We start from the raw sequence: 53,952 nt of genomic DNA on the forward strand, positions 1-53,952 counted from the left end.
TTTGTGCTTTATTCCTTCCCTTTCAATCTCCAACTTTTTTGTGTTCCTTTTTCTCTCCTCCCAAACTTCCCTTGCGTTTTCTATTTCTTTTTGATACCCTGCTCGCAAATCAGTTATTTGCTTGTCAAAACTCTTTCTTATTTCGGTTTGATACCTATTGAAATCAGAATTGATTTTGTTCCTCTCAGCTTCTTGAGCATTGATAAATTCTTTCAGTTGGTTTCCCAACTGGTCAAGCATCGCTTGATACTTTTGTGCTAATTCTTTGAACTGTGTTGTAAGTAGTTCCTTTTCATCAAGCAGCCTTTTCTGTTCTCTCTCATGTGTTGCTTTCTTTTCAACTCTTTCAATGATCTGAGCGATTTTTTTCTGCTGATATTCTTCTGTGAGCCGTTTTGTCGTTTTTAACTTGTCGTCATAGACACTTATTTCACTTAAAAGTTTTTTCTCTTTTGATTTGAATGTCTCCGTTAGTTTTGCCAGCTTAGTTTTCAAAACATCTTCATGATCTTTCTGCTTCTCTAATCGATTTGTAAGGTCCGGCTCCTCCTGTTCATTCTTGTTTACAGCCCAGGCCAACTGTTTTGCAAGCTGAATTTTTTCTCTTTCCAGATTCTTAATGACAATGTAAAGTTTGGAGATAGATTCTGCCTGTGCTGTTGCACTTGGCGTTTTGAATTTTCTTATGTCAGAAAGTTGTGCTTCAAATCCAGTTAAGTGGTGAGCATGTTGTTTCAAATCAATACTAAAATCATTATCCAAAGACATGATAATTGTTTGCTTGATGAACTCAGCTTCCATTTTTGAATTGAGAAAGACATTCTGAATTGTTTTCGGGATATATTGATAATCCTTGCTTTCAAGAATTGAGTATCGCTTCAGTTCGGTTTTTTTTCCATCATGATTTCCAAAAAGGATGTCTCTGTATTCTTTATGCTCCTCAATCTTTCTCTTAGTGTAGAATACCTTATTTTGGTCAAGCCGCTCTGCAATGCCATCCCAACTGTCAGAAACATTCCCATTTTCACTTACGAAATACTTTCTGTTGTATTCTCCGTCAAAAAATCTGAAACAAACTTTGTGTTGCGACTTGTAAGAAACTACGCAAAACTTACTTTCATCACGAATCACTTCATAAATTATGTATGCATTTGAATCTTTGAAATAGTAATCAGTGTAAGATGTTTTCTGTTTCGGTATTCCTAAACCAAAGGTGTCGGCATTGTAAAAGAACAGAATAGCCCTCAGCAATGTGCTTTTGCCCACACCTTGTGTTCCTATAAAATGAACATTGCCGTCAAGATTTATTTCAGCATAACGTATTCGTGCACTATTGATGAATATAACTTTATTCAGGTATCTCATGTTGAACTTCCTCGGGAATATTAATATTGTTTATGAGCTCCTCAAGGTATTTGAAGGATGAAAGCACCTTGTATGATTTCAGGATTTCATTTTCTATTTCTGCAAAGCCGTCTTTACAAAGCGCTTCAACTATTTTAGTTACCACTTCGGGATAAGGAGTTTTCTCATCTATTTTGAGAATACCTTTTAATCCATCTGCTTTATTTTTCAGAACTGCCTCAACACTTATTTTAACTGCAATTTCGTGAGGTGAAAAACTGTATCCCGAACCAAAAGTATTATCAAATGCTTTGAAGAAGTCGACAATATCAATCCACTTGCAAGCGGTTTCTAATTTTCTTTCAAGGTCAGCTTTTGATTCATCCTTTCGGGAGAAGTAATAAAACTCGTCGCCCTTTTCAAGAATAAAATTGATTGAATTGAAGTAATCGTAAAGTGTTTCAAAATTTTCGCTTTCGTCAAGAATTTCAAAAAGTTTGGAGATGCGAATGTCAGAACTATTGGAACAAATGAATTGCCCCTTATTTAATAGCTCAAAAATTTCTCCTGTTTGTCTTGGAACATTCATGTTGACCTTTATTTTGGATAAACTAAAGCGTATTCAATCTTGCCTTGTCTTTCAAATCGTTCTGATACCTCAAACTCGTTTTCAAATACTGAAATCACTTGACAGTAAATTGTAACTCTCTCAGCAAAGGAGACCTCTCTCGGAAAGCCGTATTCTAAAATGTAGTCAAACAGATGTTTACCTGATGTAACAAACCCCTTTTTGACTTCATGTAAATTGATATGAATTTCCTTTTCTGATTCAGTTTTCAATTCATCTTCTGAAAGATTTTCTGCAAAGAGTTTTTTAGGATTTATCCCTGATTTGTACTTAGAGTTGATTTTTTTGATTAGTTGATAAACATCATCTTTCTGCAAAGTTTCCAGGGAAAGTTTTAAAGAATATGACGGTTTGGCTTCAAAAGCAAGTAAATGGGTGTTTGACAAGACTTCAATGATATTTGTTTTATGTTTGATTTCAAACTGGTCTCTCAGGTATTTTAACTGCCTCAATTTCCCGATAAATTTGCTTTGGTATTTTATCTGGTTTATGTATTCAATGATTTGCTTTCGGGTTTCAATCAGATTTTGTCTTGATTCGGTTAGCTCCAAAATCAAATCGGTTTTAATATGTTTCAGTTCTTCGTCAGTTGCAGTTTTGAAAAAAGTCAGTTCATCCTCATTCAGTAATTTTTCAGTCTGCACAATCATTTGCTGAATGGCTTCTAATTTCGACTTGTAATTTTCAAGTTTGGAAAGTTTGATTTTGTAGTTCGGTTCAGTTTTGAAAGCGTTTTCAATATTTCGGTTCAAATCAACAATGTTCCTCATTGTTATTCTTCCAATTTTTCGCAATACAGATTTCACAGCCTTCAGATATCGGAATCTTTCACTGTCGCTTGATGCTTGCAGATAATAAAGCATGTACTCATCTTTTACCTGCTTGATGTTTTCATTAATGTAGGAGGTATTGATTTCTTCATTGACTTCCAGAATATTTTCAAAGAATTTTAGAAACTGGTCGTCAAGTTCAAGTAGATTTCCGTTCTGCCGGATAATGTTTTTGTTAAGTAAGAGTTTAATGACATCCTCGTTGCCCTCCATCAAGTCGAGTGCGTACTCATACTTGTATGTAAGCGATTTCCGCTTTTCAAACATCTCAGCTAAAAGTTTGTGCCCCCGGCTAAGAGTATTTAGTAATTCTCGTATGGAATTGAAATGATTCATTCGCTAGATACAGAATTCTGAGATTGCCAGGGATTTGTAAGCGATTTTTTCCGCTATTCGTCGTTTCCCCAACCCCTTCACTAACTTATACACGTCAACTTTATTTTCACCTGGCCCGGAAATGTTCCGATGCATGTTAGTGAAATTTTAGACAATTATTTTATCTCTAAGCACACAAGCTGTGTACAAAATATTGTTTTTAATTAGAATTGTGGTACTTTCATTGAAGGTATTTATTCGGACATTTTGAAAATTACTGGCTTTTAAGTATTTGATAAACAACAAATTACAAGGATAAAACCGGCGCCGTCCGGTCCGCAGAAATGGTTGCCTAAAACCCGCTCTGGTAGCGGGTTTTACTTTTTCGGGTCTATCTGCGGGTCTATCATTTGATAGACCCGGGTTTCCACTTATAAACCGGGCTGATTTTCCCACAGTTTTTTGATCATGCGAGCCTTTTTAATATGGTCTACTTTGATGTATTTTTTGAAGGCTTTTTCCGTATTATGGCCGCTTACCGCCATGATCAAATCACTGGGTGTGCCGGCAAGGTATTTAAAATTTTCCATGCTGACCTTCGGGAGCCGCATGTCGTATTTGTCAATCAGGATGTGCTTTGTATCTTCTCTTAAAGGAACAACAACGGGATTGCCTGTCTTGTACTGCCTTACATGAAGCATTCCATCTTGCAGATGATCTAAGTTTAATATTGAATAATCACTAAAACGAAATCCTGTCAGGCAACCTACGATAAAAATATCCCTGTATTTAACTAACCATGGATTTTCGGATAGTTCGAGCCGGTATATTTTGGAAAGTTCTCTCCAATTCAGAAAAACGCTCTCCACATCTTCCTCCAGGCACATGAAACAAGTTAGGTCGATATAAGGAATGATTTTTTTCCGAATTCTGTCTTTGATAAAAATTTTTAATTGTTTGATAGTTTTTCCAACAGTGTTCATTCGAAGACCTTTTACAATCTTTGCCCGTGACATGTTTGTCTTCTCAAGGAAATATTAAAAATTAGCAAAACCTTCTTTTTACAAATTGCATCATAAAAGGATATATTGATCGAATGGATGATGAAGGAAACACAAATGAGAAAAAACAATAAATCCAACTGGAATAGAAAAACCCGGAGAATTTCCAGAAACCCGCTTACGACGATGTGCAACAACTTGAAACTGGGATCACAGAAAAATTACGGAAGGCTGAAGACATGGTGACCTATGCACTAAAGCAAAAAGACACTTGTCCAATAAAGTTTTTAAAAGAGAACTTCCATTTACAAACTAATTGGAAACTTGAACAAATGTCTGACCCAGCAAAGTGTTTGGATATTTATTGGAATATCGATGATTATGTAGAAAGCAAAAGAAGTACTGTGAAGCATTGTACTATCAACGTCATAAATGCAATGAAAGCACACTTAAAAAGTTCCCATCACTTTTGATTCATTTGATATGAATTTTTATGAAGAATTTGTTAAGTACCTCACTTACGATATTATTCAACTAAGAAGAAAGGAAGTTATCAAAGGGCTGAAAGTAAACCGCGTTGGCAAAACTATTAAGCACCTGAAATCTTTCCTCAAAAACAGGATGCGGAAGAAGATTATTCCTTTTATGGATTTAGGAGTTTATAAAGTAATGGAGGAAGAAGTAGATACAGTCTATCTCACCTGGCAGGAATTATCACTGATCTATCATCTCGATCTTTCTTCAAATACGAATCTTGAAAAATACCGGGATCTGTGTAGCTACTAATTTCAGAAACTTTAAGTGTTTAACATCAATGTAAGCCAGTCCCGTAAAACAGCAGAACAAGAATACATCACGTACCTGGCTTAACCGGTCAATTTTAAATCATTTGGTTGCTAAGGCTTGAAGTTCTTCTTCAGTTCTGATAAGTTAACAATGGTGTAAATTGATACATTCATTTTTGTTAATTTTACTTAATATTTTATTGGCTTATGAAGCGGAATCTATGCTGCCAGGTGCAAAGTTTTCCCGAATTAAACTTGATTTGATGCGTTTTCTTATTTGGGTAGTTTTACTGTTACAGGCACTTTCTGTTTTTGCGCAAAGTGAACATTATAATTTTTACAAACTCGATAATAATACGGGGCTTTCAAATAACCAGGTCAATGCTATATTAAATGACCAGGATGGTTTCTTATGGTTTGGCACTATGTCGGGCCTGAACCGGTATGATGGATATTCCTGCAAGGTATTTCGTAAAAATTATAATGATAGTTCTTCGGTGCTGGATAATAGTATCCAGTCACTTTTTGAGCTTCCCGATGGAAAGATCTGGGTAATGACAATGGGAGGTGCCTGTATTTATAATTCTCGTATCGAAAAATTCGATGCTGACTATAATAGCTATTTACAATCTCTGGGTCTGCCTGCCGGTCCAATTAACAAAGTCGTAAAAGGAAACAACGGTAGATATTGGTTTCTTTACGACAATTTTGATCTATACTTATATTCAGGTACTGGCAAAAAAGCAAATTCTTCCAGGCTGAACCCCGTCTTCAATAGTTCTGAAAAAATTGCTGCCATAAAAGAAACAAAAGATGGAAAATTATGGCTCGTGTCTCAGAATGGATTTTTACAGGAGTATGATATAAATTCAAACAAGATCATTTTCTCCACTACCGTGATCCAAAATCTGAACAAAGAAAATAATCCATTTAACCTTTTTATAGATAATGATGGCGATGTGTGGGCGTGGGCCCTCAACAATGGAGTTTTTCTTTTTCAACCACGATATAATTCCTTCAAACAGTTTAATGCAAATTCATTTCCTTCCAGGCTTAATACGAACCTGGTAACCGGGGTCGTTCAGGATAACAATGGTTTGATTTGGGTGGCTACTGATCATGGCGGTGTAAACCTGATCAATAAAAAAAACAACTTCAGCATCAGCTATCTTCTCAATGACCCCAAGAATCCCCGGACGCTTAGCCAAAACAGCATAATAGGATTGTATAAAGATGATAACGGAATTATCTGGCTGGGAACCCATAAACACGGAGTTAATTATTCAAACAGCAACATTGTGCGGTTTCCGCTTTATCGTCACGAGGAATCGAATGCAGCGAGTCTTCCTTATGACGATATAAACAGGTTTGTTGAAGATAAATCCGGTAATCTCTGGATTGGGACCAATGGAGGGGGATTGATTTTTTTTGACAGGAAACGAAATACATTTAAACAGTACCTGCACGACCCGAACAATAAAACCAGCCTGAGCAATAACGTAATTGTAAGTTTATGTGTCGATCATGAGAATGTTCTCTGGATAGGAACCTTCTTTGGCGGCCTCAACAGCTTCGACGGTCAGCAATTCACACGCTACCGGCATAGTGACGGTGATTCTTCGAGCCTGGCGAATGATCATGTGTGGGAAATATTTGAAGACAGGGAGCAGAATTTGTGGATAGGTACGTTAGGCAGCGGGTTGGATATTTTTAACAGGGAAACAAACGGGTTTAAACATATTCAATATAAGGGAGCGTTGCAGGATCTAGGGCCTTTCAACTATATATCCTCCATTATGCAGGATAAAAAAGGGAATGTATGGGTTGGTACAAATGGCGGGATCGCCGTCTTTGAAAAGGGTAACACTACTACGGTTTTTTATCAAAGCTCAAAAGATAAAAATGATTTAAGCAATAATAATGTTACTTGTTTTTTTGAAGACAGCAAGGGAAGAATTTGGGTAGGTACCCGGGAGGGATTGAATTTGTTCAATGAGCAGGCAAAACAATTTCAGACATTCACCACATCCGATGGCCTTCCCGATGATATGATATTAAATATTCTTGAAGATAACCATCAGACATTTTGGATTTCCACACCCAACGGACTTTATAATGCCATTCCAAAACAAGACAAAGCTGGTCTTGTTTTTTCTGTAATTGGTTACAACGAGACGAATAATTTGCAGTACCGTGAATTCAATGACTTTGCAGCACTCAAAACCCGTGCGGGCGAACTGATCTTCGGAGGTCCTTCAGGGTTTAATATTATTAATCCTGATAACATTCAGAAACCTTTGTATCGCCCTAAAATTGTTTTCACCGGTTTGCAAATATTAGATAATACAGTTGAGCCGGGTGAATTGATCAATAAACGGGTTCTCCTGGAGCAATCTTTGTCACAACTTCAAAGTATTAAGTTGAAGTATAAAGAAAATGTTTTCTCCGTTGAATTTGCCTCCCTGGATTTTGGTAACAGTGCCAGCAATAAATACGCATACATGCTGGAAGGATTTAATTCAGACTGGTTATATGTAGATGGCACCCAGCGAAAAGTCACTTATACAAACCTGAATCCCGGCACTTATACGCTTAAGATAAAAGTATTAGGCATGGATGGTTTGTGGAGTGATATAAAAGCTTTGCGGATTGATATTGAGCCACCTTTTTGGCGAACCAGCATTGCATATATTATTTATGCGCTGATCTTCGCAGGATTGTTTTTGCTTGCCCGACGCATTACATTAGACAGAATTCACATGCGCTACGAAGTACAGCAAGCATATGCCCTGGAACGGCTAAAGACAAAGTTCTTTACTAATGTAAGTCATGAATTTCGCACGCCATTGAGCCTGATTATTGCTCCCTTAGATAAGATCATTAAACATACTGGGGATGAAGAACAAAAAAAGCAGTTAAATCTTGTTCAACGCAATGCCAAACGTTTATTAAGCCTGGTAAATCAACTGCTCGATTTCAGGAAGATGGAAGTGCAGGGGATAAAATTGCACCCTGCTATTGGTGACATTATCGGTTTTAGTAAAGATATCAGCGACTCCTTTACGGATATAGCCGAAAAGAAGAATATCCGGCTTTCATTCTCGTCTGACATTGACAGCCTTGAAATCTTTTTTGACAGGGATAAGATCGAAAAGATTTTATTCAACCTGCTATCCAATGCTTTTAAATACACACATGAAAATGGAACGGTGAGCATTCACCTGGCGTACAAACCCGCTGCAGATAATGAGGATGACGGAACGCTGGCCATAGAGGTAAAAGATACGGGGATTGGAATTCCGGCCGATCAGCATGAAAAGATTTTTGAACGGTTCTTTCAAACAGATGTTCCTCAAAACATGGTGAACCAGGGAACCGGTATTGGGCTGGCTATTACAAAAGAGTTTGTAAAGTTGCATAACGGCATCATCACTGTAAAAAGCGAACCAGAGCAGGGAACCTGTTTTACAGTTTTACTTCCGGCAAAAAAGATTTATGACACTTCGGTTCGAAATGTCACCAATCCGGTGCTGGTTGAAGATGCGGAGCAAATGATGACTGAGGAAAGCCAAAAGACCGGACGAAAAAAAACAATTCTGGTAGTAGAAGACAATGAAGATATCCGCTTCTATTTAAAAGATAACCTGAAAGGGCTGTATAAAGTAGAAGAAGCAACTAACGGAAAAGAAGGCTGGGAAAAAATTAAACAACTAAACCCCGACCTTGTAGTAAGCGACATTATGATGCCTTTGATGGATGGAGTTGAACTGGCCCGGAAAATTAAAACTGAAACGCTTACGGCGCATATCCCCGTCATCCTGCTTACGGCAATGGGAAGTGAGGAAAAACAATTAGAAGGTTTGAAGGCGGGTGTGAACGATTATATCACCAAGCCCTTCACTTTCGAAATTCTGGCTTCCCGCATCCGGAATTTACTGTCTCAGCAGGAATTGTTGCAAAAAAGGTTTCAAAAGCAAATTGAGGTAAATCCAGCGGAGGTAACTATAAACTCTGTTGATGAGAAATTCTTGAAACAGGCTTTGGACATTGTCGAAAAAAACATAGATAACGCTGCTTTTTCAGTGGAGGATTTCAGTCGTGACATGTTTATGAACCGTGCGACTTTATATAGAAAAATAGTGTCCCTGACCGGCAAGGCGCCAGCAGATTTTATTCGTTTAATCCGGTTGAAAAGGGGGGCACAGTTACTGGCGAAAAGCGGTATGTCGATCGCTGAAATTGCATACGAAGTAGGTTTCACCGACCCCAAATACTTCTCGAAAACGTTTAAAGAAGAATTCGGCGTACTGCCCTCAAAGTATGTTGCGGATAAGAAGGAGAACGATGTTTAAGGTCTCTCAGGTAGAACAAAGGGCTTATAACAACTAACAATACCTTGTTTGCATTTTTTGTAATTACCGGATGCACGAAAATGAGCTGTCATTGCAAATATGGCCAGCCAGGCTTATGAGAGGGAAGTGTCGCCAAAATGGCATATGTCGGCATTAAGCGTTATTGCAAAGTCCCTTTAGAAAAAAGCGGCTAAACAAAAAGGGAAATACACTTGAATGCTCTTTGCTTCTTTCAGCCTACACTGAAAATCACTTATTTGCACCGTGTACACCCCTAATCTGCACCCTCTGTCCTCCTGACTCAAGTGTTTCAGAGGTAGTTTTACAGCATTCTTTCAAGTGAAAGATTGCTTTATATGAAAAAACGACTGCTGCTGCTTTGCCTCCTGTTTGCCTGTGTTTTTAATGACTTATTGGCAGAACCACCATCGTACATTCAAACAAAAGACGGCGTTATTGTTTTTACTGACCCAGTTTTTACTGGTACTTCCAATGCTGTTAAACTTGAAGTGGTGTCAGATAATATTATAAGAGTAACTGCTGCACCCGGCAAAAAAATTGATTCTACTGAAAGTTTAGTCGTCGTCTACAATAAAAGGTCTGATATCATTTGGAATGTTATTCCTTCAAAAGATAGGCTGACTTTAAAAACAAAGACGCTTACTGCTATTATCCATCTCAAAACAGGAGCGGTTTCTTTTTGGGATACAAATGGCAAAAAAATAGTAGATGAAAAACCAATTGCAGGACGCAGTTTTCAGCCCGCCGTATTTGATGGTAAACGTTATTACAATCTTACGCAAACGTTTCAAACAACTTCTGATGATGCCTGGTATGGGCTCGGCCAGCACCAGGATGGGGTTTTGAATTATCGTGGTCAACAAGTCAGCTTCTTTCAGAACAACACAGAAGTGGCGATTCCATTCCTTGTCTCCAGTAAAAATTATGGCATCCTTTGGGACAATTATTCACTTACCAAAGTGGGTGATACAAGGCCACTTCATCCACTCTCTTCATTTCAGCTTTTTTCAAAAAATGGCGAAGCTGGTTGGCTTACGGCTTCTTATGCCAACGACAAACAAAAACCCCGGGACATCATTACTGAAAGAGCGGAAACAGCCATTGATATGGAGTTCCTGGGTGAATCAAAAATTAAACTACCCCAGGAGTTTAGGCCTGAAAACGGAATGGTAACATGGGAGGGCAGTCTTGCCAGCCATCTTTCAGGACTTCATCAGTTGCGGTTCGTGTTCGGCGGGTCGCTAAAAGTTTGGCTGGATGGAAAATTGGTATTGGATCACTGGCGAAAAGCATGGAACCCTGCGCCTGCATTGATCCCTTTCCATTTAAAAAAAGATGGAAAAACAACTATCAAAATTGAATGGATACCTGAAGGCGGCGAATCCTATATTTCTTTGAAATGGCAGGAACCGTTGAGTGATGAACAACTGAACAGCTTTAGTTTTTCATCAGAAGCCGGCCAGCAGGTTGATTACTATTTTATCTATGGTAATAACATGGATGAAGTGATCTCGGGTTACAGAACGCTGACAGGCAAAGCGCCGATTGTTCCAAAATGGGCATTGGGTTTTTGGCAAAGCCGTGAGCGATATAAAACGCAGCATGAAATTCTTGCTACTGTGGACGAGTTCAGAAAAAGAAAAATTCCAATAGACAATATAGTCCTGGACTGGAGCTATTGGAAAGAAGCAGAATGGGGCAACCAGGATTTTGATGAAACACGTTTTCCTTCTCCGGATAGCATGATCGATGTATTGCACAAAAAATACAATACGCAGATCATGATCTCGGTGTGGCCAAAATTTTATGAGGGAATTTCAGCATACAATGAATTTGATAAAAAAGGATGGCTCTATAAAAAGAACATTGCAGACCGCCAGAGAGACTGGATCGGCAAAGGTTATGTCTCCACTTTTTACGATGCCTTTAATGAAAATGCGAGAAAAGGTTTCTGGGATCTGATCAGCAAAAAAATATACAGCAAGGGGATTGATGCCTGGTGGATGGATGCAAGTGAGCCGGATATTCTTTCCAATGTAGATCCGGAAAAAAGAAAGCTTCAAATGTCGCCAACTGCATTAGGCAGTGCAGCGGAATATTTGAATGCTTATCCATTACAAAATGCAAAAGGAATTTATGAAGGTCAGCGATCTATCGATCCCGATAAAAGAGTTTTTCTTTTGACACGTTCAGGCTTTGCCGGTTCGCAACGTTATGCTGCTGCAATATGGAGTGGTGATATTGGTTCTACCTGGCAAGACATGAAGAATCAAATTTCTGCCGGAGTAAACTTCTCCATGTCAGGCCTTCCTTATTGGACAATGGATATCGGAGGCTTTGTGGTTCCTGAAAAATTTGAAAGACCCGATGCTGAAAGTTTGAAAGAATGGAGAGAGCTGAACACCCGCTGGTACCAGTTTGGTGCATTTGTTCCTTTGTTCCGTTCGCATGGACAATTCCCTTACCGGGAAATATTCAACATCGCGACCGATGATCATGCCGCCTACAAAAGTTTTCTTTACTATAATAAACTGAGGTATCGGTTACTTCCTTATATCTATTCACTGGCCGGTGCAGCCTATCATGATAATTCTACCATCATGCGGGGACTGGCAATGGACTTTGCAAAGGATACAGCAGTGTTGAACATTGCAGATCAATACATGTTCGGCCCTTCCTTGCTGATCAATCCTGTTTGCGAATACAAAAAGACAAGCCGTGAAGTGTATCTGCCAAAGTCTGCAGGATGGTATGATCTCTATTCAGGCAAATGGTACAAAGGGGGACAAAGAATTATCGCTGATGCTCCGTATGAACGTATGCCTGTTTTTGTAAAAGCAGGTTCCATCATTCCTTTTGGCCCCGATTTACAATACACATCCGAAAAACCGGCTGATACCATCACCCTGAATATTTATTCCGGCGCTGATGCTTCATTCAATTTATATGAAGATGAAGGAACAAATTATAATTATGAAAAAGGCGCTTTTTCTGTCATTCCAATAAAATATAACGAAGCAACAAAAGCAATTACGATTGGTGATCGAAAAGGATCATTCAATGGTATGCTGGAAAACAGAACTTTTCGGATCAATATCATCACGTCAGGTAAAACAAAGCGATTAGATTTTAATGCAAACTGTGACAAAGAAATTTCCTACCACGGAAAGAAACTGCTTATAAAAATTTAGTTAAGTCAAACATTTAAACATGAAATCAACCAAAACGATTCGCTTGCGATTATTGCTACTATGGAGTATTATGCCGGTATTCCTTATCTGCACAAACACTTTCGCACAAACAACAAAAATTAGCGGTACAGTTATCAATCAACGTACTTCCGCCCCGGCATCGGGAGCAACGATTACCGTAAAAAACACCAATCGCTCTACAACTGTTGGTGACGATGGCAAGTTTAGCATCGAAGCATCAAAAGGAGATGTACTGATTATTACAATGGTCGGTTTTCAGAAAACCCAGGTTGTAGTTAAAAGCAGTACAATTGAAATTAAGCTTACAGAAAATGCTGTACAACTGGATGACGTGGTTGTGATTGGCTATGGTAAATCGAAGCGGAAAGATCTTACCGGCGGTATATCCTCTGTTTCCGGTGCCGAGCTCCGCAAAACATCACCTACAACATTCGACCAGGCTTTGCAGGGAAAAGTGGCGGGTGTAGTGGTGCAGCAGATTTCCGGGCAACCCGGTGGCGGTGTATCTATTCAAGTACACGGTGTATCTTCCATCAGTGGCTCTAATTCGCCATTGTATGTTATTGACGGTGTTATTATTCCGCCAACAAACGATCCTGGAAATGGCGCAAACCCACTCAACGCCATTAACCCTTCCGAAATTGAATCTATCGACGTATTAAAGGATGCTTCTGCCACTGCCATTTATGGCTCGCAGGCAACCAATGGCGTTATAGTAATTACTACTAAAAGAGGCAGCGTAGCACCTCCTCAGATATCGTATGACGGATATTATGGGTATCAGAAGCTACCTAAAAAGCTTCCAACTGTTAATTTGCAACAGCTTGCGTCATTCATTAACGACAGAGCAGCTGTGTGGACTTTTGATGAAAGGCCTGAATTTGCCAACCCAAAATATTTGGGCACAGGCACCGATTGGCAAAATGAATTGTTCCGCACTGCACCCATGCAAAATCATTCGCTTGCAATAAACGGCGGTGATGCCAGAACTCAATACTTATTTTCCCTGGGATATTTTGACCAGGATGGTATTGCGCTTGGCTCCAGATTTAAGCGATATTCTGTTCGGTTGAATTTGGACAATAAAACAACCATTTGGCTAAAAATAGGTACAAGCCTTCAATTAGCGAATGTTGTTGAAAATGTAAATAGCTCCAGTGCAGGGGTTATTAGCAGTGCTTTATGGTTAACCCCTGATATTCCTGTAAAAAATGTTGATGGTACCTGGGGGGGCGTTACTAATAATTCCGGATGGGTGCAGCCCGTGGTAAACCCGGTTGCTATGGCGCTTATTAATAAAAATATGAATTACCGGTATCAGATATTTGGTAATGCCTATGCCGAAATAAACTTTACTAAAGAGTTATCGTTGAGAAACGAGGTTTCCGGCAATTTTGATTTTTTTTCAAATGAAGGCTTTCGGCCTCAAACTACTTTTGGAAAATACACTACTCCTGATCCAACTATATCTTCGTATAGCTCCGGACAAAATATTTATACCATCATACGAAATTATCTTACCTATAATAAATCTTTTGGTAAGAACAATCTAAACGTATTATTAGGACACGAGAGTAATATGAGTAAATCGGCAAATGTTTTTGCCAGCCGGTCAGATTTCCCTTCTGGTAATGTGCAATCTATTTCCAGCGGCGATCCTTCTACTGCAAGAAATAATGGTGGTTATGGTGATGGTGCCTCAGAATCTTATTTTGGACGTATTAACTTTAATTGGGTAGATAAATACTTGTTTACATTTAACCTGCGTAACGATGGTTCCGATAAATTTCCAACGGATAAAAGATGGGCAGCTTCCACTTCCGGTGCATTTGCCTGGAAAATAAACAACGAGAAGTTTTTGCAAAATGTAAAACCCATTAATGAATTAAAGTTGCGCCTTGGCTATGGTTTAACCAATAATCAGAATATTCCTGCTAACACCTATGTTACACAGCTTAGTACGATTGCTAATGGTTTGTCTGGTACAGCACAGTGGCAATCCAATTTGCCCAATCCCAATGTAAAATGGGAACAAACGAAAAATGGCAATATTGGATTAGATGGTGCATTCTTTAACTGGAGGTTAAATTTTTCAATAGATGTTTACGATCGTAAGACCGATGGGCTATTATTAAAAGTACCACTTCCAGCGTATTCCGGTACTACTGCCGCGTGGTCGCCAGGCGCCATGCAGGCCCCTTATGTAAATGTTGGCTCTATGAGCAATAAAGGAATTGACATCAGGGTGGGAACGACCAATATCAGAAACAAAAATTTCTCATGGAAAACTGATATCACCGTATCGCGTAATATTAATAAAGTAGTGTATTTAGGGTCTGGCGGCGACGATGCCAGCCTTGTTTCGAGAAACTCAAAAACTGTGGTAGGCAGGTCTATTGGGTCATTTTACGGTTACATTTATGATGGTGTTTTTGCTACTGCCGATGATTTTAAAAACCATGCTTTGCCAGCCGACCAATCAGGAAATCCCCGTCCAATTGCAAATGCAGGTGGTGGTATATGGTATGGCGACCGTATGTTTAAAGACTTAAATGGCGATGGCATTATTGATACAAGAGACCAAACCTTTTTAGGTTCACCACTTCCCAGATTCCAGTTTGGGTTCAATAACTCATTTAATTATAAAGGCTTTGATTTGAACATTTTCTTTAGTGGAAACGTTGGCAACAAAGTGTATAATCAATTGCCGGTTAACCAAACGAACCCTTTAAATAATACCAACTATTTTACAGGGATATTAAACTACGCTAAAACTGATTTAATTGACCATGCTGGTGACAGGAATGATGTAAATAATGTATATGTTACCAACCCCAATACTACCATTGTAAGCCTGCGAAATGACAATACAAATGAAAATGGGCGCTTTTCAAATTTGTTTTTAGAAGACGCTTCATTTATCCGTTGTAAAAACATTACCATAGGATACAATTTGCCTCAAAATATATTGGCGAAAGCGCATATCTATTCTCTTAGGGTATATGCTAATGTATCCAACGCATTTACAATCACAAAATACACAGGTATGGATCCTGAAGTTGGTTCCTGGAATCCATTGGAGGCTGGTTATGATGGGGGGTATTATCCTCAGTCGAGGGTATTCACTTTTGGTGTAAATGTTAAATTAACAAAGTAAAAAAAACGATTAATTTTTTATGAAATGAGCCATAAAAAGGATTTGCCAACTCATAATGAATATTTGCGGCGAATTCCATGTGGCCAAAAAAAATAAAAAAATATACACATGAAATCAATCAATAAACTATTCATCCCTTTGCTATTGCTGGTGGCAGTAGCCGGATGTAAAAAGAGTTTTCTCGACCGCCCTTCGCAATCTCAAATTGCTTCCAATAATTTTTATCAATCTACTAAAGAAATAAGATTGGCTACTGCCAGCCTTTACGGAGGGCCTTCCGTTTGGCAGTGGCATCATAATGGCGTTTTGCAATTTGGCGATGTTTTAAGTGGAAATGGAACTACTGGTCAATACCAGGGTACTGATAATAATGAACTTTTCGCAGTAAACCTTTCGGCTTCTAACAGTTTTGTGAGAGATGCATGGGCAGGATTATACATCCTTATTGGCCAATGCAACAGTACTATTCTCGGCATACAACAATATGCCCCCGCTACGGTTCCTGCAACAGATAAAAACGCGGCGATAGCTGAAGCAAGGTTTATGCGGGGCTATGCTTATTTTAATTTGGTTTTGCATTGGGGTGCCGTACCTATTTTGGAAGACAACAGCAAGCTGATTGATAACCCCCTGCTGAACCGCATCATAGTACCGGATGTGTACAAATTTGTAACAAACGATCTTACTTATGCAGTACAAAATTTACCGGCTACTGATGTTGCCGGCAGAGCAACCACCTGGTCGGCACAAGGTATGTTGAGCAAAGTATATTTAACTATGGCGGGTTTAGGGGGAAATGATACACGCAACCAGGCTTACCTGGACAGTGCCAAAAAATATGCGGGAAATGTGTGCAAAAATAGTGGCAGGACATTATTCCCAAATTATTATGACCTTTTTAAAGCACAAAATAACAATGTTCCGGAAGTCTTATTTGCTTTTCAATGGCAGGCAGGCGTCGGGTACGGTGGTGGTAATTCGTTCAATAATTATGCTCCAACCGTTGCTATTATGCCCAAAAAAGTTGGAGGATGGGCTTCTATGAAACCTACTTACGACTTGTATTTATTGTATTCCGATAAAGATACTGTAAGACGAAAAGCCACCTTTATGGTTAACGGCGATTACTTTCCTGAATTGGATGCAGCAAATGGTGGTTACAAGGCTACCGGATCAAGTATGAAAAAACACATTATTGGCAACGAAGTAGATAACAGTTCGCCGCTTATGGATTTATGGTCATCACCTGAACATGATGCTGCGTTAAGGTTAGCCGATGTGTATATGATATATGCCGAAGCAATTATGGGAAGCAATACATCCACTTCAGATCCCGATGCCTTGTTGTATTACAACCAGGTGCGTACCAGGGCAGGGCTTGACCCTCTTTCAACCATAACGCTTGATGAGCTTATTAGCGAAAGAAGAATTGAATTGGCTTTTGAAGGACAATATTGGGGGGATATGGTAAGGCTTTTTTATTGGAAGCCGGCAAAAGCGTTGTCTATTATAAATGCGCAAAACCGTGCTTTTTTCGATTATGCTAACGGAGTTGCTACACCAGATGCCAATGGTCCTGTTGTGCCTGTGCTTCCGGCAACAGCGAGCTCATTTACATTACAAATACCAGCGGCGGAGTTAACAGCAAATCCCAAATTGGCTGATGCACCAGTAACGTATTATTAATTAATTGTTCTTAATAAAATAAGAATTTAAAATAAATGAGTATGAAAAAAATACATAAAATAAATGCTGGCTTTCTATTTTTCAGTATAACGATGGCGTTGATACTGGTAATGTCTGCCTGTAAAAAGAACATAGAGCAAAATCCTGTAATTACCGGAGTTGTTGAATATGTCGCCTCTCCAAATGACACAGCGCTTCATAGCCTTGTAGCAGATGGTCAGTGGGTGGTTATTACAGGTCAGCATTTGAAAAATGCGATTGAAATAAAATTTAATGGTGTAGCTACTTCTTTTAACGGCACTTTGTTTTCTCATAACAGTGCAGTAGTGCAAATACCGCCCATGCAGTTTTCAACAATTGATACCAGCAAGCTCTATACGATAGAATATACTACAACGGCGGGTACAACTACGTTTTCATTTAAACTCGGGCCAGGCGTACCGGTTATTTCGGCAATATCCAACGTGTTCGCCAACCCGGGTGATTCTGTTTTTTTATATGGAACCAATTTAGTGTTGGTTGAAAGCCTTAATTATGCGGGAAACGCCATTGCAAAAACAGTATCAAACCTTGATGGTACCGCACTTGGTTTTCTTATGCCGGCGCAAACACCTACCGACCAGGTATTGTTAATTACAAAAGGTGGCAGGGATACATTTAAAATAGTGGCTACACCTACAATTACTGGTATCTCCAACGAAAATGCCAATACTGACGATTCTGTTTATGTGTATGGTACTTATTTGAAAACTATTCAAACATTCACTTTTTCAGGTGTTACTATCACTTCTTTTGTAACTTCTCCAGATGGAAGTTTTGTTGGCTTTAAATTACCTTCTTTATCTCAATCAGGGCCAGCATCTATTACAACAGACTATGGTACTGTTACTACTGTTTATGATGTTTATAATATGTATAATGTTAAGTGGGCTGGTGGTGCCACTACAGGCATATTAGGAAATTTTGAATGGGGAGATGCCTTTGGATGGCAATGGTGGGGTGGATCCAGGCTTTCTGTAGTGAGCAACGGGGGATGGATATCAGATTGCCCTGAAATGACCGGTAACACAGGCATGTTCATTTCTATAAAAGATGGCCCTCTGGCTGCTGGTGCAAGTAATAGCCATATACCCCTTGGGGATGCATTGTGGATGCCTGCTGCTAATTTAAATGACACGGTTGGTAATTGGGCTTTGAAATTTGAAATGAATATTCCCAATTCCTGGAGCGGTGGATCACTACGTATTAAAACTGGTTTCACGGATTCTTATATAGCACTGTACGAGCCCTGGAAAACTTCTTCAACAGCTACATCGGCATTTACTACCAAAGGTTGGAGAACTGTTACTATCCCGCTATCCAGGTTCCTGAAAGCCGATCTTACACTTGGTGAAGGAAGGGGAGCTCCCGTTACTTCGCTCTCAAATTTATTAGGCGCCGCCCCCGGTAAAACTGGTCTCAATGTAACAATTAAAAATTACGCCGCATCAGCTACTTCTGCTGGCTTTTATGGTGGCTTTGATAATTTCAGAGTTGTAAAAATAAAATAAGTTACAATATAGCGCAAGGCGTTAGTAATCGTTAGAACGGCCTGTTTCCACAGGCTGTTCTTTAAAAAAGACTAAGCAAAAAAACAACATAGACCCGATTACCAATGAGCATTGAATTTCTGCTTAACAAAAGCTATTATTAAACAATAAAAAATAGAATTTTCAAAATGAATCATATCAAACGTACCCCTATTATTTTAGGATTTCTTATGGCGATATTATCGCTTATATCCTGTAAAAAAAAGAATGAAGTTGCCGCTGAACTATCAGTTTCTCCAAGTGCAATTACTTTTCCAGCCGAAGGGGGGGCATCCGAAATAACAATATCATCTAACGCAGCGTGGAGTGTCAATAACCCCCTTTCTTCGTGGTTGCAAATAGATAAAAAAACGGGCAGCAGCGGCAGCGCCACCATTCAGATAAAAACCTTAAGCGAAAACGGTACAGGAGCGAGCCGCTCAGGCTATTTAGATATTAGCTCATCAAACGGCCAGAACAGGCGGGTAAAGGTTACTCAACCGCCTACTATCTACCCGTCTTATAACACAAGCCCCAAAGCACCCGATGCAACCGGCATGAGTAGCACAGCTGTGCAACTGGCGGCAAAAATGCATTTGGGAATAAATTTTGGCAATACCATGGAATCCCCAGCCGAAGGCGACTGGCAGAATAGTAAAATGACCGAATCGTATGTGAAATTTGTAAAACAAACAGGTTTCAATGCTGTACGGATTCCCTGTAACTGGGTTTGGACTCATTTAAGCGATCCGGCAAAAGCGAAAATTGACCCTGTGTGGCTTAACCGGGTGAAAGAAGTAGTTGGATGGTGTGTGGCTAATGATATGTATGTGATGCTGAATGCTCATGCGGATTTGGGCTGGCTGGATCACAATATCAATTTGGCAAAGAAAGATTCCGTTAATGCAATGCAAAAGGCGCTTTGGGAACAGATTGCTACCACCATGCGTGATTTTGATGAGCATCTTATATTTGCCGGCGCAAATGAACCTCCGGCTGATAATGCCGAGCAGATGGCCATACTCGATAGCTACCACCAGACATTTGTTAATGCAGTTCGCTCTACCGGAGGCAGGAACAGTAACCGGGTGCTTGTTGTACAAGGGCCTAGAACTAACGGTGCTTTAACTTATGACCTGATGAATACGCTGCCAACAGACAATGTTCCTAACAAATTGATGGTTGAGATACATAATTATACGCCCGCTACATTTACGATAGTAACGGATGGAGATGTAAGTTGGGGCAACATGATTTACTATTGGGGGAAAGGGAATCATTCTACTATTGAGCCAGACCGCAACGCCACCTATGGAGAAGAGGATGAGATCCTTGAAGAATTCCAAAAAATGAAACAGAAGTTTGTTGATAAAGGTATTCCTGTGATGCTGGGTGAATATGCAACCTGGAGGCGGACTGCCGGCCTCGGCAAGCCTGTTCCTATGGATACGTTGATGCACAACAAGTCTGTGGATTACTGGTCATATTATGTGACCAAACAGGCTAAAGTGCATGGTCTGGTGCCATTCTGGTGGGAGATAGGTTTTATGTTAGACAGAGCTAATAATGTGGTAAAGGACCAGCGTATGTTAGATGCCATTATTGCGGGTGGTAAATAAAAGATCCAGATGTGAAACAGGTTCTATAAAGCATCCACCAATTCTTTTAGAACCTGTTTCATATAAAAATAACAGCTATCTCAAACATTCATTTTTTATATAATGATCAAATTTTTTTTATCCCGCGTTGCGCTTTTGAGTTGCATGTTTTTTTCAAATAATGTTCATGCGCAACATGCGTCCAATCCGATCATTTTTGCTGATGTGCCTGATATATCGATGATGCGTGTGGGCGATACTTACTACATGAGCAGTACTACCATGCATATGAGCCCCGGTGTGCCTATTATGAAATCTAAGGATCTCGTAAACTGGCAAGTGGTGAGCTATGCTTATGATACCCTTGCCAACATGGACGAACTAAATCTGACCAATGGCAAGAACACTTATGGACTTGGTTCATGGGCCAGCAGCATCCGATATCATAACAACACATTTTATGTAACTACGTTTGCAGCAACCACTGGTAAAACGCATATCTACACCACAAAAAATATTGAGAAAGGCCCATGGAAGTCCGTTTCATTTCCACCATGTTATGGCGATCATTCCTTGTTTTTTGATGACGATGGAAAAGTGTACATGATCTATGGTTGCGGTAAACTTAACCTGATAGAATTAAATGAAAATGTAACCGGTGTAAAGGAAGGGGGCATCAACCAGGTAGCTATTGAAAATGCCACCGCCCCGAGTATGCCGGAAGGGAAGACAGGAGGTCTGTGCGCAGAAGGTTCGCAGTTGTTTAAGGTAAAGGGCAAGTATTACCTGTTTAACATCAGCTGGCCTCCTGGCGGCATGCGTACCGTTCTTATTCACAGGGCAGATAAAATTACAGGACCATGGGAAGGCCGTTTGGCATTGCAGGATTCCGGCATTGCGCAGGGTGGTTTAGTTGATATGCCCGATGGAAGATGGTTCGCTTATTTGTTCCGCGATTATGGCTCGGTGGGTCGTATCCCTTACCTCGTTCCTGTTACATGGAAAGATGGCTGGCCCGTGTTGGGAATAGATGGAAAAGCTCCGCAAACCCTCGATCTGCCTGCGGGCAAAGGTCTTACTCCGGGCATTGTGAATTCAGATGAATTTAAGCGCAAAAAAGGAGAGCCCGCACTGCCACTGGTTTGGCAGTGGAATCATAACCCCGATAACAGTTTATGGTCAGTAACAGAACGCAAAGGGTATTTAACGCTTAAAACAGGAAGGGTTGATACCAGTTTCCTGTCTGCAAGAAATACGCTGACCCAGCGCACTATTGGCCCGGTTTGCAGCGGCTCTGTTTCGTTGGATGTATCGAAAATGAAAGACGGCGATTTCGCAGGCCTCGGGCTTTTAAATAAAAACTTCGGACTGATTGCTGTAAGAGTTGACGGCGATAGTAAGTCAATCGTAATGATCAATGCCAGCACCGGCAAGCCGGAGGAAGTTCAATCGATACCGCTTGCACAAAACACGATTTTCTTTAAAGCAGAATGCGATTTTACCAACAAAAAAGATGTAGCTGATTTCTTTTACAGCCCCGATGGAAAAACCTGGAAGGCATTAGGCACACAGCTTAAGATGGCTTACACGTTTCCACATTTTATGGGCTATCGTTTTGCGTTGTTTAACTACGCCACTAAAATTACCGGCGGTGCCGCCGCTTTTGATTTCTTTCATATTACGGATACGATTCAATGATAAGATCCAACACCTGACAGGTTGATGTTTGAAGAGCATAACTACACGCCTTATCAGTTTACGTTATTATTGGATGGAGATGTAACACAGATGAAAATTTAGTAAGGAAATTTCGTACGTATCACGTACACACATTTAGAACAACAATGAATATCAGAAAGATAATATTACAGGTAACAGCCCTTTTTGCTGCAGCGGGTGCACAGGCTCAAAACCCGGTTATACAAACCATTTATACAGCCGATCCGGCGCCGATGGTATACAAAGACACCGTTTACCTGTACACCGGGCATGATGAAGATAAATCGACTGTGTTTGTGATGAAAGACTGGCGCTGTTTCTCGTCTACCGATATGGTGAACTGGACAGACCGGGGCTCGCCGCTATCGGTTAAAACGTTTAGCTGGGCTAAGCAAGATGCCTGGGCCGGGCAATGCATCGCCAGGAATGGGAAGTTTTACTGGTATGTGCCTATGACGCATGAAACGTTGGGAATGTCAATCGGGGTGGCTGTTTCAGATAGCCCTGCCGGTCCGTTTAAAGATGCACTTGGAAAACCACTGGCTCACAGCGGTAAGGGAGATATTGATCCCACGGTATTTATTGATGACGACGGTCAGGCGTATCTCTATTGGGGAAACCCTTATCTCATGTACGTAAAGTTGAACGAGGATATGATCTCTTATTCTGGCGAGATAGTTACGGTGCCGTTGAATAAAGAAGGGTTTAATGTACGATATAAAGATGTTGATAAAAGACCTTCAGCATACGAAGAAGGGCCTTGGTTTTACAAACGCAAAAACCTGTACTATATGCATTATGCTGCAGGAGGTGTTCCGGAACATTTGGCTTACTCAACCAGCACAAGTGCCACCGGGCCATGGATTTACCGCGATACCATTATGCGGATAATTGACAAGGTAGGCGCTTTTACCAATCATCCGGGTGTGATCGATTATAAAGGCAAATCGTATTTGTTCTACCATAACGGTGCATTGCCAGGTGGCGGAGGTTTTACCCGTTCCGTTTGTGTGGACGAGTTCCAGTATAATAAAGATGGGAGCATTCCGCGGATAACGCCAACAGCCAAAGGTGTAAAACCTGCTGAATATTTAAATCCATTCATCCGCCAGGAAGCAGAAACTATAGCCTGGGAGCAGGGAATTGAAACCGAACACAGCACCAGCGTTGGAGTTTATGTAACCGAAATCAGCAATGGCGATTTTATCAAAGTACGAAGTGTTGATTTTAAGAAAGGAGCAGGATCATTTCAGGCTAATGTTGCATCTGCCTCAGGTGGTTTTATCGAAATACATGTAGATAGTAGCAACGGAGAATTATTGGGATCCTGTGAGGTGAAAAACACAGGAAGCTTGCAAAGTTGGACCAACGTTTCAGCTAAAGTAAATAAGACAAAGGGTGTTCACGATCTGTACTTTGTTTTTAAAGGTAATCAAGGCGATCTGTTCAATTTCAACTGGTGGAAGTTCGATAAATAAGATTTTCCAAAATGATTCATCCTATCAAGTCCCGGGGAAGGTTTAATCTCTTTGTCACTGTAGCTTAAAGGATAATTAATCAATTGAAATTAACCCCTAACGAGTATTCGTTTTTTAGATAAAATAAAAAATCATGTTTAGAAAAAAATTGTTGTTAAGTACGCTACTTGCTATCTCGTTTTTGGGATATAAAAAAGATGTAGAAGCGCAGACTAATGCGCATAAACTGAAAGTGGTTAATGAAAAACTGGAAGAAAAATTCGCAAATGTTTCGCCGAAGCTTACCTCCAATAATGGAAATCCACTGTTAGATTTTATGTTTACAGCCGACCCAACAGCTGTAGAATACAATGGAAGAATTTATGTGTATGCCACGAATGATCATCAACAGTATGAGAATGTAGGAAAGGATGGAAAAAATGGATACCAGCATATCCGTACACTGGTCATGATGTCTTCCGATGACATGGCCAACTGGACTTATCATGGCCTCATAAATACAGCAAAGCTGGCACCATGGAGTACGAATTCCTGGGCGCCTTCCATTACATCCAGGCTGGAAGCAGATGGTAAGACGCACTTCTATTTGTATTACTCCAATGGTGGTGGTGGCTCAGCCGTGCTTACTTCCACCTCTCCCGTTGGCCCGTGGAGTGACCCATTAGGAAAGAACATAGTCGACCGTTCTGTCCCCGGTGTGGATGTCGATGCTCCATTCGATCCCGGAGTTCTTATTGACGACCAAGGTACAGGCTGGCTGACTTTTGGAGGGGGAACACCTAAAACAGAATATATGCCGGGTAATTCCCGAATCGTAAAGTTAGGAGCAGATATGATTAGTCTGGCAAGCGAAGTTGCTAAGATACCCGCTCCTTATTTTTTTGAGGCAAGCGACCTTAATTTTATCAATGGAACCTGGGTTTATACCTATAATACGAGTTGGAAGCCACGCACGGAATGGCCTTACAGCAATATTGATAAACCAACCCAATGCAATATTTCTTATATGACGAGTAAAACCCCCTTAAATCCGGATAGTTGGAAGTATCGCAATAATTACTTTAAGAATACTGGCGACTATAAGATTGGGCCATATACAAACAATCATACTCACCTGTTCAGGTTTAAAGAGAAATATTATATTACTTACCATGCCATGTATTTACAGGATTATTTTGGCACTAAGGGTGGTTTTCGTAATGTAGGTATCGAAGAAATGCAGGTGGATGAAGAGAAGGTGAATATCCACATGGGCAAAGCAACTTTTAAAGGTCCGTCACAACTAAGCCCATTAAACCCATTCGTTCTTCAGCAAGCAGAAACTACTGCAGGCACTTCGGGGCAAGTCCAGTTTGAGGCTGATGGTAATCCGGGCAATATGGTTGCTAAAGGGAAAGCAGATAAACAATGTATCATGGTCCGGGGAGCCGATTTTAGCAAACAGATTCCTGCCAAATTCGAAGCCAGGGTGAAAGGAAAAGGTAAAATTGATGTTTATGTAAATAATCTTAAAGGTACTCCTCTTGTTTCCCTTATATGTGATGAGAAGGAATGGACTACGCTCTCAAAGAAAATAAAACGGAAAATAGATAAAGGAGTAGGGGACATCTATTTTGTATTTACTGGAGAGGATTTTTTGTTTGATGAATGGAAATTCATTTATTAATTCCGTTGCTGGTTTATTGATGCTAATTATTAGATGTTCGATCAACGGGCTGTTACTGCCGATTCGGTGAAACCGTTAAGCGCTTTCTTTTGGGAGCCAGGTAAGGTGCTGAAGTACAAAAACAAATAAAAATCAGGTCGGAGGGGCTCCGGCCTGATTTAAAATATATTTTCACACACACAGATGGAAATTTTTTTTTTGCTGCTATCGAGTAGGTAAATCTAACTAAAGCCCTAGCATTCCAAGGCCATCTATTGTGATGAATCCGGTTATACGGGCTATAATCTCCTGGAGGAAAACCAGCCATATTTAGTTTATTCCGCTTTGAATATAGAAGAAGATATCGCTGGCGGTTTCATTGCGCATTTAAAACAGAAATATTATTTACAAGGTGAGTTGAAAGGAGTAAATCTAGTAAGAAGTGAAAATGGCAAGAATGCAATTCGGGAACTATTTGAGAATTATTCGGGCAACGTTCAAATCGTATATCGCCATAAGAAATATGCGTTGGCGTGTAAATATTTTGAATACGTTTTTGAACCCGCTATAAATGAAAATAGCAAGGCATTTTATCATCACAAGTTTCATCGCTTTATTGCCAATCTTGTATACGTCATATTTGAAGATACAAGCGAAAAAGCCGAAAATATATTCCTAAAATTTCAGGAACTCATTCGTGGAAACGATCCAAACGGGCTGTTTCAACTCTTGGAAAGTATTCATATTCCAAACGAACTATCGTCGTTGATAGCTGAATTTACTATGCTTAATCGAAAGCACCTAATGGACGAAATCACCACTGATGGAAAATATGATTATTGGATATTGGATCTTGCGTCAACAGCATTGCATAGTCTTTTATCCGTTTGGAGTATGAAGTTGGGAGCGTTAGAAGTTGTGGTTGATGAATCTCGTCCGCTACGGGAAATGGTTGAAAGAAATCCGTTATTTCAACGACTCAACGAAATACTGGTTTATTCTGACCCGTTCGGTGACGGAGAGATTTTTCTGATGAGGCAATTGCCGTTCCAGTGAATTAACTTAAAACATATGAGCACATTAATAGCTCGTTGTTATTTTGGTGTCAGCATGTATCATTTTTACTTGTTTACCCTGTAAGGCTTAAATATTTTTGGAAAAAATGTTTCGGTATAAGAAATTATGTATATTAGCATTCAACTTTGTTGAATAATGGTAAACAAAGAGGTAAAATAGTAAACTAAGTTTCATGGACGAACTTTTAATTGAGGAGAAAATAAATAAGCTAAATATCGGAGACCGGATAAAAATGCTTCGGATCAGTCAAAAGCGAACCCTGCAGGAAATTGCGGAAGCGAGTGACTTGTCAAAAAGCATGATTTCGAAAATAGAAAACAATAAAACTGTTCCTTCTGTAGCGGCTTTGGTAAAAATAGCAAAGGCATTAGGTACCAATATCTCCAGTTTATTAGAACAGGACGGGTGGGTAAATGCGATAATCACTACCAGGCAAAAAGCACAGGAAAATCTGACGACTACGGATAAAGGGTATTCTATTTATCCGTATGCCTCAGCCTATCACGAGAAGAAAATGCAGCCTTTTTTATTTGTAGCGAAAAAAGGTGAGGTTATACCCCATGAATTATCACACGAAGGAGAAGAGTTTATTTATGTAATCAAAGGACAAATGAAGATGCAGGTAGGTGAAACGGAGTATTTATTAAATAGTGGCGACAGCCTGTATTTTAATTCTGTTCAAAAACATGGCATTATGCCGGTTTCTGATGAAGTGATGTACCTGGATATTTTCGTTTAAGGAAAATTTCAAATTTTGTATGCTGAATTTTTAAACCAAATTTTTGGTAACGGATATACTATGCCTATAGGTTTTATTCTATAAATATTTTTATTCAACACACAATCATTACTTATGATCTGATAAGTTTTTCAATCAACATTTTATTTAACGATCGCTTTTCAAAAGGACTTTATCGTTCTATAGGGAATGTATTGCCTTTACGAATTACTTGCTTTTTAAAAACAGCTATATGAATATTAATGTAAAAAATAAAGTTATGCCGGTAGATGGCTTGTTATTTAGCTATTGCCGTTCGGTTCTGCGCTTTATAGTCCCACCTATGAGAAGTCCTCAACAATATTTTCAAGACCATATCAACTAACTTCTAATCTAAACGATCTTGCCATGACGTTTCAAAAGCTTAAAAGGGTAGCCATCTCTGATAGAGAAAAATATCTTCAATGGCTGCCCAAAAAAAACAAATCATTTTTACTTATTTTTTTACTGGCAGTTTGCGTGAATGCTTCAGCACAGCAAATAACGGTAAAAGGTAAAGTTACTTCCGGTGATGAAGCTTTAACAAGAGTAACCATAAGTGTAAAAAATAAGAATAATAATACACAAACAGATACCGAGGGAAACTATACTATCACTACCGATCCCAACAGCACATTAGTTTTTTCCCATGTTGGCTTTATTGCACGGGAGGTAGCGGTATCCAACCAGGCACTTATTAATATTGAATTACATGCCGCTAACCTACAACTCAATGATGTAGTGGTTGTGGGTTATGGTACGCAAAAAAAAGGAAGTATTACCGGAGCAGTAAGTTCTATAAAATCTTCTGATCTGATGCGGACACCTTCATCCACTACTTCTACAGCTTTAGTGGGAAAGATTCCAGGCGTTACTGCCAGGCAAACAACCGGCAGGCCGGGTGCAGGTACTACCATTCAAATCAGAAACCTGGGCAGTCCTTTATATGTAATAGATGGTGTGCCGCAAAGCGAAGGTCAGTTCAATAATATAGCAATGGAGGATATTGAAAATATTTCCATTTTAAAAGATGCAGCCGCTTCTTTATACGGTTTCCGTGCATCCAACGGCGTCGTGCTTGTGACGACTAAAAAAGGTAAATCTGGAAAAGGTTCATTAAACATTAATACGTATTACCAGCTGCAAAATGTTACCCGCTATCCTTCAGCTTCTAACGCATATACTTATGTGCGGGCCCTGGCAGAAGCAGAACAAAATGAAGGAAAGCCTATATCGATAACACCCGAAAATTTGGAAAAATGGAAACAGGGAACTGAACCTGGATTTCAGAGCACCAACTATCGCGATTTTATCATTCAAAAAAATGCACCGCAGAAATATGTAAACCTGAATGCCAGCGGAGGAAACGATAAAATGAATTATTATTTTTCTCTCGGCGGCTTAAACCAGGATGGTATATTAAAGCAATACAATTTTGAACGTTGGAATTTTCAAACCAATGTAGAGGGAACAGTAATTAAAGGTGTGAAAATAGGTACGCAATTAAGCGGACGTATTGAATCCCGTCACGAACCTGCATCTACCACAGGTGCTAACACCTACGATAATCCGTTTTTAGCCATATTAACCATGTGGCCTACAGAACATGTTTATGCCAATGATAATCCGAACTACATTAATGCCGATGTAAATAATCCTTCCCGGAATCCTTTGATATATGATAAAAAAGTGATCGGCAAACAGGATAATGTCTGGAATAATTTTGCAAGCATTTTTTATGCAACAATCGACCTGCCCTTGGGCTTGTCGGCCAAGGCTACTTATTCTTATAATTACAAGCAAAATAAGAATGAACTGCATCGTAATTCGTTTAACTTTTATTCCTATAAACCTGCTACGGATGCTTATGTTCCGGTACCATTCAATCTTGCCTTACGTAATAAAAGCAGACAGGAAATAAAAGAGACTTTTGCGCAGTTGCAACTGAATTATGCAACATCAGTTGGTGATCATTCAATATCAGCTATGGGTGCCTATGAGTATGCCAGTGCTGTTGATCAGTCTTTAAGTATTAATGCTATTCCTCCTACTAATTATAGCCCTATGCTTAGATTACTAGACATAAATGGTTTTACAGATGGTTACAATATTATCAAACGTGGTTCTGTTATCGGAAGGTTTAATTATGATTACAAAGGAAGATATTTCCTTGAATTGTTAGGCCGCTATGATGGCTCTCATATTTATCCGCCGGGGAAAAGATGGGGTTTATTCCCGGGGGTTACTGCTGGCTGGAGAATTTCTGATGAGTCATTTTTTGGTGATAGACTCGGCAGAATTATAAATAATTTGAAACTCAGGGCTTCATGGGGCAGAACCGGCCAGGAACGTGGCGTTGGCGCCTTCGACTATCTGCCCGGTGGAGATTTTGGAAGTGGCAATTATGTTTTTGACGGCGGCCTTGTTACAGGAACGGATGTACGCGGAATACCCATTACTAATATTACCTGGGTCACCAGTACTACCAAAAATATAGGACTTGAACTTGGATTCTTTAATAATAAACTGACCGCAGAATTTGATGTGTTTTCTAGAGAGCTTGCCGGTATTCCTGCACCGAAATATGATGTATTGCTGCCTAGTGAAGTAGGATATAGTTTACCGAATGAAAATCTAAATTCGGAAAGAACGCAGGGCATTGAAGGTATCATAAGTTATAACAATAGAAGTGGAGCCATTCGTTATTCGGTTAGTGCGAATGCTACACTGGCCCGTCGCAAAATCTTAGATATATATAAACCAAGATTTGGAAATTCATGGGATCAGTACAGAAACCAGACTGACCATCGTTGGGCGGATGTTCATTGGGGCTACCAGGTTATAGGACAGTTCGAATCAATAGATCAGATAAAAAACTATACTGTGAATAATGATGGCCAGGGGAATAGAACACAACTGCCGGGCGACCTGATTTTTAAAGATGTAAATGGTGATGGACTTATCAGCAACCTGGACGAACGTCCCATTGGATATGCTGGTTTAGATGGAAGCACTTTTGGTGGAAATACACCTTATATGAGCTTTGGCTTGACAGCCAATGTAAACTATAAAGGTTTTAGTCTTACTACGGATTGGGCCGGCGCTACCATGCAATCTTATTACCGCATATTCGAATTGGCTATACCATTCCAGGCTATTCATAATTCACCTGAATATATTTTTAATGATCGTTGGCACAGGGCGGATCTGTTTGATCCCAACAGCGAATGGATTCCTGGTAAATATCCTGCTATTCGCAGAACAAGTTCCGGCAACCATATCAACTATACAAGACATAGTGATTTCTGGATTAGTAACATCACTTATCTCCGTCTCAGAAACCTGGAGTTGATGTACGATTTGCCAAAAAGGCTGGTGAACAGGGCACATCTTTCCGGAGTAAAAGTTTATGTAAGTGGAACAAATGTGCTCACGTTCGACAATGTAAAACATATTGAAATGGATCCCGAAATATCACAGAGCAACGGATTGGTTTATCCGGTAGTTAAGCTTTACACGTTCGGAATTAACATAACTCTTTAAAGATATAATATGAAAAATATACTTCAATTTTTCGTAGTCACCGTTTTGGCATTCTTGTCTTTTTGCTGCAAAAAAGATGATTTGCTGGATACAGAACCACAAACAATTTTTACCGATGAGCAGATATGGAAGGATCCAAAGCTTATCAATTCAGTGTTGGCTAATCTTTATGATCGCATACCCAAATATGCTTCGCTGGCAGCAGGACCTGAAAACTTTACCATATTCGATGAAGGTATGTGGTCGGGGTTAAACAACAATGACCTGGAAGCAAGAAATAACCTGATTAACTATGGGTTTGATCGATGGCGCATCTGGGATTATAGTTATATAAGAGACGTCAATGTAGCAATCGACAACATTACACAATCAAGCTCCATAGAACTTACTCCTGCTCTCAAAAGCCAGTACATTGCCGAATTGCGTTTTTTAAGAGCACTGGATTATTTTGAAATGGTAAAAAGAATGGGCGGTGTGCCAATTGTTACCAAACAACTAATTTATGATGGTAAAGGCGACCCCACTCCCTTGCAACAACCCCGCAATAAAGAGGAAGAAGTATATGATTTTATTGCGAGCGAGGTGGATGCAATCAAAGACGCCCTTGGAAATGCGGGAAGTAAAAGGAGAGCAAATAAATTCACAGCTCTTGCCTTGAAAAGCAGGGCAATGCTATATGCAGGTTCTATAGCCAAATACAATAATGAGCCCGGCTTTACCAATAGTTCGCTTCCGGGAGGAGAAGTAGGGATTTCTGTTTCAAAAGCTTCGGAGTATTATCAAAAATCATTAGATGCTTCAATAGAGATCATTAACAACGGCGGTTATTCGCTCTATAAAACCAATCCTAACCCTGGTGAAAATTTCTATGATGCTATCGTAAATAAAAATGGTAATACGGAAGTCATCATGGCTACAGATTATCTCAAAGCCCAGGGAAGGAGACATACGTTTACATTTAACAATATCCCCCGTTCTTTATTTGAAGAAGCTGGTCAGGGATCTTCTAATATTTCACCTTCCTTAAACCTGGTTGAAAGTTTTGAATACCTCGATGGCACTGCAGGCACATTAAAAGGTGTAGGTACGGGCAGCAACACTGCAGCAGGACAGGCAAACTGGATATTTTATTCAAATCCCCAGGACATATTTGCTGATAAGGATGCCCGTCTATATGGCACTGTTATGTATCCCGGATCTTCGTTTGCGGGTAAGCCTTTGAAAATGCAGACAGGGGTTTATGTTTGGAACGCCACAGCTAACAAATACGATCGGGTAGAAGGGGCACTCAACAGTAATTATACCGATGGCAAAACACTTACGGGTTTAGATGGACCACATCGTACCACCACCTTTGTATCCAATACCGGTTTTTATATGCGCAAGTATATTGATGCTACTCCCGGCGCCAGTACGTTAGCTGCGCAAAGTGATACCTGGTGGGTTCTGTTCCGCCTTGGTGAAATTTATTTAAACGCTGCCGAAGCTGCTTTTGAATTAGGACTTAGTTCAGATGCCTTAAATTATATAAACAAGATCAGGGAGAGAGCCGGTTTTCCTGCAAACAGCCTTTTCTCTCTGACTATTCAAAAAATTCAAAATGAAAGAAGAGTAGAGCTTGCTTTTGAAGATCATCGTCTTTGGGATGTTATCAGATGGAGAATTGCTGATAAGATCTGGGATGGAACAACAACCAATACCGATGCAAATATATATGCTCTTTATCCGTATCGCATTGTTCGTCCCGGTCATCCGGATGATGGTAAATATGTGTTCGATAAAATTGTTGCACCAAGATTTAAAGTGCCGCGTTTTTTCAGACCGGGTAATTATTATTCTTCCATTGCACAAAATGTTCTGGATAACAATTCGAAAATTATTCCTAATCCATTTCATTAAAAATTTTAAAATGAAATGAGCCATAAAATTTTCGAGGTAAATTATACCAACCACCGATGAAAATTTTATGGCGAATTCCATGCGGCAAAAAAACAATAAAAATTAACACATGAAACTATATATATATTCCTTATCAGCATTTTTAATCATGCTATTATCAGGTTGTGAAAAAGATAATTTAAAAGAACCCAATTCAACACTTGCCGGTAGAGTTATATACCAGGGGCAACCGTTAGGAGTGAGGTCTTCAGGTGTTCAATTTGAACTTTGGCAACCCGGATTTCAGCTATTCAGCAAGATCCCTCTTAATGTTGCACAGGACGGCAGCTTCTCTGCAGTTCTTGCAGACGGAGATTATAAATTGGTAAGAACGGCAGGGGCCGGTCCATGGGCAGATAATACGGATACCATCAATGTAAGTCTTAATGGATCGGCTAATGTAGATGTACCGGTAGAACCTTACTTTTTAATTAAGAATGCCAGCTTCGAAAAAAATGGGGCAGCAGTAAAGGCTACATTCACTATTGAAATAAATACATCCGTTAAAACGCTGGAATTGGCGAAACTTTATATTGGACCCAACCTGATTGTAGACCAAAATAATAATTCAGCTAATGTACAGGTAACGGCGGCGGCTATCACTTTGGGCCAGCCCGTTACACTCAATGTCAACATTCCTGCAAGCATCGCTAATGATGCGTACATTTTTGCAAGAGTAGGTGTTAAGACAACGGGAGTGGCTGAACTATTGTATACACAGCCTCAAAAGATTCAATTGAAGTAGATAGAAAAAGCTCTTCTCTTATTATTTAAAAAAAAAGTTTTAACTACTAAAAGGAATAAGACATGATTAAAAAATGTTCATTTAAATACAGGGGTATAATTATTGGTATCATTTATAGTTTCCAGTTTTTTACACTGGATGGTTTTGCGCAATCAAACTTGAAAATCCCAAACGGTTCAGCCATTATCAATGTTGATTTGAATAAAAAAATTGGCCCTATGTATCCCGCCTGGGCCTGGTTTGGGTATGATGAACCCAACTACACTTACATGAAGGATGGGAAAAAATTACTTTCTGAAATTTCTGCTTTATCTCCCGTGCCGGTATATGTAAGAACGCATAGTTTACTCGTTACAGGTGATGGAGAAGCAGCTTTGAAATGGGGTTCTACCAATGCGTATACAGAAGATGCGAAGGGTAATCCTATTTATAATTGGACTATCGTTGACAGCATTTTCGATACTTACATACAGCGCGGAATGAAGCCGCTTGCACAAATTGGTTTTATGCCGCAAGCTTTGTCTACCCATCCTGAAACCTACCGCCATCATTGGAAACCGGGCGATCCTTATACAGATATTATAACCGGCTGGGCTTATCCGCCAAAAGATTATAACAAATGGGCGGAGCTGATCTATCAATGGGTAAAACATTCGGTGGAACGCTATGGAAAAAAAGAAGTGGAAAGCTGGTATTGGGAACTTTGGAACGAACCCAACGGTCATTATTGGAAAGCCAGCATGGAAGATTTTTTTAAGTTGTATGATTATACTGCTGATGCGGTAAAGAGGGCTTTACCCACTGCTAAGATGGGTGGTATTAATATTGCCGGAACAGGTGGTAAGGAAGCTCAAAAATGGTTGCATGCTTTTGTGAAACATTGCTTTTCGGAAGTGAATCATGTTACAAAAAAAATTGGTGCGCCTGTTGATGCATTTTTGTTTCATGCAAAAGGTTCGCCACGGTTGGTAGATGGCCATGTCAGAATGAATATGGGAGCGCAATTAAGGGATATTGAAGCCGGTTTTAAACTGGTGGCATCTTATCCGCAGTTAAAAAATATTCCTATTATTATTGGTGAATCAGACCCCGAAGGCTGTGCTGCATGCGGCATGCATACGAATCCTGAAAATGCTTATCGCAATGGAACTATGTATTCCAGCTATACCGCAGCTTCGTTTGCACGAAAATATGCTCTGGCCGATCAATACAAAGTAAATTTTAAAGGTGCTGTTTCCTGGTCGTTTGAGTTTGAGAACCAGCCCTGGTTTTTTGGCTTCAGGGATCTTGCTACCAATGGTGTTGACAAACCGGTGTTGAATGTATTTCGCATGTTTGGCATGATGAAAGGCGATAGAGTTAACGTAACATCAAACCATGGATATGATTTAAGAACAGCGGTGGATTCCAGTTTCCGTAAGTCGTATTCGGATATCAATGGAATGGCTTGTAAAGATGCTGATGCGGCTACAGTAATGTTATGGAACTATCATGATGATGATATAAAAAGCGAAGAAGAACTAGTAACCGTTCGGTTAAAAGGCTTGCCAAATAAACAGGTATTGTTACAGCATTATCGTATAGATAGTACACATAGCAATTCTTATGAAGTATGGAAAAAAATGGGATCACCAAAAAGGCCTTCTGATGAACAAATAGCTGAACTGGAAAAAGCAGGGCAATTACAGTTACTAGGTTCACCACAATGGATAAAACCCAAAAATGGAGAAGCAATGATAAACATGGTCTTGCCACGGCAGGGTGTTTCTTTACTAAAACTAGACTGGTAGGTATTCAGTAAACTCAAAAAAAAAAATGATGTTATACAAAGCGAAATATTTAGCATTAAAAATTTTAGTTTTTGCATCAATAGGATTTGTAAAAGCACAGGATATTGCTAAGCCCGTTATTATACAAGTCGATCTAAATAAAAAATCCAACGAACCCCTAAAACCTATCTGGGCCTGGTTTGGTTATGACGAGCCAAACTATACTTATATGAAGGATGGTAAAAAATTGCTTACAGAAATTTCACAGTTTAGCCCCGTGCCTGTTTTTGTAAGAGCACACAATCTGCTTACAACTGGTGATGGAACTGCAATGCTGAAATGGGGATCAACCAATGCATATACAGAAGATGCTAATGGTAAGCCTATATATTATTGGAAGATTGTTGACAGTATTTTCGACACTTATATTCAACGTGGCATGAAGCCCATTGCACAAATAGGATTTATGCCGGAGGCTTTATCCATCAATCCGCAGTCGGATAGCACTTACACCGATCCTACAAGAGTGAAGCAAAAACATTATACGGGGTGGAATTTTCCGCCTAAGAGCTATGAAAAATTTGCGGAGCTGGTTTATCAATGGGTAAAACATTCAGTGGAACGTTATGGTAAAAAAGAAGTGGAAAGTTGGTATTGGGAACTATGGAATGAACCGGATATTTCCTACTGGAAGGGAACGATGGAAGAGTATATAAAGTTATACGATTACACCGCAGATGCAGCTAAAAGAGCTTTGCCAACGATTCGAATCGGAGGACCTGAGACTACTAACCCGGGAAGCGAAAAAGCCGGTAATTTTCTAAAAACATTTTTGGAGCACGTAGTAAACGGCAAAAATTATGTTACAGGCAAAAAGGGTTCGCCACTTGATTTTATAACTTTCCACGCCAAGGGGCAACCGAGAGTAATTAATGATACTGTATGGATGAATGTAGGCGTACAATTGCGGCATATTGATAAAGGCTTTCAAATTATTTCTTCGTTCCCTACATTGAAAAATTTACCGATCATTATTGGTGAATCAGATCCTGAAGGATGTGCTGCTTGTCCTGCTGATATTTTTCCTAATAATGGTTATAGAAATGGAACGCTTTACTCCAGCTATACTGCTGCTTCTTTTGCAAGGAAATATGATCTGGCAAAAGATAGAGGAGTAAATTTATTAGGTGCCGTAACATGGGCCTTTGAATTTGAGAATCAACCCTGGTTTCGTGGATTCAGAGATCTGGCTACAAACAGTGTTGACAAACCTGTGCTGAATGTTTTTCGCATGTTTGGCCAGATGGACGGTAACAGGGTTCCTGTAATCTCTAACTCGGTTCACAACTTTATTTCTGTGCGTGATTCCAGTGTTCGCAAAAGCGACCCGGATATAAATGGAATAGCTGCAGCAAATAATCGTTCTGCATCTGTGATGATTTGGAACTATCATGATAAAAATGATTTGAATGTGCCGGCTACACCGGTAACAGTTTCTGTCAAAGGCATCCCTTCGAAAATGGTTTTGCTAACGCATTACCGCATCGACCAGGAGCATAGCAATTCTTATACAGCATGGCAAAAGATGGGTTCACCACAAAATCCAACCCCTGCGCAAATTGCAGAATTGGAGAGAGCAGGGCAATTACAAATGCTTGGTTCCCCCGGATGGATAAAGACAAACAATGGTGAGGCACTCATCCAATTCGACTTGCCTCGCCAGGGTGTATCCTTGTTGCAGTTGTCATGGTAAGAAAATGCGTGGTGCAAGCTTTTTAGGCCGTCAGTTAATTCATTAAAACCAGCAACATTTTTTTATGATTCGTATTTCTTCAACAGTATTGTTTTGCCTGCTGGTGCTGCTTGTTCAGCCATTCGTGGCAGTTGCTCAAAATACATTACCCTTACCACCCAAAGCTCCTATCTGGACAGCTGATAACGGTAATGGTACATTCACCAACCCGCTTTTTTTTGATGAGTTCTCTGATCCTGATATGATCAGGGTGGGCGATGATTATTATCTGACCGGAACTACCATGCATGCCATGCCTGGGCTTCCGGTATTACATTCCCGCGACCTCGTAAACTGGGATTTTTTAAGTTATGCAGTGGAGCGTCTCGATCTGGGCCCCGATTTTCGCCTTGAAGGTGGCCGTAACGTTTACGGACAGGGCATTTGGGCGCCTTGTTTCCGCTATCATAACGGTAAATTCTACATCTTCAGTAACGTGAACCGCTTCAATACGCACCTGTTCACCGCCACTAATCCTAAGGGCCCTTGGACGCATACAAAAATGAACAGAAGTTATCATGACTTGTCTGTGCTGTTTGATGATGATGGAAAGATTTATGTAGTGTGGGGATATGATGAGCTTCATATGGCCGAACTGAATGATTCGCTTACCGATGTTAAACCCGGCAGTGAACAAGTGATCGTTTCGAAGGGGAGCGGCGCCGGTGAGGGTTCCCATTTTTATAAGATCAATGGGAAATATTATATCACCAATGCGAACTACGACCCCGTTTGCTACCAGGTATGCCTTCGGGCCGATAAACCTCGCGGACCTTATGAATTAACTGTGATGAGTGCAAAGGAAAGCTTTGGGATAGGTACGGGATGGCGGTTAGCTAATGAACGCAGCACTCCTCCTTTTCAACTGGTGGCTCCGGTTGAAAACTACCTGGGGCGCATGCCCCTGCACCAGGGCGGCATCGTGCAGATACAGTCGGGTGAATGGTGGGGATGGTCAATGATGGGTTATAATTCTGTCGGCAGAATGGTGTGTCTTTCACCTGTTACCTGGCAGGATGGATGGCCCTACTTTGGCTTGCCCGGAAATCTTACACGCAGTCCCCAAACATGGGTGAAGCCAAATACAGGATTCTCTGCAACACCGCATGCACCTTACCGTAGAAGCGATGACTTCTCCTCCGCCAAACTTCAGCCGGTATGGCAATGGAATCATGTGCCTGTTGATGCAAAGTGGTCGCTGAAAGCCAAGAAGGGATACCTGCGGCTCCGTTCGCTGCCGGCAACAGATTTCTGGATGGCAAAAAATACACTCACGCAGCGGGCCATAGGCCCCGAGTCAATTGTAACCGCAGAAGCAGAACTGGGTTCGCTGATGCCTGGGGATGTGGCGGGCCTTGGTCTTTTGAATCTGCCCTATGCCTGGATTGGTGTCGCCAGGAAAGCCGATGGTTTAGAGATACAGCAGTTTGATCAGCAGAGTGGTAAGCTGGCAACGGCAAAACTGAACGGCACACACATCTGGTTCCGGGCGAATTGCAACTTTGATACCGAGAAAGCTATGTTCAGCTACAGCACAGATGGAATAAATTATAACTGGCTGGGTGATGAATATATCATGATATTCCAGGGAAGAACATTCCAGGGAGTACGCTATAGTCTTTTCAACTTTAATACCAATAACACAGATGGTGGTTATGTGGACTATAACTCATTTATAGTAGATGAACCAAGAGCGCATGGTTTAACGAATCCGATTCCTTACGGTAAATTAATTACACTCACTAGCTTGGCCGACAGTACCATACTGGTGAACTGGAAAGGTTTTGTGAGGCCTGTTGCTGCCAATGATAAACTGGCCGGGGGCAATAATTCGAAATTCAGAGTAGTAGATAAAGGGAATGGAAGGATCGCATTGCAATCTATAGCTGACAGCGGTTGGGTAACAGTAAAGGGATAGGAGGGATGGCCGAAGTACGTATTGAGAAGGAGGAAAAGGGCGAATCTTCGCAGTTTCAATGGGAGGACATGCTTCGCGGCGACCTGATGCTAATATCGCTCTATACACACAAATACCTATTTGCCGATCCTAATGCAAAAAGCCTTTGTTCAGCTGATGCGCCGGGAACCCGGCCCGATCGTAAAGACGGCGCCTGTTTTTTATGGACGGTTATCGAATAGACGCTATATCTTTTCTTAAAACATGCAATAACAAATATGAAAATCAAAGCAATCAGAACAAAGTTGTATCAGTGGCAAGGTCCGGTAAAAACAAGCGACACCATATTTGCCACACCATTAAGTGCCTTGCCTTTTCAAAGTGATGCACAGGCTCCTTTCCGTTTTTTTAGTTGGTTAGTGGTTGAAGTAGAAACAGACGAAGGACATGTTGGATATGGAAACGCCGGTTTGTGTCCGGATCTTAGCAAACAAATCATTGATTCAAAACTGTCTACTTTATTGCTGGGTGAAAATCCACTGAATACAGAATATCTCTTTGAAAAAATGTATCGCTCCACAGTAGCCTATGGCAGAAAAGGAGCTGTAATTGCTGCCATCAGTGCTATTGATATCGCCTTGTGGGATATTAAGGGATTGGTGATGAACCAACCGGTGTTCATGCTGTTGGGTGGTCGTACCAAAGAAGCTATTCCCACTTACTATAGCCGTTTGTATACCCGTAACCTCGAAAGCTTACAAGCAGAAGCAGATCATTTTAAAAAAGAAGGATTCACCGGCATGAAGCTGCGTTGTGGTTATCCGATGACGGAAGGAATAAAGGGATTGAAAAAGAATGTGGAGATGGTAAAAGTGGTTCGGGACACAGTGGGTGACGATGTCGACATTATGCTGGAAGCATACATGGGTTTTAATTATCCTTATGCGAAACAGTTGCTAAAAGAAATGGAACCTTATAACCTTCGCTGGGTCGAAGAGTTATTGTTGCCTGATGAAATACACAATTTTGCAAAATTGAAACAGGGCACATCTATTCCACTTTCTGGTGGCGAGCATGAATATACCCGCTATGGATTTCATGATCTTCTGCAAGCTGGTGCACTGGATATTTTTCAATTCGATACCAACCGTGTCGGAGGTTTTACGGAAGCGCAAAAGATATGCAACATGGCACTAGTTCATGGTGTAGAAGTGATTCCCCATGGTGGCCAAATGCATAACCTTCATGTAGTGATGAGTTCTTTTGCTTCTCCGATGGCCGAATATTTTCCACAAACAGAAATTGAAGTGGGTAATGAAATGTTCTGGTATATTTTCGATGGCGAAGCTATCGCAGAAAATGGACAGCTTCAATTGGATGATAACAAACCCGGAATGGGATTAACCTTGAAAAAAGAATATTTAGATCAATTTAAAATTGTCGAACACGAATCTTCTAAACGGGCACGTGTGAACCTGTAAACTTTAATTATGCAAAAAAGAATATTGGATCTTTTTAAACTGAATGGACATATAGCATTAATTGTTGGTGGTAACCGGGGATTAGGCCTTTCGATGGCAAAGGCATTAGCGGAATCAGGAGCATCTATATCTATTGCAGCGAGAGATGAAAAAGAAAATGAAAAAGCTGCTTCTGAAATACGTGGTGATTATAAGGTGGATTGCATCAGCAATTACTGTGATGTTACGAATGAACAAAGTATTAAAGATGTCGTCGCTAAAACACTCAATCACTTTGGAAAGATTGACATTTTGATCAATTCGGCAGGCATTAATATCCGGGGGGCTATTGAAAATTTATCAGCAGCTGATTTTAATCAGGTGCAACAGGTAAATGTTACCGGTTCATGGTTGGCTTGCCGCGAAGTGATGCCGGTAATGAAAAAAAATAAATATGGAAGAATTATCAATATCGGTTCCATGCTTTCGGTAACCGCTATACCTGAGCGAACACCTTATGCCACCAGTAAAGGCGCAATTCTGCAACTAACCCGTTCTTTAGCTATGGAAGTAGCCAATGAAGGAATTACCGTAAATGCTGTATTGCCTGGTCCTTTCGCTACAGATTTGAACCTTCCCTTATTAAACGACCCTGAAAAATATAAAGCCTTTATTGCTAAAGTGCCCATGGGACGTTGGGGTGAGTTATATGAAATCGGCGGCATAGCGTTGTATTTAGCAAGTCCTGCTTCCAGCTATACAACAGGCAGTTGTATTTCTGTAGATGGGGGATGGGTTGCTGTTTAATTTTTTTTACTAAAACAAAAAATGATGAAATGAGCCATAAAATTTTCGAGGTAAATTATACCAACCACCGATGAAAATTTTATGGCGAATTCCATGTGGCAAAAAACAATAAAAATTAACACATGAAAGAAAACATACGGCTGGTGCAGATGGCACATCCAAAGTTGGGAAGAAAAGTAGCGTTGGTGCAGGAACCATCATTGGTTTTATTGAACCATGTTACTTCTGTATATGACCTGGCTTTGGAAGCTATCGATTTGAAAGCGGATATTAAATCCACTATCGAATCACATCTATCCGATTCCAAATTAGAGTACGATGTTGTTTATAAAGGCGATAAAGAGTGGTCTTTATTGCCATCCTTTGATTGTCCTGAAAATCCTTATAGTTGTTTGGTATCCGGTACAGGACTTACACATAAGAATAGTGCCCTCAACCGGCAAATGATGCACCAGGCAGATAAGGGCAGCCTCACTGATAGCATGAAAATGTATCAATGGGGACTGGAAGGCGGACAACCAGCAAACGGAAAAATTGGTGTACAGCCCGAATGGTTTTATAAAGGGACGGGAGCTATTTTAAATGGTCATGGACAAGCGTTGTCTGCACCGGCATATGCTAATGATGGCGGAGAAGAACCTGAAGTAGCAGGTGTTTACATCATTGACAAAATGGGACAACCTTTTCGCATAGGGTTTACAACCGGCAATGAATTTTCGGATCATGTCATGGAGCGAAAAAATTATTTGTACCTGGCGCCTTCCAAATTGCGCAACTGTGCCATAGGACCGGAATTGGTCATTGATCCTGATTTTACAAATTTGAAAGGAACCGTAAGCATCCTTCGAAGCAAGAAAGAGTTTTGGTCGGCTGATATACATACAGGCGAAAAAAATATGGCGCATTCTTTAGCCAATCTGGAGTATCACCATTTCAAATATTCCGATCACCGCCAACCGCTTCAAGCCCATGTTCATTTTTTTGGCGCTGATGCTTTTAGTTTCGGCGGCGGGGTAGAGTTAGAAACAGGTGATGAGATGAAGGTTTACTGGAAAGGCATGGGCCGCCCTTTAATAAATCCAATTGTAATAGAAACAAAGAAAGAAGAACTAATAGAAGTAAAATCTATTCAGGGAATAGCATCCCGGGTATCCTTGTAAAATAATATTGCGCCAGCCATATGAATAATATTTCCGGATCACTAACAGAAAGTAAGCCATTACGAATGCGTTGGATGATGATAGGGTTCGCTTTTTTTGCGACCGTGTTAAATTATGTTCATCGCTTATCGTTTAATTATTTAAGTGCTGATGGTGAGTTGCGTAAACTGATTCCAGATGATGCCTTCGGCTATATCGGAACAGCTTTTTTTATAGCCTATATGTTGTCAAATGCTTTTTCTGGTTTGCTGATTGACAGGTTGGGAACAAGAATCGGTTATTCGCTTTGTATGGCCTTTTGGACAACAGCAGGTCTTTTTCATGCTTTTGCTATCACACCCTTGCAATTTGGGGTCTGCCGTTTTTTATTAGGCATTGGTGAAGCAGGCAACTGGCCGGCTGCCTTAAAACTTACCGGCGAGTGGTTTCCACCTCATGAGCGGTCAACAGCATCAGGAATTTTTAACAGCGGTTCTGCAATCGGTGCTATTATCGTTCCTCCGTTAGTGGCTGTGATGACGATGAGATATGGATGGCAATACACCTTTATCATTCTGGCTCTATTTGGATACTTATGGCTGGCTGTTTTTTGGTTTACCTATTACACACCGGGGCAATCGGCTACAGATTCAAAAGCAAGAGTTATTCCCGCATTCAAGCTGTTAAAAAACAAGTTTGTTTCAAGATTGCTGCTGGCAAAAATTTTTATTGAACCTGTTTGGTATTTTGTAACCTTCTGGATTGGTCGGTACCTCGCCGATGTGCATCATTGGGAATTGAAACAGATCGGATGGTTTGCTATGATCCCTTTTATCATGGCGGATGTCGGCAATATTGTTGGCGGCTATTTTACACAATTCATTATTAAAAAAGGAATGCCTATACCCAAGGCAAGAAGGCTGGCTTTAGCCCTGTCGGGTATACTGATGGCAATGCCTTTGCTATTGGCGCCGTTTATTGTCACTACTCCGATGTCCGGCCTTATCGTTTTTGGGTTGTCGGGCTTTGGCTACACATCTTATACTGCCAATGCATTAGCTCTTACAGCGGACGTGGTTCCTAAAAGCGCATCCGCTTCCGCCTGGGGCCTGGCTTGCATCGGTAATGGTATTGGCGGCGCTATTTTCCAGGCATTATCCGGAATAACCCTGAAATCATTTTCAGCATCAGCAGGATACGTGGGTGCTTACAATATTTTATTTCTTGGCTTTGGTGTTTTGGTAGTGATTGGCATTTTGATTTTACTTTTTTTATCAGGCCCCTTTGTAAAAAATAAAGAATTGTATGAACATGCTGAGGGTAAAAAACAATTGGAAGCAGTTTAGATATTAATGAATGGAGCCACAGAGAAACAAAGAACACAGGGTAACGCAGGGGGGATTTCTCTGTTTACTGTCTCCCGGTCTCCTTGATTTAAAAAATAAAAAAAAGTTTAAAGTTATGACAACAACAATAACGGGTTCAAACATTACGGGATTTGTTGGTAGTAAAAAAGGCAGTAAATCCTTTCAGGCCTTTTCTACATTAACGAACCAATATTTAGATGGTGATTTTTATTATGCTACAGAAGAAGAGTTGGAACATGCATTACAATTAGCTCAGAAAGCATTTACTGTTTATCAAAAAACATCCTTTAAAAAACGGGCTGCTTTTCTGGATGCTATTGCTGATGAAATAATGGCATTGGGTGAAGTATTGATCGAACGTTGTGTAGCGGAAACAGCTTTGCCCGCAGCCCGTATCATTGGCGAAAGAGGACGCACCTGCAATCAATTAAAAATGTTTGCTCAATTATTGAGAGATGGTTGGTGGGTCGATGCCCGCATTGATACTGCACAGCCGCAGCGTCAACCTCTTCCCAAACCGGACATACGAAGAATTCTTATTCCTATTGGTCCCGTAGCAGTTTTTGGTGCTTCTAATTTTCCCTTGGCTTTTTCAACTGCTGGCGGAGATACTGCTTCGGCTTTAGCGGCGGGATGCCCGGTGATCATAAAAGCGCATTCATCACATCCCGGTACAAACGAATTAATTTCTTCAGCCATTATCAAGGCAGCCCAAAAAACCGGCATACCCGAAGGTGTTTTTTCATCCGTATATCTTTCGCATGCTGATGTGATAAAATTCGTGCAGCATCCGGGAATAAAAGCAGTTGGGTTTACCGGTTCAAGAGATGTGGGAATGCGTTTGTTCCATGCTGCTGCATCACGACCTGATCCAATTCCTGTGTATGCGGAAATGAGTGCTGTCAATCCTGTTGTTTTATTGGAAGGAGCCCTAAAAACAAAAGCAGAAAAAATAGCTAAAGACCTGGCCGCATCGATAACGTTGGGTGTAGGTCAGGTTTGTTCCAATCCGGGGTTGGTATTGATGATCGATAGTGATACTTCAAAGAAATTTTTACAGGCCCTTGCTCAGGAAATCGCTGCAACTTCACCCGCCACTATGTTGAACAGAAATATTTGCAAGGCTTATGAAGAAGGGGTAAAGTTTCGGCAAGCTGAAAAGGAAGTTGTAGTATTAGCTAAATCCGTTAAGGAAGCAGACAATGAAAAATACGAAGCACAACCTGTGGTGCATACTATTAGTGCTGCCAATTTTTTGGAGAACAAAAATTTATCAGGAGAAATATTCGGGCCGGCATCATTGGTTGTTTTGTGTAAAACAGAAACAGAATTACAGGCAGTGTTGCAATCTTTAGAAGGCCAGTTAACAGCAACTGTGCATGCTACGGATACAGATGAAAAAACATTGCGGCCGGTAGTGGAGATCATTACACAAAAATCAGGACGAATAATTTATGGAGCTTATCCAACCGGTGTAGAAGTATGTCATTCCATGCAACACGGCGGGCCTTTTCCTTCTACTACCGATGGCCGCACTACATCGGTTGGTACCGCAGCTATCTATCGCTTTGTGCGTCCTGTTGCATTTCAGGATTTTCCTGATCAATTATTGCCTGAGGCTTTACAGAACAGCAATCCCTTAAACATCCTAAGGCTGGTTGATGCGAAATGGACAAATGAGCCTGTTATGAAAAATTAATACTTCGTTTATAATATTTGATTACATGATAACTATGTTCCGGTTAAACTACATATTACTCCTCGGAAGTTTTTTGTTTACAGCCATCTGTTTTGCACAAGGCAAAACGTATACTGACAGTATAAGTCCCATTCGAAAACCATTACCCGGTTTGGGTTTGCAGCAACATGATTTTTTGTATACAGGAGAATGGGATTATCGCAAACCGGTGCAAACTATTTACATCCTACGCAAAGGAAAAATAGTCTGGAGTCATGATATTCCATTTCATGATCCTGCAACAGGCGAGATGGAAGAATTGGGCGATGCTACCATGCGGCCCAATGGAAATATTGCATTTTGCCGGAAGACCGGCGCCAGCGAAATAACACCCGATAAAAAAATGATCTGGAATTATGAAGCTCCAAAAGGCACGGAGATCCATTCGGTAGAACCAATCGGCACCGATAAAATTTTAATGGTGATAAACGGGGCCCCTGCAATTATAAAACTGATTAACATTAAAACCGGTCAGACAGAAAAAGAATTGACACTTCCCACAGGTAGTCCTAAGCCGCATGGACAGTTCCGTCGGGTTCGCATGACGAAGGCAGGTACTCTTCTTGCTGCTCACATGGATGCAGGTAAGGTTTCTGAATACGATTGGAGTGGAAAAGAAATCTGGTCGATAAATGTAAAATCGCCATGGTTGGCTACCCGCTTAAAGAATGGGAATACACTTATCACCAGTAATCATGGTTTTGTTATCGAAGTAAACAAAAACGGTGAAACTGTTTGGGAAGTGAACCAGAACGATCTGCGTGATTTCAAACTATACATTCCGCAAGTCGCAGTAAGATTAGCCAATGGCAACACTGTTATTACAAACTGGTGTCCCAATGGTATTAAGAAACCCGAAGACTGGCCCGGTTCAGTACAAATTTTAGAAGTAACACGAGATAAAAAATTGGTATGGGCATTGAGCCAATGGTCCGATCCGGATTTGGGGCCTGCTTCTTCTTTCCAGCTTTTGGATGAACCTACTATTAAAAAAAGCAAGGGCTATTTGAAACGCTACAAATAAGATTCAGTCAATTCATTTTTTTCCATTTTCATAAATGTTGTTCAAAAACTAAATGTCATTTAAAAAAAATGGATTGGTAAAGTGATGGCGTCATGATAAGAGATTTCATAAACATTGAATCCAATGCGCAGAATTATTTTGAAAAAGTCAATTATTAAATATTAAAACTATAAAATGAAAATTGTTCAGCGGATAACAAGCATCATTTTTCTGGTTGCTTTCCAGGGTAATCTGTTTGCGCAAACATCAGCAAAGGAGATAGCGTCTTATCTTGATCCCGGCCAGCCTGTTGAAAAACGGGTGGAAGATTTGATTTCCCGGTTAACTATAGAAGAGAAGGCCATCCTCCTGAATCACAAGGGGCCGGTTGTGGAACGCTTTTCTATTAAGTCGGATAATTGGAACCAATGCTTGCACGGTGTAGTGTGGAATAAACCCACAACCATGTTCCCTGTTTCCATTGCTATGGCAGCCACCTGGAACACGAAGCTGATTAATGAAGTAGCTACAGCGATTTCAGATGAAGCCCGTGCCATTTATAATGGATGGCACCAGGATTCAAATTTTCAAGGTGATAAGAAAGGCCTGATATACCGGGCCCCTGTTATTAATATTAGCCGTAACCCGTATTGGGGTCGTATCAACGAGTGTTATGGCGAAGATCCTTTCTTAACCGGACGAATAGGAGTTGCTTTCATCAAAGGTCTCCAGGGAACTGATCCTAAATACCTGAAGCTGGCGGCTACTCTCAAGCATTATGCGGTTAATAATGTAGAAAGAGATAGAATGAAATTGTCAAGTACGGTAAGCGAACGGATGTTGCATGAGTTCTGGCTTCCGCATTTTCGCGATTGTATTGTAGAAGGTGGCGCCCATTCAGTGATGGCATCTTATAATGCTATCAATGGAGTTCCCAACAACATCAATAAAATGCTTTTGACGGATATACTGAAAAAACAATGGGGATTCAAGGGTTTTGTGGTTTCAGATTTAGGTGGGGTAAATACAATGGTTAAAGGCCATGAAAAAGGAAAGATGAGTTTTGAAGAAGCCGTAGCCAAATCAATAATTGCCGGTTGTGATTTTTCTGACAAGGAGTTTATGGAGTATATACCGGCTGCGGTTAAAAACGGGCTGTTGTCAGAAGCTCAATTGAACGAAGCACTATTTCGTGTTTTGCGTACCCGTTTTTTATTAGGTGAATTTGATTCGCAAACTCTTGTGCCCTATAGCAAAATTCCTCTTTCTGTTATTGGAAGCGAAGCACATCGTGAACTGGCTTTAAAAACAGCACAGGAAGCGATTGTGTTGTTGAGCAACAAAAACAATGAGTTGCCTTTGGATAAAACAAAAATCAAAACGATTGCTGTTATCGGCCCTCATGCTAATGTGTTTACCGCTGGTGGTTATAGTGGTAAAGCAAAAGATCCAGTAACTCCTTTACAGGGAATAAAAAACAGGATGCAGCCCGGAACGGAAATATTGTTTGTAGCAGGTGGTCAGATTGCCCCATCAAAAGATAGTACGGCTGCGCCTTTTAACAAAGAGGAAGAACTGAAAAAAGCTATTGAAGCGGCGAAAAAAGCAGATGTAGTGATACTGTATGTTGGTACTTCTTTGGCTATTGAAGCAGAAGGAAGGGATCGTACTTCACTCACGTTGCCAGGTAACCAGGAGGAACTGGTGAAAGCAGTACTCGCTGTTAATCCCCGTTCCATCATTGTAGAAATGAATGCAGGCCCGCTTACTATTCCTGAAATAAAAGAAAAAGCACCTGCTATTTTAGAAGCCTGGTGGTTAGGAGAAGAAGGCGGTAATGCGATTGCTGATGTACTTTTTGGAAATGTAAATCCCGGTGGTAAACTTCCATTAACTGTATATGCATCCGAAGAGCAAGTGCCTTCTGTAGATGAATATGATGTAACAAAAGGGTTTACCTATATGTATCTGCAGGGTAAACCACTCTTTGCATTTGGTCATGGTTTAAGCTACACAACTTTTACTTACAGTGATTTGAAAATTGCGTCAAAAAAGATCAAGGCGAATGGAAAAATTACAATGAGTGTTACTGTAAAAAATACAGGTAAAAGAAAAGGCGACGAAGTGGTGCAGCTTTATGTACATGATGTAGCCAGCAGTGTAAAACGGCCTTCAAAAGAATTAAGAGGGTTTGAAAGAATCAGTTTAAATCCTGGGGAAACGAAAACAGTAAAGTTTGAAGTGCCTGCAGAAAAACTTGCATTCTATGATGAGAAGACGCATCGTTTTGTAGTAGAGCCTGGCTTCTTTGATATCATGGTGGGCAGTTCTTCTGAAGATACCAGGTTGAAGGATAAAATTGAGGTAGTTGATGGCGGTAAATAAAGCGGTGCTGAAGGAATAGAAGCATCATTTCTATTCTTTCGGCCATTTACCAGGTATACAGAATTATGTTATTCCGCAGTTTAAAAATTTTTACTCTATAAAAATCAATCACGTTAATGAATCTTATGGTTAAGGAAAAGGAAATGATTTCGTCAAAGAACAATTTATTGGCAACCATTTTTCTATTATTGCTTTTGCCTTTTAAAGGCACAACACAAACCACATCCTCTGACAGTACGGGCTTAAAATTACCTCCGGGTTTTTCAGCAGTTGTGTTGGCGGAAAATCTCGGTAAGACAAGACATTTGCTGGTTACGCCTCAAAACGATATTTATGTGCGGTTGGCCCGACCGGTCAATGGAAAAGGCACACTGCTGTTGCATGAAGAAGATGGAAAAGCTAAGGTGAAATTTGGCTTTGGTAATTATGGTGGTACCGGCGTTTATCTGCGGGATGGTTATTTGTATACTTCTTCTAACTCGGAGATCTTTCGTTATAAAGTAGATGCCAACAATGAAGTCGATACCAACTCTGTTGAACGGATTGTTACTGGTTTGGTAGACAAAGGCACACATGAAACGAAATCCATTATGATGGATGGAGAAGGAAATATGTATATACCCATTGGCTGTCCTACCAACTCCTGCCAGGAAAAAGACCGGCAGAAAGGATCTTTGGGAATAGCAGGCTGCCCGCTATTGGAAACAAGCGGTGGTGTATGGATGTTTAAACGGGATAAAAAAGACCAGACCTATGCCGATGGTATCCGCTATGCAACCGGACTTCGCAATGTAGTGGCAGTGGATTGGAATTATGAAAGCAACAAACTCTTTGTTATGCAGCACGGGAGAGATCAGCTCAATTTTATTTTCCCCGATCTTTTTACAACAAAGGATAATGCAGAAATACCGGCGGAGTGTATGTATGCACTGAACAAGGATGATAATGCAGGCTGGCCTTTTATCTATTATGATCGCTTGCAAAAAAAGAAAATAATGGCGCCTGAATATGGAGGGGATGGGAAAAAAGAAGGAAGCAGTGAATATATTGATCCGGCTGCTGCTTATCCCGCCCATATGGCTCCTAATGGATTATTGTTCTATACCGGCAACCAGTTTCCCGCAAAGTATAAGAACGGAGCCTTTATTGCATTTCATGGATCATGGAATCGTTCTCCCGAACCGCAGGCAGGTTATTTCGTAGTGTTTCAACCTTTCAAAAATGGAATGCCATCTGGTGATTGGGAAGTGTTCGCCGATAATTTTTCCGGCTCACCGGAAAAGACTGCTTCCGGCCGTGGCAATCACCGTCCTTGCGGACTGGCACAAGGCCCTGATGGTTCTTTATATGTTACTGACGATGTGAAAGGGACGATCTTTAAAATCTCCTACAATAAAAAAGATAGCGTAGTTAAAAAAATAGCTGCCAAATCATTAAGTACAAAACAGGCAACAACAGTTAAGAAAACAGCAACTCCTGCCTCAACAAAGATCAGTGCAACAACCAAACCTGTTGTAAAAGCTGTACCAGTTTCAAAAGGAAGCATGAGTGCTGGTAAAGCGATTTACATGCAGAGTTGTGTTACCTGTCACCAGGTAGACGGGGGTGGAGTAGGCAATCTGAATCCACCAATCATTAAAAACAGTTATGTTCTGGGTAATAAAACCCGTCTAATTAATGTGGTATTGAAAGGGCTGAGCCAGCAGGATGTAGATGGAGAAAAATATAGTAATGCTATGCCGCCACTGAATTATTTCACTGATCAACAAGTTGCCGATGTGCTTACTTATGTACGCAATAGTTTTGGAAATAAAGCAAGTGCAATAACAGCGGAAGAGGTGAAAAAAGCGAGAGGGAAGAAATAAAAGTTTTAGATTTTAAAAAGCATTTGAAATATGGGATCAAACTCGAATTGTACTAATAAGGAAGAGATTAATAAATCAAAAAGATAAAACATGTACTTCAAGTTAATGTACGCTACATTCTTTTTATTTTTCAGCACCTTTTCGTATGCACAAAAGTCTTCTGCTAAAATTCAAAAGCTGAAGGATAATCATACAATAACTGAAAAAATAAATACCTTCACCAAACCGCTTTTTTATGAATATTATAGCTTAATACGGCAACAAAAGACGTTACAACTGTAACAGAACAATCAGTTGTATTTGATGAAGACTATTTCAGCATCTCCCAATCAACCCTCTCGTTCAGTATTATTGTGCATAGTAGCAACAAAAAGGAAAAGATTGCAGTTAGAATAGTTGGTGTATTGGGAAGAGTTATTGAGAATAAAAATTTAATTACTGAGGGACAAACCTTCAAGCATGCATTTATCTGGTAAATAATATGTTCATATGTACAAACATATTATTAAATTTGATTTTTGGCAAAAATATATTCTTCTAAGCCCTCAAGGGTGTTGGTGGGAGGAGTGTAAGATGAAATGAAATTGTTAAGCTGGAATGTTTACCGGCAAGGTGAAGTTGATGGAAGAAATTCAAAGGCCTTCCCTAAAATGTAGGGTAAGTAAATTGAAGTGAACGAAAAATTTGATTATTGGTTTATGCTGCTAAAAAATAGAAGTTTGATTTTGAAGCAATCTATTGCAACCTGTTATACAAGAAATAAAAGACTTCCAGCAATTCTGATAGAAATGGCTTTCTTATTCTCTCCTGCTTTCAATTGTATAGATAAAACTATCGGCTCTGTAGAAGCCTAAATTATATTCTATCGGACGTTCTGCCTGGTCAAAAACAAACCTTTTTCTAAGTAAGACTGGGCTTTCTAAGTCAAGTTGTAATTTACCTGTTAAAAATTTGTCGGCAGCTCTTGCACTGATTTCTTCTTTGGAAAGATTTGCCAGAACCTGATAATCCTTTTCCAGAATTTCATATAATGGTCTTTTGAAATCTTCTTCCCCTGTAAGTCCGATCCGCGGATGGAAAAAAGAGACAAAGTAAACAAATGGTACTTCCGGTCGTCCCCTTAATCTTTCTAACCTTAACACTTTCTTGTTTCCCCGTATTTCAAAAAAATTGGCTACAGTTTCTTCAGGTTTGACCCAGCTTAGGTTAAGCTCAAAATTTTTAATTGGTATTCCCCGTACAGCCATTTCCTGCGAAAAGCTCAGCCAATTCAAAGCTTTTGAGCTTACTGTGTTGTTAACCTTAGTGCCAAAGCGTTTTTTTCTTACCAGCAGACCTTCATATACCAGTTTATTAACTGCCTGTCTCAACGTTCCCCTGGAAATATTAAGCTTTTTGGCAAGCTCGATTTCATTGGGCAGGTGTTTGCCTTTCTGGTACTGTGGCTGTTTAATAATCCTTCTAAGGAGTTCCTCTGTCTGAATGTGCAACGGGATAGGGCTCTTATGGTCTAGTGTAAAGGTCATACGTATCTATAAAGGCAAAATATTACTTTTTTTGGAGCAGTTTGATAAAAGTAAATCGTGCCGGTAAAAATAATCAAAAATCTTAGATTATATGTATAAATGTATATACATTTGATAAATGAGTTTTGTTGATTTTGTTATAGAAGTTTTATTGGAGCGCATAAATAGGTTCATCCCGGGTTTCCACTAAAACAAAGAGGTCAAGGTTTTTTTAAAATGAAATGTATGAAAATGAAGAGAAGCACTTCTCTGTTGTTATTTCTGTCTGTTGCATTTATAACTGCCGCACAGGTAAAGAAACCAGGCAACGAGTCACTTGCTGAAAAGATCAGGAGCAATCAATACTTCGCCTTTGTAAAAACCAAGGCACTGGAAGTAATGAAAACAGGTTTTAATGCAGGCGATGGATATCGGGAAGTGTGGATTCGTGATTACAACACATTTATTGAACTGGCTGCACAGGTGAATCCAAAAGAAGTGTTGAAAGAAAACCTGTTGGTGTTTTTCAGGATGCAGGGCGATGACGGGAATATTATAGACGGATTTACGCCAATTGAAAAAGTGGGTGCTGTTGCGTATGATTTTTCATATTCAAAATTAGAGACTCGTTACGCCGCCCATAAAAATACGGTAGAAACCGATCAGGAAACATCATTGGTACAAGCAGTTTACAAATACATTCAACTTACAGGCGATAAAACAATTTTAAATGAAAAGGTTGGTGATAAAACGGTAAGTGAAAGATTGGTGTGGGCGATGGAGTTTTTGATGAACCACCGGTTTAATGAGCAATACGGATTGATCATTGGCGCTACCACTGCTGATTGGGGCGATGTGCAACCGGAGCATGGCTGGGGCGTAGACCTGGATAACAATACGCATCCTGCAATTGATATTTATGATAATGCCATGTTGATTGTTGCGTTGAACAATTTGATGGAAATAGATCCTTCCACCAAACAGAAATGGAATAAGATAAAAAAGCGTATTGCTAAAAACTGCAGAAAGTATTTGTGGGATAACAAACAGCAAAAATTTATTCCGCATATCTACCTGAAAGGTTCGCCTTTCCCCGCCGATTTTGATGAGAATAAAATTTATTATTTCGGTGGAACTGCTGTTGCTATTGAAGCCGGGTTATTAAGCAGGCAGGAAATAAAAACATCACTGGAAGAGATGAAAAAAAGAGTGCAGCAGGCTGGTGCGGCTTCCATTGGGCTTACGCTTTATCCTCCTTATCCAGAAGGTTACTTCGTTAATAAAATTATGAATCCTGTTTACAGTTACCAGAATGGTGGCGACTGGACATGGTTTGGTGCCAGGATGATTCAGCAGTTAGTGAAATACGGGTTTACAGAAGATGCGTATGAACAAATACAACCGATGGTAAAACGTGTACAGGATAATAAAGGTTTTTATGAATGGTACTCGGTTGATAACAAGCCACGGGGTTCCGGCACTTTCAGGGGCGAAGCCGGGGTGTTATATACAGCGATTGTGATGATGGAACAATTGAAGTAGTAAAGTTCATTTCCATTGTGTATAAGGCTGTCTGCATTGACGCTATCAACCGTTATTAGTAAACATCGGGCAGTTGTCGGGGAAATCAACGTTGCGTGTGGAAGTAGATGGCGAGGATGTATTTGCGGAAGTGGTTGATAAAGGGAACTACGTATTAGATAAACTCCAGCAAGGCTACATAACTCATCAGGTGAAGCCGTATAACAGTAATCATATTGGCAAATGATTTCTTTGTAGCAGCCTTTTTTCTTATTACCACCATTAGTAACTGCGCTATCAGCACG

The 53,952-nt window shown here is 40.3% G+C and carries 33 protein-coding genes and 1 pseudogene (1 of these 34 running past the window's edge); 28 read left to right on the forward strand and 6 right to left on the reverse strand.

Features of this window, described 5'->3' with window-relative positions; translation table 11 throughout:
• The 4 genes from P2W73_RS03995 to P2W73_RS04010 all read right to left on the reverse strand — a co-directional run.
• Nucleotides 1-1,365, reverse strand: partial view of an ATP-binding protein gene (locus tag P2W73_RS03995; RefSeq protein ID WP_276500693.1) — the 5' end (the start) only. 2,292 nt of this gene lie to the left of the window's left edge; 1,365 of the gene's 3,657 nt are visible here — the first part of the coding sequence; the start codon lies at nucleotides 1,363-1,365; its stop codon lies beyond the left edge, outside the window.
• Entirely contained in the window at nucleotides 1,349-1,933 is a 585-nt protein-coding gene (locus P2W73_RS04000; RefSeq protein ID WP_276500694.1) for a condensin complex protein MksE, read from the reverse strand. Before P2W73_RS04000 ends, P2W73_RS03995 begins: the two co-directional genes overlap by 17 nt.
• Before the next feature lie 8 nt (nucleotides 1,934-1,941).
• Entirely contained in the window at nucleotides 1,942-3,138 is a 1,197-nt protein-coding gene (locus tag P2W73_RS04005) for a hypothetical protein (RefSeq protein WP_276500695.1), read from the reverse strand.
• A 410-nt stretch (nucleotides 3,139-3,548) separates the two neighbouring features.
• Nucleotides 3,549-4,100 (reverse strand): site-specific integrase, encoded by a 552-nt coding sequence (locus tag P2W73_RS04010; RefSeq protein WP_276500696.1) that lies wholly within the window; start codon nucleotides 4,098-4,100, stop codon nucleotides 3,549-3,551.
• Between the two features lie 501 nt (nucleotides 4,101-4,601).
• Between P2W73_RS04010 and P2W73_RS04015 the strand changes: the two genes are divergently transcribed.
• From P2W73_RS04015 to P2W73_RS04145, 27 genes are all read left to right on the forward strand, one after another.
• Entirely contained in the window at nucleotides 4,602-4,904 is a 303-nt protein-coding gene (locus tag P2W73_RS04015) for a hypothetical protein (protein WP_439145486.1), read from the forward strand.
• A gap of 262 nt (nucleotides 4,905-5,166) precedes the next feature.
• A complete protein-coding gene (locus P2W73_RS04020) occupies nucleotides 5,167-9,255 on the forward strand; it encodes a hybrid sensor histidine kinase/response regulator transcription factor (protein ID WP_276500697.1) in 4,089 nt (1,362 codons plus the stop codon).
• A gap of 356 nt (nucleotides 9,256-9,611) precedes the next feature.
• The gene (locus tag P2W73_RS04025; RefSeq protein ID WP_276500698.1) at nucleotides 9,612-12,467 is read left to right on the forward strand and encodes a TIM-barrel domain-containing protein; all 2,856 of its coding nucleotides are present in this window, start codon (nucleotides 9,612-9,614) and stop codon (nucleotides 12,465-12,467) included.
• Nucleotides 12,468-12,486: 19 nt separating this feature from the next.
• The gene (locus P2W73_RS04030) at nucleotides 12,487-15,645 is read left to right on the forward strand and encodes a SusC/RagA family TonB-linked outer membrane protein (RefSeq protein WP_276500699.1); all 3,159 of its coding nucleotides are present in this window, start codon (nucleotides 12,487-12,489) and stop codon (nucleotides 15,643-15,645) included.
• Nucleotides 15,646-15,753: 108 nt separating this feature from the next.
• Nucleotides 15,754-17,331 carry a RagB/SusD family nutrient uptake outer membrane protein gene (locus tag P2W73_RS04035; RefSeq protein ID WP_276500700.1) on the forward strand — a complete coding sequence of 526 codons (1,578 nt, stop codon included), beginning with the start codon at nucleotides 15,754-15,756 and terminating at the stop codon, nucleotides 17,329-17,331.
• A gap of 41 nt (nucleotides 17,332-17,372) precedes the next feature.
• A complete protein-coding gene (locus P2W73_RS04040) occupies nucleotides 17,373-18,881 on the forward strand; it encodes a glycan-binding surface protein (RefSeq protein ID WP_276500701.1) in 1,509 nt (502 codons plus the stop codon).
• A gap of 167 nt (nucleotides 18,882-19,048) precedes the next feature.
• Nucleotides 19,049-20,518 (forward strand): cellulase family glycosylhydrolase, encoded by a 1,470-nt coding sequence (locus P2W73_RS04045; RefSeq protein ID WP_276500702.1) that lies wholly within the window; start codon nucleotides 19,049-19,051, stop codon nucleotides 20,516-20,518.
• A 102-nt stretch (nucleotides 20,519-20,620) separates the two neighbouring features.
• Nucleotides 20,621-22,195, forward strand: coding sequence for a glycoside hydrolase family 43 protein (locus tag P2W73_RS04050; RefSeq protein WP_276500703.1), 1,575 nt, complete (start codon nucleotides 20,621-20,623; stop codon nucleotides 22,193-22,195).
• 146 nt (nucleotides 22,196-22,341) lie between these two features.
• A complete protein-coding gene (locus P2W73_RS04055) occupies nucleotides 22,342-23,694 on the forward strand; it encodes a glycoside hydrolase family 43 protein (protein WP_276500704.1) in 1,353 nt (450 codons plus the stop codon).
• Between the two features lie 133 nt (nucleotides 23,695-23,827).
• Nucleotides 23,828-25,360, forward strand: a complete 1,533-nt coding sequence (locus P2W73_RS04060) for a glycoside hydrolase family 43 protein (protein WP_276500705.1) — start codon at nucleotides 23,828-23,830, stop codon at nucleotides 25,358-25,360.
• A gap of 249 nt (nucleotides 25,361-25,609) precedes the next feature.
• Nucleotides 25,610-26,395 carry a DUF3800 domain-containing protein gene (locus P2W73_RS04065; protein ID WP_338116858.1) on the forward strand — a complete coding sequence of 262 codons (786 nt, stop codon included), beginning with the start codon at nucleotides 25,610-25,612 and terminating at the stop codon, nucleotides 26,393-26,395.
• A 193-nt stretch (nucleotides 26,396-26,588) separates the two neighbouring features.
• Nucleotides 26,589-27,155 carry a helix-turn-helix domain-containing protein gene (locus P2W73_RS04070; protein WP_276500707.1) on the forward strand — a complete coding sequence of 189 codons (567 nt, stop codon included), beginning with the start codon at nucleotides 26,589-26,591 and terminating at the stop codon, nucleotides 27,153-27,155.
• A 387-nt stretch (nucleotides 27,156-27,542) separates the two neighbouring features.
• Nucleotides 27,543-30,716 (forward strand): SusC/RagA family TonB-linked outer membrane protein, encoded by a 3,174-nt coding sequence (locus P2W73_RS04075; RefSeq protein WP_276500708.1) that lies wholly within the window; start codon nucleotides 27,543-27,545, stop codon nucleotides 30,714-30,716.
• Between the two features lie 9 nt (nucleotides 30,717-30,725).
• Nucleotides 30,726-32,615 (forward strand): RagB/SusD family nutrient uptake outer membrane protein, encoded by a 1,890-nt coding sequence (locus P2W73_RS04080; RefSeq protein WP_276500709.1) that lies wholly within the window; start codon nucleotides 30,726-30,728, stop codon nucleotides 32,613-32,615.
• A 109-nt stretch (nucleotides 32,616-32,724) separates the two neighbouring features.
• The gene (locus P2W73_RS04085) at nucleotides 32,725-33,399 is read left to right on the forward strand and encodes a DUF3823 domain-containing protein (protein WP_276500710.1); all 675 of its coding nucleotides are present in this window, start codon (nucleotides 32,725-32,727) and stop codon (nucleotides 33,397-33,399) included.
• A 62-nt stretch (nucleotides 33,400-33,461) separates the two neighbouring features.
• On the forward strand, nucleotides 33,462-35,189 hold the full coding sequence (locus P2W73_RS04090) for a GH39 family glycosyl hydrolase (RefSeq protein WP_276500711.1): 1,728 nt from the start codon (nucleotides 33,462-33,464) through the stop codon (nucleotides 35,187-35,189).
• A 25-nt stretch (nucleotides 35,190-35,214) separates the two neighbouring features.
• The gene (locus P2W73_RS04095; protein WP_276500712.1) at nucleotides 35,215-36,921 is read left to right on the forward strand and encodes a GH39 family glycosyl hydrolase; all 1,707 of its coding nucleotides are present in this window, start codon (nucleotides 35,215-35,217) and stop codon (nucleotides 36,919-36,921) included.
• A 64-nt stretch (nucleotides 36,922-36,985) separates the two neighbouring features.
• Nucleotides 36,986-38,878, forward strand: coding sequence for a glycoside hydrolase family 43 protein (locus tag P2W73_RS04100; protein ID WP_276500713.1), 1,893 nt, complete (start codon nucleotides 36,986-36,988; stop codon nucleotides 38,876-38,878).
• Nucleotides 38,879-38,883: 5 nt separating this feature from the next.
• A complete protein-coding gene (locus tag P2W73_RS04105) occupies nucleotides 38,884-39,099 on the forward strand; it encodes a hypothetical protein (protein WP_276500714.1) in 216 nt (71 codons plus the stop codon).
• Between the two features lie 36 nt (nucleotides 39,100-39,135).
• Entirely contained in the window at nucleotides 39,136-40,338 is a 1,203-nt protein-coding gene (locus tag P2W73_RS04110; protein ID WP_276500715.1) for an enolase C-terminal domain-like protein, read from the forward strand.
• Between the two features lie 9 nt (nucleotides 40,339-40,347).
• Entirely contained in the window at nucleotides 40,348-41,124 is a 777-nt protein-coding gene (locus P2W73_RS04115; RefSeq protein ID WP_276500716.1) for an SDR family NAD(P)-dependent oxidoreductase, read from the forward strand.
• 122 nt (nucleotides 41,125-41,246) lie between these two features.
• Nucleotides 41,247-42,284, forward strand: a complete 1,038-nt coding sequence (gene araD1, locus P2W73_RS04120) for an AraD1 family protein (protein ID WP_276500717.1) — start codon at nucleotides 41,247-41,249, stop codon at nucleotides 42,282-42,284.
• Nucleotides 42,285-42,304: 20 nt separating this feature from the next.
• Complete coding sequence (locus P2W73_RS04125) at nucleotides 42,305-43,609, forward strand: MFS transporter (protein ID WP_276500718.1); 1,305 nt, start codon at nucleotides 42,305-42,307, stop codon at nucleotides 43,607-43,609.
• A gap of 115 nt (nucleotides 43,610-43,724) precedes the next feature.
• Entirely contained in the window at nucleotides 43,725-45,329 is a 1,605-nt protein-coding gene (locus P2W73_RS04130; RefSeq protein ID WP_276500719.1) for an aldehyde dehydrogenase (NADP(+)), read from the forward strand.
• A 25-nt stretch (nucleotides 45,330-45,354) separates the two neighbouring features.
• A complete protein-coding gene (locus tag P2W73_RS04135) occupies nucleotides 45,355-46,392 on the forward strand; it encodes an outer membrane protein assembly factor BamB family protein (protein WP_276500720.1) in 1,038 nt (345 codons plus the stop codon).
• A 174-nt stretch (nucleotides 46,393-46,566) separates the two neighbouring features.
• Complete coding sequence (locus tag P2W73_RS04140; protein ID WP_276500721.1) at nucleotides 46,567-48,756, forward strand: glycoside hydrolase family 3 C-terminal domain-containing protein; 2,190 nt, start codon at nucleotides 46,567-46,569, stop codon at nucleotides 48,754-48,756.
• Nucleotides 48,757-48,872: 116 nt separating this feature from the next.
• On the forward strand, nucleotides 48,873-50,621 hold the full coding sequence (locus tag P2W73_RS04145; RefSeq protein ID WP_276500722.1) for a PQQ-dependent sugar dehydrogenase: 1,749 nt from the start codon (nucleotides 48,873-48,875) through the stop codon (nucleotides 50,619-50,621).
• 797 nt (nucleotides 50,622-51,418) lie between these two features.
• Here the strand turns inward: P2W73_RS04145 and P2W73_RS04150 are convergent.
• The gene (locus P2W73_RS04150) at nucleotides 51,419-51,895 is read right to left on the reverse strand and encodes a GntR family transcriptional regulator (RefSeq protein WP_276500731.1); all 477 of its coding nucleotides are present in this window, start codon (nucleotides 51,893-51,895) and stop codon (nucleotides 51,419-51,421) included.
• A 36-nt stretch (nucleotides 51,896-51,931) separates the two neighbouring features.
• Nucleotides 51,932-52,147 (reverse strand): annotated as a pseudogene (locus P2W73_RS04155) (GntR family transcriptional regulator); the annotation flags it as partial.
• A gap of 225 nt (nucleotides 52,148-52,372) precedes the next feature.
• On the opposite strand from P2W73_RS04155, the gene P2W73_RS04160 reads away from it, so the two are divergent.
• Nucleotides 52,373-53,668: a glucosidase family protein gene (locus P2W73_RS04160; RefSeq protein ID WP_276500723.1), complete on the forward strand. Its 1,296-nt coding sequence runs from the start codon at nucleotides 52,373-52,375 to the stop codon at nucleotides 53,666-53,668.
• Nucleotides 53,669-53,952 lie beyond the last annotated feature (284 nt).

The sequence above is a fragment of the Terrimonas pollutisoli genome, from assembly GCF_029360765.1.
GTDB classification, from domain to species: domain Bacteria; phylum Bacteroidota; class Bacteroidia; order Chitinophagales; family Chitinophagaceae; genus Terrimonas_B; species Terrimonas_B pollutisoli.

What these genes read in the sequence shown, in the direction of transcription:
- P2W73_RS04105 (WP_276500714.1), top strand. Translation starts at nt 38,884, where the DNA reads ATGGCCGAAGTACGTATTGAGAAGGAGGAAAAGGGCGAATCTTCGCAG.
- P2W73_RS04060 (WP_276500705.1), top strand. Translation starts at nt 23,828, where the DNA reads ATGTTTAGAAAAAAATTGTTGTTAAGTACGCTACTTGCTATCTCGTTT.
- P2W73_RS04085 (WP_276500710.1), top strand. Translation starts at nt 32,725, where the DNA reads ATGAAACTATATATATATTCCTTATCAGCATTTTTAATCATGCTATTA.
- P2W73_RS04015 (WP_439145486.1), top strand. Translation starts at nt 4,602, where the DNA reads ATGAATTTTTATGAAGAATTTGTTAAGTACCTCACTTACGATATTATT.
- P2W73_RS04115 (WP_276500716.1), top strand. Translation starts at nt 40,348, where the DNA reads ATGCAAAAAAGAATATTGGATCTTTTTAAACTGAATGGACATATAGCA.
- P2W73_RS04075 (WP_276500708.1), top strand. Translation starts at nt 27,543, where the DNA reads ATGACGTTTCAAAAGCTTAAAAGGGTAGCCATCTCTGATAGAGAAAAA.
- P2W73_RS04160 (WP_276500723.1), top strand. Translation starts at nt 52,373, where the DNA reads ATGAAAATGAAGAGAAGCACTTCTCTGTTGTTATTTCTGTCTGTTGCA.
- P2W73_RS04025 (WP_276500698.1), top strand. Translation starts at nt 9,612, where the DNA reads ATGAAAAAACGACTGCTGCTGCTTTGCCTCCTGTTTGCCTGTGTTTTT.
- P2W73_RS04005 (WP_276500695.1), bottom strand. Translation starts at nt 3,138, where the DNA reads ATGAATCATTTCAATTCCATACGAGAATTACTAAATACTCTTAGCCGG.
- P2W73_RS04030 (WP_276500699.1), top strand. Translation starts at nt 12,487, where the DNA reads ATGAAATCAACCAAAACGATTCGCTTGCGATTATTGCTACTATGGAGT.
- P2W73_RS04070 (WP_276500707.1), top strand. Translation starts at nt 26,589, where the DNA reads ATGGACGAACTTTTAATTGAGGAGAAAATAAATAAGCTAAATATCGGA.
- P2W73_RS04140 (WP_276500721.1), top strand. Translation starts at nt 46,567, where the DNA reads ATGAAAATTGTTCAGCGGATAACAAGCATCATTTTTCTGGTTGCTTTC.
- P2W73_RS04100 (WP_276500713.1), top strand. Translation starts at nt 36,986, where the DNA reads ATGATTCGTATTTCTTCAACAGTATTGTTTTGCCTGCTGGTGCTGCTT.
- P2W73_RS04010 (WP_276500696.1), bottom strand. Translation starts at nt 4,100, where the DNA reads ATGAACACTGTTGGAAAAACTATCAAACAATTAAAAATTTTTATCAAA.
- P2W73_RS04130 (WP_276500719.1), top strand. Translation starts at nt 43,725, where the DNA reads ATGACAACAACAATAACGGGTTCAAACATTACGGGATTTGTTGGTAGT.
- P2W73_RS04110 (WP_276500715.1), top strand. Translation starts at nt 39,136, where the DNA reads ATGAAAATCAAAGCAATCAGAACAAAGTTGTATCAGTGGCAAGGTCCG.
- P2W73_RS04055 (WP_276500704.1), top strand. Translation starts at nt 22,342, where the DNA reads ATGAATATCAGAAAGATAATATTACAGGTAACAGCCCTTTTTGCTGCA.
- P2W73_RS04125 (WP_276500718.1), top strand. Translation starts at nt 42,305, where the DNA reads ATGAATAATATTTCCGGATCACTAACAGAAAGTAAGCCATTACGAATG.
- P2W73_RS04045 (WP_276500702.1), top strand. Translation starts at nt 19,049, where the DNA reads ATGAATCATATCAAACGTACCCCTATTATTTTAGGATTTCTTATGGCG.
- araD1 (WP_276500717.1), top strand. Translation starts at nt 41,247, where the DNA reads ATGAAAGAAAACATACGGCTGGTGCAGATGGCACATCCAAAGTTGGGA.
- P2W73_RS04095 (WP_276500712.1), top strand. Translation starts at nt 35,215, where the DNA reads ATGATGTTATACAAAGCGAAATATTTAGCATTAAAAATTTTAGTTTTT.
- P2W73_RS04090 (WP_276500711.1), top strand. Translation starts at nt 33,462, where the DNA reads ATGATTAAAAAATGTTCATTTAAATACAGGGGTATAATTATTGGTATC.
- P2W73_RS04035 (WP_276500700.1), top strand. Translation starts at nt 15,754, where the DNA reads ATGAAATCAATCAATAAACTATTCATCCCTTTGCTATTGCTGGTGGCA.
- P2W73_RS04145 (WP_276500722.1), top strand. Translation starts at nt 48,873, where the DNA reads ATGAATCTTATGGTTAAGGAAAAGGAAATGATTTCGTCAAAGAACAAT.
- P2W73_RS04135 (WP_276500720.1), top strand. Translation starts at nt 45,355, where the DNA reads ATGATAACTATGTTCCGGTTAAACTACATATTACTCCTCGGAAGTTTT.
- P2W73_RS04040 (WP_276500701.1), top strand. Translation starts at nt 17,373, where the DNA reads ATGAAAAAAATACATAAAATAAATGCTGGCTTTCTATTTTTCAGTATA.
- P2W73_RS04080 (WP_276500709.1), top strand. Translation starts at nt 30,726, where the DNA reads ATGAAAAATATACTTCAATTTTTCGTAGTCACCGTTTTGGCATTCTTG.
- P2W73_RS04000 (WP_276500694.1), bottom strand. Translation starts at nt 1,933, where the DNA reads ATGAATGTTCCAAGACAAACAGGAGAAATTTTTGAGCTATTAAATAAG.
- P2W73_RS04050 (WP_276500703.1), top strand. Translation starts at nt 20,621, where the DNA reads ATGATCAAATTTTTTTTATCCCGCGTTGCGCTTTTGAGTTGCATGTTT.
- P2W73_RS04020 (WP_276500697.1), top strand. Translation starts at nt 5,167, where the DNA reads ATGCGTTTTCTTATTTGGGTAGTTTTACTGTTACAGGCACTTTCTGTT.